This window comes from Parafrankia sp. FMc2, from assembly GCF_041008525.1.
Taxonomy (GTDB): Bacteria; Actinomycetota; Actinomycetes; order Frankiales; family Frankiaceae; genus Parafrankia.
Map to the genome: position 1 here is coordinate 1 of NZ_JBFLUG010000046.1, position 57393 is coordinate 57393.

Genomic DNA, 57393 nt, shown 5'->3' on the forward strand with positions numbered 1-57393 from the left:
CAGCGCTGCTTCCCGCCCTCCCCGGCGCCTCCCGGGTCAGACTGCGCTCAGCTCCCACCAGACTGCTGCGACAGCCCGGCGAGGAGGTCTCGCACCTCCTTCGATTCCCAGCGCCTCACGGCGCACCTGCGCCTCACGGCGCACGCATGATCTCCGCCATGCTTTCGCCTCGATGCTCTTCGCTGAGGGTGTGCCGGCCGGACGGTCATGGAGCTGCTCGGGCACTCCACGATCCAGCTCACCATGAACACCTACACGCACGTGATGCCGGAGACCCAGCGCGACGCGGTCAGCCGCCTCGACCGGATCTTCAGCAACGATGCCGGCGAAGAGGATGAGGAGAACCTCGCTGGCTAACTCTGAAGCTGAGTGACTGACGGCGCCCCGGGACAGCTGCTTACCGCGCAGCGCCCGGGGCGTTGGCTACTTGCGACCCACCTAGGACATATCTACACATCCGTGAACACACGGTAACCACGAACGAGATCGAGGCCGGTCGAATCGCCAGATGAGTATCCGAGGTTGCACGGAAAGGCACAATATCCGCATGAAGCAGCCTCGACGCTCTAATGGTCAATGGCGGAAGCGCCACTTCTGGGAGACGACAGGCTTCTTGGTGGCCGTGCTGATTGTGGTTCTGGTCATCGGCCTATCATGATCAGAGTAGCCGCGAACCGCTGGGCATGTACCCGTACCTGAAACCGCAGCCGAGAACGGCATGTCCGCCCAGGGCTCTACGTCCAGACGAAAGCCACTTAGGTACAAAGTTGGGTACAGAACCCTTTTGGGAATAACTACCGAAAGCCAAAAGGCTTGGTAGATACGGGTGCGCCGCCAGGGACTTGAACCCCGAACCCGCGGATTAAGAGTCCGCTGCTCTGCCAATTGAGCTAGCGGCGCCTGCCCCCGCGTCTCCGCGGCGACGAGGACAACCATACCAGCTCCGCGAGGTACCTGACGCGGGGGGTGGCGGCCGGCTCCTGCCGATCATCCGGGACTGGAAGTCCCCGGCCGCCAGATGATCAGCAGGCATCGGTCGGGGGCGTTTACTCGGCCCCGGCCCCCCGGCCGCCGGCGGCGCGCTGCTACTCGCAGGCCACGCCGTCGTCGTCACTGTCGAGCTGGTACGGGTCGGAGCCCCGCACCTCGATCGGGCCCTGCACGTACTTGGGCCCGTTGCCGCTGCCGCCTTCGCAGTCATAGTCGGAGGCGTTCGGGTCCAGGCAGGCCCCCGAGTAGGAGGGGTGGCACGCCGAGGTGGCCGGCTGCTGCTGCGGCGGGGCGACAGGCGGCGGAGGAGGCGGCGGCGGGGCGGCTGCCCTGGTCACCGGTGCGGCGGGTGCCAACCCAGCGGGCTGCTGAGCAGCGGGGGGCGGCGCGGCCGGCGGCTGGGCGGCCTGCGGCTGGGCGGCCTGCGGCTGGGCGGCCGGCGGCTGGGCGCCTCGGGCGGGGGCTGGCGCCGGAGCACCAGGGCCTGCTGCTCCGGCCTGGGCCCCGGCCCGGGCTTCCGCACCGCCGCCTGATCCTGGCTTCCCGGCGATGCCGGTTCCTGCCCGCGCCGCAGGTCCCGCCGATGGGGCGAACGGTGGCGAGGGTGCGGGTGACGATGACGCCGGCGGAGTGGCCGCGACGGGTGGTGTGGTCATGGCCGGCGAGGTGGCTGCGGCCGGAACGCGGGCGGGTGTGGTGGTGGGTAGCCCGGCTGCGGCGCCGGCGAGGCGGCTGGCGTCCTGCGCGCCGGTGGAGTCCTCGTTCTGGCAGGCAGCGATCAACAGCATGGCGAGGGTGGCGCTGGCGCCGAGGAGGCGACCACGGGCAGCGCCGCGGCCTGGCGCCGCCGGGCGGCGACGACGACGCGGGTTGCGGAGGCCGCCCGGTCTCGATGCGCAAGGCATTCCCTGGCGTGGCCCGGGTACTTCACCGTTCGACGTCGCTGCGGGTGCCGCGCCGATCGGCGGTTCCGGGCTGTACGCCGCCCGACTGGTTCTGGGCATGGCTGAATCGGTCACTTCTGTATCTCCCCCCGAACTTTCTGTGACCGGGTCAGCGTAGGTATCTCGTCCGGTTTCGGGTCGAAATGGTTTCCGCGTTGCCGGAACCGCGTCTCATTGCAGTGACCTGGATGGCTCACGATGGCCTTGGTAGCCCGCACGAGTCGGATACGTGCGCTTCCCCTGAGGGGAGGGCCCCGAGCGGCCCGACGGGTGGAGGCGGGCAGGCAGGCCGCGGAACGCGTCCGGACTCCGCGCACACTCGTCGTGTGTGCACGCCTGGCGGGCGGGCGGGGCCACTTCGGGTGGCGCGGTGGTCGGGGCCGCCTGGTTACGGCCCCGACCACCAGCCGGAACGTGCGCTCAGTCAGGGTGCCCGGCCGCGCCGGCGAGGACGACGCCCGCGCCGACCCCGCCTCGGTGAACGTGCGGTTTCGGTGCCTGGTGATGCGCTCCGCGGCGGGATGTCGGCGTTCGGCCAGGCGTTCGGCCAGGCATTCGGCCAGGCGCCCGGATCAGGCAGGGGGACAGCGGAACGTCAGCGGGAGCCCTGGGTGAGGGCGACGGAGTCGGGCACTCGGACGGCTTCGGGAACGGTGAGCGGGATGATGCCCTGGATCTGCCCGATCACGTAGTGGGCCGACATCATCGCGCCCTCCTGCCAGCCGGGCAGCGGGGAGCTCTGGTCGCCCAGCACGTAGAAGCGTCCGTCCCCCTCTGGTTGGAGAAGCTGCTTGTAGGCCGCCATGTGCACGGGATCCTTCGAGTCCCAGCCGGCCCAGCCGCCGAGTTGGTGGGGCACCTTCTGCCAGGCGATGGTGACACCCTTCGCGGTGGGAACGACGCTCTCGTCAGCGAACGTCGGGTGCAGGTCCGCCGCACCGGCGCGCGCCTGCGCCAGGCGCTCCGACGGTGAGAGGTCGCCGAACTTCTCGGCCACGTCGGTGAAGTTGTAGGCACCGGTGACGGTTCCCGTCGCCGAGAAGTAGTCGTTGCTGGGATACCAGATCTGGGTGATCGGGTGGTTGGTCCAGCTGATCCCGCCGTAGATCTGGTCGGTGTCGTTCTCCCAGAAGCGTTCCTCGGCCTGCCAGCCGACCTTGCAGGTGTTCGCGAAGTCGACGGCGTTGATCGCGTCGCGGAACTCGGTGGAGAAGTTCGTCGGCAGTCGCCGCAGTACCGGCAGCGGGATGCTGCTGACGCAGTAGTCGGCGGTCAGCGTCCGTGATTCGCCGCCGCGCAGGTATTCGACGGCCACTCCCCCGTCGACCAGGCGGATCGCGGTGACCTCGGAGTTCAGCTCGACGATATCGCCGAACTTCTTGCTCAGTTCTCGTTCGAAGGCGGTCACGATGCGGTCCATCCCGCCGACCGGCTGGAACATCGTGGCCTGCCACAGATAGTCCACCGGCTGGTAGAAGCTGTGGCGCCAGAAGCCCGATTCCACCAGGTCCGGCAGCGGGATCGGAGGTGCAGAGCGGGGGAAGTCGTGCACGTCGGGATCCTCGATGTACCCGGAGCGGGTGGAGCCCTGGTAACTGTGGTCGTCCTCCAGGGAACCGAAGACCCGCAGCAGGTCCAGCAGCTCTCCGGTCGCGGTGTCCCGTTGCACGAGGGTTTCGGCGAGCAGGGCCGCGATGTGCCCGCGGGTGTCGTTGGCGACCTGCCGGTTCCGCCAGCGGACGACCCTGCCGTCGGCGAGGTGAATGACGTTCGCCGTGGTCTCCTTGATGTACGGCTCGAGGGCGACGCCGAGCGCCTGGCAGTAGTCGAGTACCCGGCGGTGGTGGTGCGGGATGCGGCCGGGGCCCAGGTTGAGGTAGAGCCCTTCGTCGAAGGAGCACTCGTGCGTGGTGACCGGCTCCCCGCTCGGCCCGAGCTCGCGGAGCCGATCACCGTTGCGGGCAGTGCGGTTACGGCCGCCGGCGCGGTCCGAGGCCTCCAGCACGATGCACCGGTAGCCCAGTGTGCTGAGTTCGTAGGCCGCGGTGAGCCCGGCGACCCCGGCGCCGAGGATGGCGACGGTGGCACCCGCGCGGGGCGCCGGGGGCTGCTCGAACGAGCCCGACCAGCCTGTCGCTTCTGGCCCACCCTGGCCGATCATCGCCCTTCGGAGTGCGTCGGCGGCGGTTCGCGCGGTCATGGGAGTCGTCCGCTGTTGGCGTCGTGCATGCTTGACCACCTTTTCTTCCGTGGCGTGCGGATGTCGGATGTCGGATGTCGGATGTCCGGACCTCGACGTCTCGGAGCTGAGGTCTGGTCCGGTCCGCGGTCGCGACTGGAAAGGCCCCGCCCCGGGCCGAGAGAGGTCCGGGACGGGGCTCAGGTGTTACGCGGGTGTCACCCGGTGAAGTTCAGGTCGATGACCTGGTAGAAGGCCTTGGAGGTGTCGGCGACTTCCCAGACTCCGAGCAGTACGTGGTATCCCTGCCGTCGCGGCAGCATGAGGGTGTGCCGAGTCGGATCCGCCGGTAGGAGGTCGTCGGCCGCCCAGTAGGGCTGCCCGCTGTTCTGGACCTGGTGGATGGGTTGCGACTCGAACTGGGCACGGCTGAGCGGGGCCTTCGGGTCCCAGCCGTCCCGGGTGATGAAGTAGTTCCAGCGCCGCGTCTTGTGCGGGGCATGGAAACCCCAGGTCACGGTGAGCTGCTGGCCGGACTGGACGGAGTGCTTCTGCCAGTCCGATCCCGGCCTGTCCAGTTCGGCGGCGTAGTCCTGGCCGGCACTGGCGATCTTCCCGTCGGCGGGCGGGGTGTCGTTGTAGACGTCGTCCGGCGCGTACGGGTCTTTCAGCCCGGACTCCGTCGCCGGGAAGAACTTCCCGGATTCGAGGCCGGCGGACTGCCATTCCTCGAGATAAATGCTCGCACGGGAGGCCGGGTCGGAAACGAGACCGTGGCGCGGCGCCACTCTACTCTGGGTCATAACGCAACGGTAGCGTCGCATCTCCTGGTTTGCATTACCAAAAAATGGGGGAGGCCCGCGATTTCGGCGATGATTCTTTGAATCTGGAGGGCCGTTTGCGAACTTTTTCGACGAAAGCCGTGGACCGGGACCGTCGCGGCCGGATCGGGTCGCCAAGCCGTACCGGATCGGGCTGTCGGCCAGGCGCGCGGGTTCAGGCAGGCCGGGTCCGCGTCATTCCGCGGCGCATCGGCGAGGATGGCCGGGTGCAGCGGCAGTCCGGTGCTGCCGCCCGCAGCGGTGGGGAGTCGCGCCGGCCTGGCCGTGCGGCGGGGCTGGTTCGGCTCCTCGGACGCCTGTTCAGGGCGGTCGGTACCGGTTTCGGAATGTTCCGCCGGCGGGTCCGCGGGTCCCTGCGCGGTGATCTGGCGTCCAGGCTCCGCGCGGCGGACCTGATCAACGGGGCGATGAATCTCGCCGCGCTCATCCTGATGATGTTCTTTCCGTTCGTGATCGCACTGGCAGCGGCGTCCCCGCTGCGCAGTGGCGACGCGGCGGACATCGTGATCAGGCGCATGGGGCTGAACCACGAGGCGGCGATGGCTGTCGAGCGGCTGTTCGCCCCGCGGGGCGGAACGATCGTCACCGGCTGGTCGGTGGTGGGCGTGCTCTGGCTGGTGCTGGGTGGGGTGAGCCTGGCCACGGCCGTCCAGGTGGTGTACACGCGTGTCTTCAGCCTGCCGGCACCCGGCCTGCGTGGCCTTCCCAGCCAGCTCGGCTGGCTGTGCGGGTTGATTGTCTTTCTGGCTGTTTCGACGGCGCTCGGCGCCGTCCTGACCGGCACCGTGGCCGGGCAGATCTGCTACGGCCTGGTCGCGACCGTGATGCTGGCGTTCTTCCTGTGGGCCGGGGTCCGGGTGCTCACCATGGGCCGGCTGGGCTGGCGGGACGCCTGGCCGACGGCCCTTGCCACGACGATCGGGCTGACCGGTCTCGGTGTCGTCAGCCGCTTCGCGTTCTCCGCGTCGATCGTCTCGAACGAGCGCACCTACGGCTCGATCGGCGTGGTGTTCACGATTCTGTCCTGGCTGATCGGTTTCGGCGTGGTCCTGATCGGCGGGGCGGTCGTCGGCGGCTGGTACACCGAGACCACAGGTGAGCGTCGCCACTAGCATCGGCGGGTGAGCCCTACCGCCGCGCGTGATCGTGCCGTCGACCGAGCCGGTCTGCTGGAGTTCGTCCGACCCCGCCATCACGGGATCCTCGTCACCACCCGGCGGGATGGCAGGCCGCAGGTCTCCCCGGTGGTGATGGGGGTCGACGCGGCCGGCGACATTGTGGTCTCGACGTACCCGGACCGGGCGAAGGCCCGCAATGCGCGCCGGGACGAACGGGCGTCCGTCTGTGTCCTCTCGGAGAGCTTCAACGGCGAGTGGGTGCAGGTCGACGGCACGATCACGGTCGTGGATCAGCCCGAGGCCGTCGAGGAGCTGGTCGAGTACTACCGCTGTATCAGCGGCGAGCACCCGGACTGGGACGAGTACCGCGAGGCGATGCGCCGGCAGGGCAAGGTGCTGCTGCGGCTACGGATCGACCGCTGGGGCCCGATCAGCCGCGGCGGCTTCCCGCCCCGCCTCCTCGACGGGACGTCCTGACCCGTCAACGGATGTCCCGACCTGTCAACGGGTGTCCGCTGACCGGCCGGTCAGTGCGATGCCGAGGATGCAGATGTCATCCTCGCGCTCGGCGGGGCCCGCGATCTCGGTCAGCAGGACGTCGCACAGTCCGTCGAGGGTGGAACGGGGTGAGCTGGGCGTTCTCTCCAGCTCCAGGGCACCGGCGAGTTCCGAGGTGAGTCCCTCCAGTGCGGGGGGCGCGACGGGTGCGGCGGCCAGCAGCGCGGAGAGGTCCAGGGCGCCCGCGCCCGACGCACCACTGCCGTCGCCGTCATTGCCGTCGCCGTGGCGGTGGCGGTGGCCGTCGCCGCGCGAGCCGTTCCCCTGGTGGCTCGGGCCGTGACCGTTCCCGTTCGGGCCGTTCCCGTCGCGGTGTGTCGCGGCGGCGTTGGCGTGGGCGGCGGTGCCAGGCAGCCGGGCTGCCGTACCGGCCGGGCGGGCGATGGTGGTGCCGGGCAGCCGCGCGGTGGTGCCGGGCAGCCGCGCGGCGCTGGCGGCGGCGAGCGCGGCGAGGCGGGCCGAGATGGAGACCCCGCGCTGCTCGACGAGGCCGTCCGTGTAGAGGAGCAGGCCCGGCCCGGTCAGGGTGAGGCTGCTCTGACCGTAGGGGTGGTCGGAGAGCACCCCGAGCATCGGGCCGTGGACGTCGGACAGGTATCGCGGGCCGCCGTCGCTGCCGGCGAGATGCAGGGGCGGCGGGTGGCCGGCGCAGGACCAGGTGAACCTGGCGGTCGCAGGATCGAGGTGAGCGATCACCGCGGTCGCCAGGATCTCGCTGCCGCTGCGTGCGAGGTTCGCGGAGAGCTGGGTGGTGATCGCCGCCGGGGAGAGCCCGTGCAGGGCGTAGGCCCGGGCCGAGTGGCTGAGTTCGGCCATCAGCGCGGTGGCGCGCAGGCCGTGGCCGCCGACGTCCCCGATGGCCAGGGCGAGGGTCCCGTCCGGCAGGACGGTGGCGTCGTACCAGTCGCCGCCGATGCCGACGTCCCGGCCGGCGGGCAGGTAGCGGGCGGCAAGCTGGACGCCGTCCACGCGCGGCAGCTGCGGCGGGAGGATCGCCCGCTGCAGGGTCTCGACCACGCACATCTGGCGCTCGTACCTGCGGGCCCGTTCGACGGCGTGCCCGTAGGCGGCCGCGATGGCGAGGAGGAACGAGCGGCAGGGCCCCTCGAACCTCCTGGGGTCGGGCCAGGAGAGCAGCAGTACGCCGAGGGTGCGGCCGTCCACGGTGATCGGCATGCTGGCCGTCGCGGAGATGCCGAGCGTCGCGAAGACCTCGGTGCGGTCCGGGTAGTCGCCGAGGTAGGTGTCCTTCGTGTCGTCGAAGCGGGCCCGGCCGGTCCGCATGACCTCGACGGCGGCGGCCGGGCCGAAGCCGTCGGGGCCGGCCCACAGCCGGTCGACGATGGGTGGGCGGGGCCAGGCGAGCACCCGGGTCCGCACGCCGGTGCGGTCGGGTGTGGGGATCTCGGTGCCGGCGTCGGCGTGGCCGACGTCCCGGTCGTCCTCGCACAGCACCATTCCGATGAAGGTGGCACCGAGGCCCGCGATGCTGCGGAACGCGACCTGGGCCACCTCCTCCACGGTGAGCGCCGTGCTCAGGCCCTCGGTGAAGTCGAGCAGTTCCAGTGACTGGGCGAGCCGTGACATCGACCCCTGCTCCTCACAGGCCGAGTCGCCCGCGGGTGGACCGCCGCCGGCGGGCGCCGACCCGTCGCCGGTCACCGACCCGTCACTGACCGCTCGCCGCACCGGTTCCCGGCAACCCGCCCGGCCGGGCACCGGCGTGCCCGCGGGCACCGGTGCCGGTGGTGTCAGCAGCGGTGCCTCCGGCGCGAGGATGCCGGCCCTCGCGGGCGGGCCGGCCGCCACCGCTTCCGGTGCCGGCGTCCTGCTGTGGTGGCCGCGGCCGCGGTGATGGCGGTGGCCGCCTCCCGGCTGTTCCATGTACTGGACCCTCTCCGTGCACCAGATCCCGCGGGCGGCCCGGCGCGGCGTGCGCGGGCACCCGCGGGATCTGGTGGGACACGCTGATCAGAACCTCCGCATGGACCGGGCGGTGACAGCCTGGCCACCCCCGGCACGCCCCGTGGCGCACCCCCGGCCGGGCTCTCCTACGGGGAACGAGCGGGCTGCCGGTGTGATGCCACGCACCACGAGAAACTCGTCACCGGGCGAGGTCGCCCCAGGCCCGACCGTGACACCGGCCGGGCATAGGTCGCCACCTCGTTGTCTGCACGAGAGCGGCCACAAACCGGCCTCAGACCGGCCTGACACCGGCCTCAGGCCGGTGTCAGGCCGGCGGCGCGGGCGGTCAGCTCCACCGAGTGGAGTCGCTGGCTGATCGTCGGGGCCTGGTGGGCAACGATCAGTTCGTCGGCGTCGGCGTGGGTCGCGAAGCGGTCGAGATAGTCCCGGACCGTGTCCGGAGTTCCGACCGCGCTGTAGCGCATCATGTGGGTGATCTGCTGCCCCTGCGGCGAGGCGAGGACCTCGTCGGCCTCGTCGTCGCTGAAGGTCCGGCCGCCGCCGAGGAGCCAGCCGACCCGCTGGCGCTGCGTGGTCCGCAGCTGGTCCTGCGCGTCGTCGTCCGTGTCGGCGGCGATGACGCTCACGCCAGCGATCACATACGGCTGGTCGAGCTGCTCCGAGGGCTGGAACAGCCGGCGGTAGAGAGCCACCGCGTCCTGCAGTGCGTTCGGCGCGAAATGGGAGGCGAAGCCGTAGGGCAGCCCGAGGTGCGCGGCGAGCCGGGCGCCGAACAGCGACGACCCGAGGATGTACAGCGGGACGTCCGTCCCCTTGCCGGGAGTGGCGTCGACGCCCGGGACGAGGGAGCGGCCGGTGAGGTAACCGCGCAGCTCCTGGACGTCCTGCGGGAACCGCTCGGCGGACCGGTCGTCACGCCGCAGGGCACGCATGGTCTGCCCGTCGCTGCCGGGCGCCCGTCCGAGGCCGAGGTCGATCCGCCCGGGGTGCAGGGTGGCCAGGGTCCCGAACTGCTCGGCGATGGTGAGCGGCGAGTGGTTCGGCAGCATGACGCCGCCGGCGCCGAGCCGGATGCTGCTCGTGCTGGCCGCCACGTGCGCGATGAGCACGCTCGTCGCCGACGACGCGATCCGCGGCATGTTGTGGTGCTCGGCGTACCAGATGCGCCGGTAGCCGAGCGCCTCCGCGCGGCGTGCCAGCTCGACGCTGCCCTCCAGGCTCTGCCGAGCCGTCTCCTGCGCCCCGATGACCGCCAGGTCGAGGATCGAAAGCGGAACGGTCACAGCGCACCCCTGATCAGTCCCGCGGCCCGGGCGTCGTCCAGCCACTGTGGGTACTCCTCCAGCAGCAGGTCGAAGAACTCCTCATCGCCGATCGCCTCGACGTCGTCCGGCTCGACGAAGTGCGCGTTGTCGACGGGCCTGCCGCGCAGGTCGTCAAGGCGGCGCAGGAAGTCGAACGGACCTTCGCCGACACCGAGGAACTTGTAGAAGATGTTCCGCTGTGACGCGATGACCAGCTCTTCCTTCGCCGCGGTCCGGCTGTCGGGCGCGCCGTCGGTGACGAACAGGACGTACACCGGAAGCCCGTCGGACGGGAAGTGCTCGCGGACGAGCCGCATCGCCGCGGCATAGTCAGTCCGGCCCATCCGGCGGCCGGCCCGCAGCCTGTCCACTCCCCCGGTGTAGTCGGCGATCCGCAGCTCACCCGCGTGGACGGCCCCGGTGTCGAAGATGAAGACGTCGATCGCGCCGTCATCGTCGAACTGCGTCGCCAGCGCGAGGGCCCGCTCGGCGAGCCGTTGGACGACCCCTTTCGTGTACAGCGCCCGCATCGATCCGCTGTGGTCCACGCACAGCGCGACCTTGGCCTGCTCGCTGTCCAGTGCCTGTTTCGCCAGCCGGGAACGTGCGTCCTTCACCAGGCTGAGCAGGCCCGGCGCACCGGCCTCGATCTTCGCCATCGATATCGGCATGCGCCCACGCTATCGGGCCTCGTCAGAACACCTTTTCAGGAATCCCCCGGCGTCCAGCCGAGCTGCGGAGCGACGGTTGTGGCGATGTCCTCCAGCAGCCGCAGGTTCTCCCGCAGCCCGAACGCCGGCGGGAGGAACGCGATCAGTTCGTCCGCGAGCGGAACGCTCGGGTCCGCCAGCAGCTGGTCGACGACCGCGGACGGGTCCCCGTGGTGGACGGGGCTCATGGTGAACCTGGCGGGCGGGACCGCGGCGGGCGCCAGCGCCCCGCGCGGGCGAAGGAGGCGGCGCCGGCGGAGGGGGCGGCGGTCGTCATGGGGTGCTCCTGTCGTTCCGCAGGGTGCGGTTCGTCCCGCGGTGCTCGTCGCTCTCCTGCGAGGGCTCCTCCCGAGGGGAGGGCACGGGGTTACCGGCGAGGGTGTGGTCGGCCCAGACGGCGTGCAGCTCCGCGTAGCGGCCGGGCTGCTGGACGAGCTCGCCGTGCCGGCCGTTCTGGACGAGCCGCCCGCCGTCGAAGACCAGGACGCGGTCGGCCCGCTCGGCGGTGACCATCCGGTGCGCGATCGAGACGGTCGTCCGGCCGACCGTGAGCGCGCCGAGCGCGTGCTGGACGCGGACGTCGGTGGCCGGGTCGACGCCGCTGGTCGCCTCGTCGAGGACGAGCAGGTCGGGGTCGACCAGCGCGGTGCGGGCGAGCGCGACGAGCTGACGCTCGCCGGCGGACAGCCGTGCGCCGCGCGTCCCTACGCGGGTCCGGAGGCCGTCGGGCAGGGTGTCGACCCAGCCGCGCAGGCCGAGCGAGTCGATGATCTGGTTCAGTGCCCCCGCGTCGCCGCGCACCCCGGCGAGAATGTTGTCGCTGATCGTCGCGTCGAACAGGAACGGGTCCTGCGGGACGATCGCGATCCGGCGCTGGAACGACAGGTCCGCCACCTCGCCGACCGGGACGCCGCCGAGCAGGACGCGGCCGTGCGGCGCGACGAGCTGCCGGGTGAGCAGGCGGGCGAAGGTGCTCTTGCCGGAGCCGGTCTCACCGACGACGGCGACGTGCTCCCCCGGCCTGATGCCGACGGTGAGGGCGTGCAGCACCGGCGGGCCGTCCCCGTAGGCGAAGGTGACGTCCTGCAGGTCCACGGCGATCGGGCCGGGCGGCAGCTCGCGGCTGCCCGGCCCGGCGACCACCCCGGACGGGGTGGCCAGCACCTCCGCCGCCCGCCGCCAGCCGGCGAGGGCGTTCTGCACCTCGCCGAGCATCTGGACGAGCTGTTGCAGCGGCCGGACGAAGAAGGTGACGAGCAGCAGCATCGCGACCAGCTCGCCGGCGGAGAGGTGCAGCGTCGGCTCCCACCGGTGCTGCCCCAGCGACCAGCGGACACCGGCGACGACGATGAAGGCGGTGATGAGTGAGATCGCCACCTCGCCGAGGGCGGTGTTGGTGTGCAGGGGCACCAGCGTGTGCCGCTGCGCCGCCGCGACGTCCTCCACCGCGGCGTCGAGGGCGTCCCGGCTGCGCTGCTCGGTGCCGGTGGAGCGGACGACGCTGATGCCGGCGACGGCTTCACCGACCGCCGACTGCATCGCCGACACCCGTTCCCGCACGGTGGTGAAGCGGCGGCGGACGACGGCCTGGATCCGGCGCATGACGACGAGGAGCACCACCGCCGCGGCCAGCACGGGCAGCGCCAGCTGCCACGAGTAGGTCCCGATGAGGACCGCGGCGATGACCATCTGCGCGCCGTTGACCAGCAGCAGAACGCCGCCGTTCTGGACGAAGGTCGTCACCGCGTCGAGGTCGCTGGTCAGCCGGCTGACCAGGTCGGCGCTGGGAACCCGGGCGAACCGCTCGTACCCGATCTCGTGGAGGCGGCCGATGCCGTCCGCCCGCAGCTGGGCCAGGGCTGTCTCGGTGCGCCGGAAGACGCGCCGGTTGAGCCACCAGGACGCCAGCGCCGCAAGCACCGTGGCCGCGGCGCCGACACCGACCGCGCGCAGGACGACCGCCGCGGTGCCCGGGTGCGGGTGAAGCAGGCCGTGGTCGAGGGCGTACTGGACGGTGAGTGGGGTGACGATGCGCCCCGCGCCGGCGATCAGCGCCAGCAGCAGGCTGATCACCAGGCCGCTGGTCAGGGCGGGCAGGGTGGAGCGCAGCAGCCGGAGCAGCTCGCGGGGCCGGGCCGGCCCGAGATCCGCCAGGCCGCCGCCCACACCAGCATCGCCGCCCCCACCAGCACTGGCTCCGCGGCCGCTGCCGGTGCCGGTGCTCCCGGCACCACTCATGACGACGCGGTCACGCATCGGCAGGTCCGGTGTCAGCGGCGGGCCCGAGGTCGGCGTAGGCGTGCAGGATGCGCCGGTAGTCGGGCTCGGCGGCGAGCAGTTCGGCGTGGGTGCCGGTGGCGGCGACCCGGCCGGCCCGCAGGAACACGACCCGGTCGGCGATCAGGACGGAGCTGGGGCGCCCGCCGACGATGAGCACCGTCACCCGCCCGCGCAGCCCCGCGAGTGCGCCGAGGACGTCGCGTTCGACCGCCGGGTCGAGGGCGGAGGTGGCGTCGTCGAGCAGCAGCGCCCGCGGTTCCCGCACCAGGGCGCGGGCCAGGGACAGCCGCTGGCGCTGACCGCCGGAGAGCCGGGCACCCCGCTCGCCGACACGGGTGTCGAGCCCGGCGGGCAGCCCGCGGACGACCTCGTCGGCCCCGGCCGCCGCGAGTGCCCGCCACAGCTCGGCATCGGTGTAGGGACGGTGCTCGCGGGGGTGCCCGGCGAGCTGGAGGTTCTCCCGGACGCTGCCGCTGAACAGCCACGGTGTCTGGGCGACGACGGCGAGGTGGGCGGCGAGCTGCCCGCGGGCGAGGCCGGCGGCGGGCACTCCCCCGATCTCGACGGCACCGGCGGACGGGTCGGTCTGCCGGCCGAGCAGATCGACGAGGGTGCTCTTGCCCGAGCCGGTCGCGCCGACCAGCGCGACGATCTCCCCGGCCTGGATCTCCAGGTCGACGTCGGCCAGCAGCCGTGCCGCGCCGACGTCCAGCCCGGCCCCGCGCGCCCGCAGCGCGAGCCCGCCCCCCGCCGGCCCCGCCGGCCCGGTCGGCCCGGTCGGCCCGGTCGGCCCGGTCGGCCCGGTCGGCCCGGTCGGCCCGGTCGGCCCGGTCGGCGCGGGGGGCGCTGTCGGCAGGAGGAGGGTGCCGTAGGACGTGGTCTCGGCGGAGTCGAGGACGGCGCCGATCCGGGTCCGCCCGGCGGTCGAGATCGGCAGCATGCTGAGGAATCGGCTGAGGACATTGAGCGGGATGGAGATCGTGAGCAGCAGGTACACGACCTCCACCAGGACGCCGACGCTCAGGGCGCCGGACTCGAGCTGGCCCGCCCCGACAGCGAGGACGGTGAGCACCGCGGCGGTCGGCAGCAGTTCGATGATCGGATCGAACGCGGAGCTGATCACACCCATCGAGACGTTGTCGTCGCGCAGCCGCCGCGCGGCGGCTCCGACCCGTTCGCGCTCCCGGTCGGCGAGGCCGAGCGTGCGGACGACCTGGCTGCCCTCGATGCTTTCCAGCGCGAGCGCGCCGAACTGGCCGCGGCGGTCCTGCGCCGCGGCGGCGCGCGGGCCCAGCAGGCGCTGGTAGAGCAGGTTCAGCCCGAGGACGGCCGCGACCAGGGCGATGCCGACGAACCCGAGCACGGCCGCGTGCAGGAACATCTGGATGATCGCGATGACGAGCATGACGCCCATGCCGACCGCGAAGCAGAAGAAGATCATCGGGAGCCAGAGCGCGTCGACGTCGGCGACCGCGGTCGCCAGCAGCTGCCCGGGCGGGTGCCGCCGGTGCCACGCCAGTCCGAGGTCCAGGTAGCGGTGGACGACCGCCCGCCGGACGTCGGCCTGGGAGTCGTGCTGGACGACACCGGTCGCGATGCCCCGGCCGATGATCGTCATCCAGCGCACGGTGGAGACGCCGAGGATCGCCCCGGCCGCGATCCACCAGGCCGCGCGGCCGACGTGGTCACCGGCCAGCGCCGGAACGATCAGATGGTCGGTGGCCCATCCGATCGCGGCCGCGCCGAGGATCATCGTCGTCCCGTTGATGATGCCGGTGACGGTGGCGACCAGGGCCGGCACCGGGTGGGCGCGTGAGCCGTCCACCATGGTCCGCAGCCCCGGCCAGACCGTCGCCTCCCCCCGCCGGACGCGCGTGACGCCCGCCCGCCGGTCAGGCATCCACGGGCACGCCTGATCCGGCGGACAGCGCGGGAAGCCCCGCGGTTGCCGCGGTTGCCGCGGTTGCTGTGGTTGCCGCGCCGGGTGGTGCGGAGAGGGCGGCGCTGCGCTGACCGGGAATGGCCTCGATCAGCTCGCGGGTGTAGTCGCTGGCCGGCGCGCCGAACACCTCGGCGACGGAACCCGACTCGACGGCCCGGCCGCGGTTGAGCACGGTGACGGTGTGCGAGATCTGCGCGACGACCGACAGGTCGTGGGAGATGAACAGGTAGCTGAGGCCGAGCCGCTCCTGCAGGTCCCGGAGCAGGGCGAGGATCTGCTCCTGCACGGAGACGTCCAGCGCGGAGACGGGCTCGTCGAGGAGCACCAGCTCGGGCTCCAGCGCGAGTGCCCGGGCGATCGCGACCCGCTGGCGCTGCCCGCCGGACAGCTCCGCGGGCAGCCGGTCGAGGTAGGAGGCGGGCAGCGCCACCTGGTCGAGCAGGGCGACGGCGCGGGCGCGGCGGGTGCGCCGGTCACCGATCCCGAACGCCACCAACGGCTCGGTGATGCTGCGGCCGATCGTGAACCGCGGGTCGAGGGAGGCGAACGGGTTCTGGTGAACGAGCTGGATCTTGCGCCGCAGCGGGCGGGTCTCCCGCCAGCCCAGGTCCGTGATGTCGACGCCGTCGAGAAGCACCCGCCCGCTCGTCGCCTTCTCCAGCCCCAGCGCGAGGCGCAGGGACGTGGTCTTTCCGGAGCCCGACTCGCCGACGAGCGCGTGGGTGCGCCCGCGGGCGACCTCCAGCGAGACGTCGTCGACCGCGAGGAACGACCCGGCCTGCCGGCCGGGCAGCGGGTAGCGCTTGGTGATGTTCTCCAGGCGGATCACCGGGTCGGGGGTGCTGACCTGCTCGGCGGGCACGACGAACCGCGGAACGATCCGGCCGCCGTGGGCCAGCCCGGGCGCGGCCGCGATGAGGCGCCGGGTGTAGTCCTGCCCGGGGCTGACCAGGATGTGCCGCGGGTTTCCCTGCTCGACGATCTCGCCGTTCCGCAGGACGATCACCCGGTCACTGCGGTCGGCGGCGACGGCGAGGTCATGGGTGATGATCAACAATGAGATCCCGGTCTCCCGGACCAGGCCCTCCAGGTGGTCGAGGATGCGGCGCTGCACGGTGACGTCCAGCGCGCTGGTCGGCTCGTCGGCGATGATCAGCTGGGGTCGCCCGGCGAGGGCGATCGCGATGAGCACCCGCTGGCGCAGGCCGCCGGAGAGCTCGTGCGGGTACTGGCGGGCCCGCAGCTCGGGGTCGTCGATGCCCGCCTGGGCGAGGAACTCCAGCACCTCGGCACCGACCCTGTCGCCGGACACCCCGCGCAGCCGGATCCCCTCGGCGACCTGCGGCCCGATGCGGCGGGTCGGGTTGAGACCGACCATCGGGTCCTGCGGCACCAGGCTGATCACCCGGCCGCGCAGCCCGCGCAGGGTCCGCTCGCGCGCGCCGACCACCTCGACGGCACGGGCCCGGCCGGGATCGCCCGAGTCTCCCAGGTCGCTCAGGTCGCCCGGATGACCCGGATGACCCGGATGGACCGTCACGCTGCCGCCGGTGACCCTGGCGTTGTCGGGCAGCAGCCCGATGAGGGTGTTGGCGATCGTCGACTTGCCGGAGCCGGATTCGCCGACCAGGGCGACGGTCTCGCCGCGGGCGACCGACAGGCTGACGCCACGGACGGCGGGGACGGTACGCCGGCGCCGGACGTAGCCGACCTGCAGGTCCGTCACGGTCACCAGCGGGCCGGCGGCTGTGTCCGTCATCGCTCGCGCTCCTGAAGGGTCTTGGAGATGTGGTTGAGGCTCAGCACCGTCGCGGCGACGAAGAGCCCGGGCAGCAGCGAGACCCAGGGGGCGGTGACGAGGTAGTTGCGGCCGGCGGAGATGAGGGTGCCCCACTCCGCGGCCGGCGGCGCCGCGCCGAAGCCGAGGAAGCTCAGCGACGCGATGTAGATGATCGCGACACCGGTGTCGAGCACGGCGAGCACCGCGACCGGGCCCCAGGAGTTCGGCAGCACATGGGTCAGCAGGACGCGCAGCCACGAGGCGCCACCGGCGCGGGAGGCCTCCACGTACGGGAGGGTCCTGATCCGCAGCACCTCCGCTCGGGTGGTGCGCGCGAAGCCCGGCATGATGCCCACACCGACGGCGATCGCCACCGGCACCGTCCCGAAGCCGAGGGCCGTGACGATGGCCAGCGCCATCAGCAGCGTGGGAATGGCGAGCATGACGTCCACGGCCCGCATGAGCAGCGCGTCCACGATGCCGCCGCAGAACCCGGAGAGCACCCCGAGCGCGAGCCCGGTGAGGACGGCGATCGCCAGTGCGATCAGCGCTGCCTTGATCGTCAGCGCCGAGCCGTGGAGCATGCGCGTCCACAGGTCGCGACCGATCTCGTCGGTACCGAACAGATGGTCGAAGCTCGGGGAGGACAGCCGCTCGGCCGGTGCGGTGTCGAAGGGGCCGCGCGAGGTGAACAGGCCCGGAGCGAACGCGGTGACGGCGACGAACGCGAGGAACAGCACCGCGACGACGAAGCCGGGCTTGCTCCCGAGGGTGCGCAGCGAGGCGACGAGGCCGGCCCGCCGCCCGCCCGGCTCGGTGTCGTCGACCAGCTCCTCACCGGGAATCACAGCTGCCTCGGCGACGCCGGACGTCCCGGAGGCCCTGGTACCTCCAGCGGTTCCGGCGCCTGCGGTCGCGCCGCCGGGCTCCACCACCGGCGCGGCGGTCGACGGCCCGGCGGCCGCCGGCTGCAGGTTCTTCGACTGCAGGTTCTTCGACTGGAGGTTCTTCGGCTCGGTGCTCACCGAGAGGGCCATCAGGCGACCGCCTTCCGCTGACCGTGGACGATGCGTGGGTCGAGCAGCGGGTAGAGCAGGTCGACCACGAGATTGACGAAAACGAAGATCGCCGCGGCGAGCGTGACGATCGCCAGGACCACCGGCACGTCCTGGGCCAGTACGGCCTCCTGGGCGAGCTTGCCGATGCCGTTGCGGGAGAACACCGTCTCGGCGACGATCGCGCTGGTGACGGTCAGGCCGATGAGGACACCCAGGATCGTCACCGCCGGCAGGAGCGCGTTGCGGAAACCGTGGTGCCACTGCACGGCCGCGCGGGAGAGCCCCTTCGCCCGGGCCGTCGCCACATAGGGCTGGCCCAGCGTGTCGTCGAAGCTGCGCATCAGCACCTGCGCCAGCTGGGACGCCGCCAGGATCGCGATGGTGATCGCCGGCATCACCAGCGCCTTCCAGCCGTAGGTGCCGGTGGCCGGCAGCACGCCGAGGTTGAACGAGAGGAACTGGATCAGCAGCAGCCCGATGAAGAACTGCGGGAAGGAGGCCCCGAACGACGGCAGCCGGGTGAGGAACATCCGGGCCGGCCGCCACCGCACGTACGACGCCAGGTAGGCCAGCGCCGTGCCCCCCAGCAGCGCGAGGACGCCGGCGGTGACGGTCAGGGTGAGCGTGGGGCCCAGGCGCTCACCGAGCAGTGCGGTGACCGGCTTCTGCTTGGCGATCGACTCGCCGAGATCGCCGTGCAGGAAGCCCCACAGGTCCGAGAAGTACTGCTCCAGAACCGGGCGGTCGAGCCCGTGTCTGGCCTTCGCGGTGTGCAGTTCCGCGGGGGAGAGTTTGTCGGTCTCGATCCCCGCCGCTCCCAGTTGCAGCGCGACCGGGTCGCTCGGCAGCAGGTAGAGGACCGCGAAGGTCACGGTGTAGGCGGCCCAGAGCACTCCGAGTGCCTGTGCGAACCGACCGAGGATGTACCGCGTCATCGTGTTTCTCTTCTCTCCCCCGCGGCCCGGCTACTGCTTCCAGACGTCGTTGAGCTTCAGGAAGCTCTCGGACGTGAAGGCGAACCCGTGGACGCTCTTGCTGAGGCCGGCGAACTGCACCCGCTCGAACCACGGGAAGACGACGCCCTGCTCGATGAGCAGGCTCTGCAGCTCGGCGTAGGCCTCCTCGCGCTGTGCGTCGTCGGTGGTCTCACGCGCCTGGGCGAACAGCCCCTTGATCTCGGCGGTGGTCTCGGGTGCCGACGCGTTCGTCGCCAGCGCCTTGGAGTTGGCGTAGTCCGGGTCGAGCAGGAACTGCAGCGCCCCGGGGTCGGCGCGGGTGAAGTAGCTGGAGGTCAGGTCGTAGCTGCCGTTCCTGAGCACCGCCGGGAGCTCGGCCCCGGTGATGACCTCGAGCCGCAGCTCGATGCCGACCTGCTTGAACTGGTCCTGGATCAGCTCGGTGCCGAACACGGACTGCGCGGTGATGGGCAGTACGAGGGTGAGCTTCCTGCCGTCCTTGAAGCGGTAGCCGTCCTCGCCGAGCTTCCAGCCGGCGTCGTCGAGGAGCTTCGCCGCCCCCGGCGGGTCGTGGCGCAGCCTGTCGGACTGCGGGGCGAAGAACGGAGTCGTGGAGTCGAAGGCACCGGCGACGACCGGGTAGTCCGGACCGAAGATCGTCTTGGCGAAGGTCGGCAGGTCGAAGGCCTTGTAGAGGGCCCTGCGGACGTTGACGTCCGCCAGCGGCCGGCCGGCCGTCGTGTTCGGGTAGAAGGCGGCGGACACACCGGGCAGCGGCCGGGACTCGAGGACGCCGTCGGACCTCGTGATCAGCTCACGATCCTCGACGGTGAACGGGTTGCGCGGCCAGGCGATGTCGATCGCCCCGCTGACCAGGTTGCCGGTGCGGACACTGTCCTCGGCGACGTAGCTGAACTCGACCGTGTCGAGGTGAGCCTCACCGGTGTTCTCCGACAGCGCGGAGCCCCAGGCGTAGCCCGGGCGCTTCTGGAGCGTGGTCAGCTCGTTGGGCTTGTAGCTCTCCAGGGTGAACGGCCCGGAGCCGAGGTACTGCCCGAGGCAGCGCTCCTTGCTGGTCTTCTGGTACGAGTCCGGCGAGATGATCGCCAGGTTGGTCGTCGAGCTGGCCTGCAGGAACGACGAGTTCGGCGCCGAGAAGACGACCTTGACCGTGCTCGGGTCGACGACCTCGGTGTGGTCGAGGCCGAGGATGTAGCTGGCCCCGTACGCGGAGCCGCCGGTCTCCTTCACGACGGCCTGGGCGCCGTCGAAGTTCGCCTTCACCGCGGCGGCGTCCAGCGGGGTGCCGTCGCTGAACGTGACACCGTCCCGCAGGTGGAAGGTGTACTCCCTGCCGTCGGGGCTGATCTCCCACCTCTCGGCGAGCCAGGGCTTGATCTCCCCGGTCTCCGGGTCCTGGTCGGTCAGCGAGTCGGCCACGTTGCGGATCACCGTGCGGTGCTCGATCCAGTAGGTCTGGAACGGGTCGACGCAGGTGAACGACGGATTGTCCGACCAGAAGGCGATCTTGAGGGTTCCGCCGGCGACCGGCTCCCCTCCTGCGGCGGCCGTGCCGCCCTCCCCGTCGGAGGAGCCGCACGCAGTCAGGCCCAGCGCTGCCGTAACGGCCAGGGCTGTCGCGGCAATGCCGCGCCGGGACACGCGTCTCGTCATCGAATCCGTTCTTTCTTGTGCTCGCGTGTGGAAAGGACGCCAGTGCCTGGACGGCTACTGGCCGAGCAGCCGGCGGCCAGCCGCCAGCAGGGCGACGTCCTCCTGCGGCGGGTGGACCCGCACGCACAGGACGTCACGGAGGAGACGCTCGAAGGGCAGGTGCCGGGTCAGGCCCGGGTTGCCCAGCGCGGCCACGGCGGTGTTGACCGCCGCGATCACCGAACGCGCGATCTGGACCTTCAGCAGCGACAGCTGCGGAAGGTGGGTGGTGTCGCCGGCCTCGATCCGCAGCAGCGCGCCGAACAGGAGCGTCTCGGCCTGTGCGATCTGCGCGTCGATCTCGCCGGCGACGGTCTGGATCCGCTCGGTCGTCGCGATCGGGCGTCCCAGCGCGGTGGGAACCCGGTCGAGGGCGTACCGCACGAACGCGCTGCGGGCGGCCCGGGCGACCCCGATATAGAGCGCCGGGTGACCGAAGCTGCCGGCCGAGGCAGCCGCCGCCGGGTCCCGGTACACGCCGTCCGGCCCGCGCGGGATCTCGACGAACGTGTCGGCCGGCAGCTCGACGTCGGTGTACTCGACGTCGTGGGTGTTGGACGCCCGCAGGCCCAGGTGGTCCCAGGTGTCGATCCAGGTGATGCCGGGCAGGTCACCCGGGACGATCAGGTGCCCGACCCGGGGCCGCTCCGGGTCGCCGTCCGGCTCGTCGGCGACCGCCCAGACCAGGTGGAAGGCCAGCGCGGTACCGCCGGTGGCGTATGCCTTGCGGCCGTTGAGCACCCAGCCGTCCGCGGTGCGCTTCGCCGTGGTCTTCGGCAGGCCGCCGCGGGCGGGTGCGCCCAGCTCCGGCTCGGCTCGGATGGCGTTCGCCAGCGCCGGTCCGTCGAGCCCCCGGCTCAGGTACTCGGCGTAGTACGCCTCCGGCCAGAAGGCGGCGGCGGCCTGACCCAGGTGGGTCATCAGGTTGTTGGCCGCGAGCAGCCCGACCGAGGCATCGCCCTCGCCGAGCGCCATCAGAATGCGTGCGGTGTCGACCTGCCCGAGGCCTGGCCCGCCGTAGCGGGGGGCAACGGTCGCGGTCAGCAGCCCGGCGCGGTGCGCGGCCTCCAGCCCGCGGACCGGGATGGCACCGGTGCGGTCGTAGTCGGGTGCCACCGCGGCGATCTCCGCCGTCACGGCGGCCAGTGCCTCCGGCGACAGGTCGGGTACCGGCAGCATGGGAAACGTCGCGCGAGGCGCGTTCGACTCGGGAACGTCGGTGTCGTGCCCGCCCGGGGCCTTCTCCCCCACGACGGTGGTCATCGGGCGCCCGCCAGCCCGACCAGGTCGAACCCGGGCGAGAGCGCACCGGGATACTCGTCCTGCAGGGTTCCCCGCTGCCCGGTGGCCGCGCGGTGCGCGAGTTCCTGGCGGACCAGCGGCAGGATGTAGCGGCCGTAGTCGATGGCGTCGGAGAGGGTGTCGTAACCCCGGATCGACACCAGGCTGGCGCCCTGGTCGACATAGTCGAGGATCGCCGCGGCCACCGTCTCCGGGCTGCCGACCAGCGCGGTCGACGCGCCCGCGCCGCCCGTCGCGGCGGCGGTGCGGGTCCACAGCGCGCGGTCGTACACCTCCGAGCGGGCGGCGAAGTCCAGAGCCCGCTGCGAGCCGACGTTCTGTGGGGTGGCCCCCAGGTACCTCTTGTGGAACGCGCCGGCCTGGAAGGTCTTCTCGATCTTCGCCACGTACTCGTGGGCCTTCTCCCAGGCCAGCTTGTCGGTCTGCGCGATGATCGGCCGGAAGGTCACCCAGATGCGCGGCCGGTCGGCCCGCCCGGCAGCCGCGGCGATGCCGTTCACCCGGTCGATCTCCGAGCGCAGATCGGCGAGCGGCTCGCCCCAGAAGCTGAAGATGTCCGCTTTGGCCCCACCGACCTGGAACGCCGGCTCCGACTGGCCGCCGATCGACACGGGAATCGTCTGCCCGTAGGGGGCGAAGCCGGGCCCGAAGTCGTCGAACGTGTAGAACTCACCGTCGTGGCTGAAGGCACTGGTCTCCGTCCAGGCCCGGCGCAGCAGGTCGATGTACTCCGAGGTGCGGTCGTAGCGGCGGTCCTTCGGCAGGTAGTCGCCCTGGCGCGCCTGCTCGGCGTCGCTGCCGCCGGAGATGATGTGCACGACCGCGCGGCCCTCGGTCAGCTGGTCGAGCGTCGCGAGCTGCTGGGCGGCCACCAGCGGGAACGCGGTGTTCGGCCGCAGCGCCACGATCGGCCGCAGCCGCTCGGTGAGCTGGCCGACCGCCGAGGCGACGACGAACGAGTCGGCGCTGCTCGAGCCGTAGGGCAGCAGGGTGTAGTCGTAGCCGGAGTCCTCCAGCCAGCGCACGTACCGGCGGAAGTACTGCACGTCGATACCGCGGCTGGGCACCGGGTTCAGCTCTGTGGACGGGTTGAGGTGCGACAGGCTGATGAACTCGACCTGCGGGGACGCGGTCGGGGGAATCACGGAGGAGCCGCTGGAAGTCACGGGGTAACCGCCCGGGGTCGAGGTGGAGCCGGTGGGGATCAGCGCGGAACCGTTCGGCGCGGGACCGTTCGGCGCCGAGGTGGGATCGTTCGGAGGCCGGGTGGGGTCGCTCATCACGCCACCGGCCCGGCGGCCGCCGCGACGGCCAGCTCGGGGGCCCGGTCGTAGCCGGCGTCCTCGCGGACGATCTCGCCGCGCCGGCCCGTCGTATCGCGGTGCGCGAGCTCCTGGCGGACCAGCGGGATGATGTGGCGGGTGTAGTCGAGCGCGTCGTTGAAGTTGTCGTAGCCGCGGATGGAGATCAGGTCCGCGCCGAGATCGACGTAGTCGAGGATGGCCGCCGCCACCGTCTCCGGCGTGCCGACCAGCGCCGTCGACGCGCCGGTGGCCCCCGTCGCGGCAGCCGGGGCCGTCCACAGGGCGCGGTCATGCAGCTCGCCGGCGGCGGCCGCCGCGAGCAGCCGCTGCGAACCGACGTTGGGCGGCGACGTGTTCAGGTCCCCCCGGAACGCGGCGGCCGCCGGCCTGTTGCTCTTCAGCACGCCGAGAATCCGCGCCGCCTTCTCCCAGGCCAGCTCCTCGGTCTCGGCGATGATCGGCCGGAACGTGACCCAGATCCGCGGGGTGTCGGTGCGGCCGGCGAGACGCGCCTGCTCGGCCACCGCGTCGATCTGCTGCTTCGTCTCCTTCAGCGGCTCGCCCCACAGGCCGAAGATGTCGCCCAGTGCGCCGCCGACCTGGTAGGCCTGCGCCGACGATCCACCGACCGACACCGGGATCGTCCCGTTCACCGGACGCACCACCGAGACGAAGTCCTCGAACGAGTAGTACGTGCCGGAGTGGTCGAACGGTGCCGTCGAGCTCCACACCCTGCGCAGGATCTCGATGTACTCGGCCTGCCGGGCGTAGCGCTCGTCCTTGCCCAGGCGGTCGCCCTCGCGGGCCTGCTCGTGATCGCTGCCGCCGGCGATGAAGTGCACGACGGCCCGGCCGCCGCTGAGCTGGTCGAGGGTCGCCAGCTGTTTGGCCGCCACCGTCGGGTACATGGTGTTCGGCCGCAGCGCGATGATCGGCCTGAGCCGCTCGGTGTACTGGCTGAGGGCCGCCGCGATCGTGAACGGGTCGTGCCCTGCCGAGAAGTACGGGACCAGCGTGTAGTCGAAGCCACCCTCGTCGAGCAGCCGGGCGTACCGCCTGAGGTACGCAGGGTCCAGCGCGGCCTGCCGCAGCTGGTTCAGCTCGTTGGACGGATTGACGTTGATGGCGCTGATGAACTCGACGGTCACGAGGTACCTCCGCGGGGCGGGACAGCTGTCCGCACCGAGACGAACGGCCGGGGCGAAACGGCCGGCAGACGAAGAGCCGGCCAGCTGGGCGGGCCCTGCCAGGTGGTCAGGTCAAGGTGGACCGGTCCGGACCGGTCCGGACCGGTCCGGTGGACCGGACATGCGAAACGGCCTCCGCCCCGCGCGGGACACCGGCCACGACGACGCGGAATCCGCGCCGGGGCAGACGTCCCCGCACGGCCAGGCCGCCGGGTCAGGAAACGGCCGGGTGGGAGGACTGATCGGAGGCGCGCGCAGGGGCCCCGCCCGTCCGGCGAGGAAGGCCCGGCGGGGCGGCTAGGTGGCTGATCGGAGTGATCGGCTGATCTGGGCGACCCCGGGCGACGACCCAGGCGGCTCGAACGGGTCGCGGGACACCGGGTACCGGACACCGCCGGAACTCACCAGCAGCGGCGCGGAGCGGGTGGCCGGAGCCGGTCGGCGGACAGATCGCTCAGCAGGGACGACAGCAGGCGGACGTGAGAAGCCCGAAATCGACGAAACGGCGTCGGGTCAGCACCCGCCCGGGGCCCGACAGGCTCACCGGACGACGGGCGCCGCCGCGTGCCCGACGCGGCCCGCGCGTTCCCCCCCTGGGCTCCCTGACATGTTCATCAGAATGGTGGGAAATACCGGCGCTGTCCAGGTCTGCCCCCCGATCAGACCGATAAGAAATCCTGATAGATCGCCGCTTACCCGCAGGCAGCACGCCCCGCAGCCGCCCTCCCCACCCACCGCGGCGCCGCACGATTCCCGCACTCGACAGCCACCCGCGGGTCATTTTGTCCGACTACGGACGAGTTCACACCCCCAAGCGATCGCATGTAGATGCACAACGCATCCACAGTTTCACCTGCAGTGCTCGACGGGTCGGCGGCGGTGACGCTATCGTTGCCGCCGCGGGAGGGGTCCCAGCGCGTCGAGCCGGTACGGCTCCACGCTCCGGTCGCGGAGGTCCCTCCTCATGTCGCCCTTCCGAGGCGCCGCCACCACACGTTCCCGCCGCCGTCGCATCGCGCCCTGTGTGGTGATCACCGCAGCGGCCGCTGCCGTCATCACGGGCTGCCTGCCGTCCACAGGCGGGGGGTCTGGGGGCTCGGGGGCTCCGCCGACCAGAACGGCGACGACCGCTCCCACAACCACACCGACCGGCGGCCCTGGTTCGCCGGGGACGCAGCCGCCCGCCCCCGGCCCCGGCCCCACACCGACGTCCGGTACGAGCAGTCCGGCCACCTCCCCGGCGGGCAACCCGGCGACCCGGCCGCCGGTGACACCGGGCGGCGGGCCGGGCACCACCCCCGCCGGCCCGCAGGCCACCGCGCCCGCCACACCGCCGTCCGCGACACTCGTACCCGTGGCTGCGGGCCGGATCCGGCCAGGGGTCGTCTACCGCGGCCCGGCGACGCACTACGGCGCCACCGGCGGCGGTAACTGCATGTTCGACCCGCTGAGCGACCCGGCCATGCCGGTCGTGGCGATGAACGAGACCGACTACGAGACCGCCCGCGCCTGTGGGGCGTACATCGAGGTCACCGGGCCCGGCGGCAGCACCGTCGTCCGGGTGACCGACCGGTGCCCCGAATGCCCGCCAGGGCACGTCGACCTGAGCGAGCCGGCGTTCGCCCGGATCGCCGGCGGCGTGCCGGGGCGGGTCGACGTCACCTGGCGGCTGGTCAGCCCGGCGAGCATCGGAGCCGTCCAGTACCGGGTGAAGGAGGGCTCGTCGGCGTACTGGCTCGCCCTGCAGGTCCGCCAGCACCGCAACCCGATCGCCTCACTGGAGGTCCAGGTCAACGGGGTGTGGAAGCCGCTGCAACGCGAGATGTGGAACTACTTCGTCGCACCCCAGGGGCTCGGGGCCGGGCCGTTCACCGTGCGGATCACCGACATCCACGGTGAGCGGCTCGTCCACACCGTCGCCCTGTCGCCGGGCGTGACGCAGCAGCTCACCGGTCAGTTCGCGCAGCGCTGACGGCGCGCCGCCCCCGGCTCGAAGCCGCCCAGGCGCCGCGCGGGCGGGCCGCCGGGTGAGGGCATCCGTCCTCACCCGGCGGCGGGGCCGCAGAGTGCTGCTGCATGCCGCACCGTGCCGCTACGACGCTGTCGCGAGTTCCTTGCCGGTCCCGAACTCGCGCAGTGTGCCGTCCCACTCGACCTCACCGTCGCGCACATGCACGGTGGTGTAGGCGGGGTTGTAGATGGCGGGATACGGCAGCCTGCTCTTCACCGTGAAGTCGATCGGCGGGGTCAGCCCACCGGTGTCCACCTCGCTCAGCTTCCGGATCCCCGCCAGGACCGACGCCCGGTCGACGGTCGGGATCGACGACGCCACCTGCGCGAAGATCTGGACACCGAGCCAGCTGTTCAGGCTGAGCTCGTCCACCTTTCCGTCGGGTTCGTAGGCAGCCATGTCCTCGTTGAACTGCTTGCCGAACGCGCTGGAGGTGTCCCACGCCGGCGGGAGGACCAGGCCGACCGTGAGCGGGCCCCCGGCCCCCATGCCTTCGAGCTGATCCTTCTCGAAACCGGAGCCGGCGAAGGCGACGGTGCCGTCATAGCCGGTCGCCCGCAGCGCCTTGACGGCCACACTGGTCTGGGCGGCGAAGGTCAGCCACACGACGGCGTCCGGCTTGTCGCGGGTCGCCTGCTGGGCCGGGGCGCTGAGATCCGCGGTGGACGGCGCGAGCTGGACGTTGTTGACGACCTCGATCCCGGCCTCGCGGAAGACGTCACCGACGGTCTTGCGGATCACGTCGGCGGTGGGGATGTCCAGGGTCACGAGGCCCACGCGCTTGGCGCCGCTGGCCACGACGTCCTGCGCCAGGCCGTGGAAGCCGACGACCACCGCACCGTTGACGTTGAAGGCGAGCGGGTTGGTGAGGTCGAAGCCGGACACCGGGTACTGCCCGATGATCGGCATCTGCGCGGCCTCGATCTGGCTCCGGCTGGCGTCGTGGTAGTTGTCCGACGCGCCGGCGATCGCGACGATCTCCCGGTCGGCGAGGATCTCGCGGAAGCAGTTCGCCGAGTCCGTGCCGTTCTGGTGGTTGTCGCAGAGCCTGAGGTCCAGCGGACGCCCGTCGATCCCCCCGTTGGCGTTGATGGCGCGGACGGCCGCCCGGGCCCCGGAGGCGTACTCGGGGTTGCTGCTCACCCCGCCGCTCAGCCCCCCGATCGCGGCGATCCTGATCGGGTTCCCGGTCAGGCCGCCGCTTAAGTCGGCGCTCTCGTCGTCGTCGCCACCACCGCACGCGGCGAGCACCGCGGTGAGCGACACCACCGTCGCCACCGCGGTCGCCAGTGGCCTGGCGATTCTCCCCAGCATTTCCAGCCCCCTCCTTGTGGACGAGTTACAACAGGACACGAACGTTGACAGGTAAAGTGCGCACGGAAATCACCGCCGGCAGCACCGCCGCCGCCCACGGAAACGTCCCGGCGGGAACGGTGCCGGCGAGAAGGGTGCCGGCGCCGGTCGTTCAGGAGAGATAGCGGGCGGCGAGACCGTCGAGATCGGTGAGCCAGCGGCTCGCGGTTCCTTCGTCGACGATTTCGCCGCGCCGCATGACATAGGCGCGGTCGGCCCGGCTCAGCACCGCCCGTGCGTTCTGTTCGATGACGAGCACCGCGACCCCGCGGTCGGCGGTCGCCCGCACCGTATCGAGTAGGCGCTCACGTACCAGCGGCGCCAGGCCGAGGGAGAGCTCGTCGATCAGCAGGAGGCGCGGGGCACGCGCGAGGGCCAGCGCGAGGGCGAGCATCTGCTGCTCGCCGCCGGAGAGCAGGGCGGCGCGGTGCCGCGAGCGCCGCGCGAGTGCCGGGAACAGCTCGATCGACTCCGGGCCGCCACGAACGAGGCGCAGTGACTGCCGGACCGTCAGCCCGGGAAAGATGTGCCGCTCCTCCCCCATGAAGGACACCCCCTGCCGGGCCCGCCGGTGGACGGGAACCCGGTTGCACGGCTCCCCGAAGAGGCGGACCTCACCGCTGGTGGGCCGGCGGTAACCGGCCAGGGTGCGCAGCAGCGTGGTCTTGCCCGCGCCGTTCGGACCGAGCAGCGCGACCACCTCGCCCGGGCGCACCGCGAGATTGATGTCGCGCAGCACCGGCACCCGCCCATAGCCGGCCGCCAACCCCCGCGCCTCGATCGCGGGGATGGATCCGGAGTGCACCGAATGCTCGGGGCGCCCGCCCGGAACCGTCGCCGTGCCATGTGGGCCTTCGTCACCCATACACGATCCTCCGCGCTCTGAGAGTAAACATCCGGGCAGGCATCCAAAGCCCGCGAAAAGCCGCCCTGGGGACCGGGGGCGGCCGCCGCCCGCGGCCCTCAGATGGGCATTGCGAGTGAGTGCTCACGAGCTTACGCTGCTGGTCGGGGGTCCGCAACGGCCTTCGCAGCGACAGTCGAGGCGAGCAAAAAGGGACTATTCGGTCACTTCTCGCCCCTATGCACTGGGGGTGTCATGGATCCGCGGACCATCCTGCAGTTCGCGCTTTTAGGTCTTGGTGTCGGCGGCGTGTACGCGGTTAGTGCCGTCGGGATCGTGGCAATACACCGAGGTTCCCGGACAATCAACTTCGCGCACGGCGGGATTGCCCTGTGGGGCGCGTTGGTGTACTACTGGTTACGCGACGATCATGGGATACCGGACATCCCCGCCGCATTGATCACCCTGCTCGGGGCGGCCCTGTTCGGCTGCCTCGTCTATCTGCTCGTCATCCGGTTCGTCAGGCACCGCACCCAGCTCTCGCGGATGGTCGCGACGCTCGGTCTGCTCGGCCTGCTGATCGGTCTGGCACACACCGCCTTCGGGAACGCGGCGCGGGTGCCCGACAGCTCCTTCCCGTCCGGCGGGGTGGACGTCTTCGACCAGACGATCCCCTCCGAGCGGATCATCATCTTCGCGATCGCGGTCGTGGTCGTCCTGGCACTGTCGTTCTGGTCGGCGACCGCCCGGCTGCCGCTGATGACGCGGGCGATGGCGGAGCACGAGTCCGCCGCCGCGGCGCTCGGCGCGTCACCACACCTGCTGGGTGCCTTCAACTGGGCGCTCGGCTCGGCGCTGGCAGCCGCCGGTGGCATCCTCGTCGCGCCGATCGTGGGGCAGTTCGACACCGCGATGCTCACCGTGATGGCCTTCGCCCTGGCGGCCGCCCTGCTCGGCCGGTTCGACAGCTACCTGTTGGCCCTGGCCGGCGGCATCGCCCTCGGCGTCGGCGAGAGCGTGGTCACCCATCTGGTCGCGGAACACGTCCCGGAGCGTTTCCAGATCGGCTGGCCGCAGACGGTGCCCTTCGTCGCCGTCATGGCGATCCTCGTGCTGCGCAGGGACGGTGCGAGCAACCGGCTGCCCGCCGTCCCCGCCGCGCCGGTCGCCGCGGGCCTGTTCCGCCCGCTTCCCGCGGCTGTCGCGCTCGCCGCCGCGGCCGCCGTGCTGCTCCTCGGTGACGCCCAGTGGCGGGACGCGGCGACGCTCTCGATCATCTTCGGCATCCTCGTGCTGTCCCTCGTCGTCCTGATCGGCTACGCCAACCAGATCAGCCTCGCGCAGATGACCGTGGCCGGCCTCGGCGCCTACGCGGCCGTCCGCCTCGACCTGGACATCCACCTGCCCTTCGTGCTCGCTCCGGTCGCCGGTGCCGTGGTCGGCGCGCTGGCCGGTCTGCTCGTCGGGCTGCCCGCGCTGCGGGTCCGCGGCATCAACCTCGCCATCCTCACGATGGGCATGGCCGTCGCGGTCTCCGGGGTGCTCTTCGACAGCACCCACTACACCGGGGGCATCACCGGTTCGCAGCCGCACCCGCCGACGGTCTTCGGCCTGGAGGTGGACGCGGCGCGCCATCCCGGCCGGTACGGTTTCGTCGCCCTGTTCTGGCTGGTCGTCGCGGCCTGCGCGGTGGCTGCCGTCCGGCGGTCCGCGCTCGGGCGGCGGCTGCTGGTCGTGCGGACGAACGAGCGGGCCGCGGCGTCCGTCGGTATCAGCGTCGCCCGCGCGAAGCTCTCCGCCTTCGTCATCTCCTCGGCGATGGCCGGTGCGGCGGGCGTGCTGCTGGGGTTCCGCAGCTCCTCGGTCACCTTCACCCAGTTCTCGTTCCTGGAATCGATCAATCTCGTCAGCCTGGCGGTGATCGCGGGGGTCACCTCGGTCACGGGGGGCCTGCTCGGCGGAGTGCTGGCCTTCGGCGGCCTGGTGTACCTGGTGATCGCCAACCTGCACATCGGCTTCGTCACGGAGAACTACGCGACCATCTTCGGCGCGGCGCTGGTCGTGACCGTTCTCGTGCACGAGAACGGGGTGGCCTGGCACCGGCGTTTCCAGCACGACCCCGCTCCGGTCCCCGACGGGGAACAGCCGGCCCGGGCCGGTGCGGAGCTGGCCACGGTGGGGGTGTCGGTGCGCTTCGGCGGGGTCGCCGCCGTCCAGGACGTCACCCTGCGGGCCCTGCCCGGTTCGGTGACCGGGCTCGTCGGCCCGAACGGCGCCGGCAAGACGACCCTGCTCGACGCGATCGGCGGCTTCGCCGCCGCCCAGGGCGGCCAGGTCCTCCTCGGCGACAGGTCACTGGGCGGCGAGGGCGCCGACACCCGTGCCCGGTCCGGGCTGGGTCGCGTCTTCCAGGCCGGTGAGCTGTTCGAGGATCTCACCGTCGCGCAGAACCTGCGCGTCGCCGCCGAGAACGCGGGTGGCACCGACGGCCGGCTCCCCGCACCGGCACGGGCCGCGCTGGAGCGGTTCGGGCTGGCCGATGACCTTCCCCGGCTCCCCACCGAGCTCCCGATGGCGAAGCGCCGGCTCGTCGGCATCGTCCGCGCCCTGGCCAGCAACCCCGCGGTGGTGCTGCTCGACGAGCCGGGCGCCGGACTGTCCATCACCGAGATCCGCGAGCTGGCCGCGAACCTGCGCGAGCTCGCCCACGGCTGCGGCCTCACCGTGCTGGTCGTCGACCACGACATGGCGCTGGTGATGTCGGCCTGCGACCGGATCGTCGTCCTGCACCAGGGGCAGGTCCTGGCGGCGGGCACACCCGAGGAGGTGCAGGCCGACGCGACGGTCCGGGAGGCCTACCTGGGCGAGGCCGTCGAACCGGTGGTCGCCGGCCGGCCGTCACCGCAGTGACGTGCCGCGGCCCCGGGACGGGCTGGCGGCCGTCCCGGGGCCGGTCGGGCTCAGGTGCGGAACGGCCCGGTCACCTCGAAGGTGATGCCGCCGGAGGACGAGCCGGTGGTGCCGCGCTGGGAGGAGAAGTAGAGGCGGGAGCCGTCCGGGGAGAAGGCCGGGCCGGTGATCTCCGATGATCCGTGTCCAGACAGACGCAGGACCGGCGCCACCACCGCGGTCGGCGTGATGATGCAGATCTCCAGGTTGCCGCCGTCCTCGGCCACGTAGAGGTCGCCGTAGCTGGAGCCGGTGATGTTGTCGACCCCGGTCAGCGGTGCCGTGCCACTGGTGACCAGGGAGTCGTCGTAGGCGAGCTCGAACGCGTTGGTGGCGCAGTTCAGCTTCCACACCCGGTTGTCGCCCTTGGTGGTCCACCAGACGGTGTTGTCGGCGTAGTGGACGCCCTCGCCGCCGTTGAAGCGCTTGGCGGCGGAGACCTGGCTACGGGTCGCGGTCGGCGAGCCGTCCGGATCCGGCACGGTCTGCCACGTCGCCGTGCCCGAGGTGGCGGACGCGGAGGCACACAGGACCTCCAGGGTGCCGCTGGACAGGTTTCCCCAGGTCGTGGGCCTGAAGCGGTAGAAGCAGCCGTTGGTCTGGTCCTCCGTCAGGTAGATCACCTGCCGGACCGGGTCGCAGGCCGCGGCCTCGTGGGCGAAGCGGCCCATCGCGGGACGGGCCACGGCGGCCGCACCGGTCGCCGGGTAGGTCTCCCACACCCGGCCGGTGGACGTCTCCTCGCAGGACAGCCAGCTGCCCCACGGCGTCGCCCCGCCGGCGCAGTTGCTGCTCGTGCCGGAGAGCAGCCGCTGGGCGGAGGTCACCGTCCCGGCCGAGTTGAAGCGCAGGACGGACGCACCGCCGGACCCACTGCCCACCTCGGAGTTCGACACGTACATCCACCCGGTGCCGTTCGGGTAGCAGGCGCCGCCGTCCGGCGCGCTGTGCCAGACGTAGCTCGTGCCGGAGACGGTCTGACCGGACCTGGCGACGATTCTGCTGGTAAATCCGGATGGCAGCCGAACACCGTTGGCATCGGCCGCGAGCAGTGCCCCGTAGGGGCTCGTTCCCGGCTGCGCAGGAGCCGCCATGGCCACCTCCAGCGCGGTTGCCGAGAAAGCCATCACACCCGCTCCGACGAACGCGGAACGTAGGAATGACCGCCGGTCCACCATCGATCCTCCAGAAACTCGGGAGCTTTGTCGGCAAAAGCGCCGAACGCCGCGGGGAACGATAGTGATCCCGACCGCCAGGACACCACCCACGAATCGATGAACGTTGGGTCCGGCCGGCTACGATCACCGAAACATTGCGCTAATACGGCGCGCGGATGGCATTCAGCCGCTCCTGGAGCGGGCCGGGCGGGCAGGACCCTCCCCGTGGTGGCGACTCCACGCCCGGGTAGGCGCGGCACGCACCCCGAACCCTCCGAGGTGCCATCGGCCGGCGCCCCGACCGTGACCGTGGCCATCACCGTGACCTGGACCGAACCCCGGCCGTACGGCCGGTCGGCCCCGCGGCCGGGGCTGTGGTGGCCCGGCGACCGGGGATGATTGTCCGGAGAAGACGGCACGGCGCCGAGAAGCCGCCGGGGATGTGTCGCCATCACGACACGGCGGCACAAAGAACCATCCCGGAGAGACGTGTGTTCTTCGGTCCCGGTGGCGCCCGGGGGCGCACCCGGCGACCACACATGGCCTCTACCTGCGCAGGATGCGGGCGGGCAGGTGCGAATACGCCTGCGCTCGGCGGCCGGCCCACCACCGGAACCATATTTCCGGCCGCCCCTCGGACAACATCGGTGCGGAAAGTCACGCGACCTCGGTGCGCGCCCTGGATAAAATGCCTGCATGACTACCGCGAATCATCCTGGGCCTCAGGATATGATTTCTCGTCCACATGACTCACACAGGTCGGGCGGGGCGGCAGTAAAGACGCCGGAACTCGTCATCCTGCTCAGTCCGTCCGGCGACGTCGTGGGCACCACCCCGAAGGCCACGGTGCACGGCCCGCAGACTCCCCTGCACCTGGCCTTCTCGTCCTACGTTTTCGACAACCTCGATCGCCTCCTCGTCACGCGGCGGGCCCTGGAGAAGCGGACGTGGCCGGGGGTTCTGACCAACACCTGCTGCGGCCACCCGGCCCCTGGTGAGGATTTCCGGGAGGCCATCACCCGGCGCCTGCAGGAAGAACTCGGGCTGCAGGCCGGTCCCATCGAGCTGGCTCTTCCAACGTTCCGCTACCGGTGCGTCATGGACGACGGAACGGTCGAGAACGAGATCTGCCCGGTCTTCTTCACCCGCACCTCCGGCCCTTTCCAGATCAATCCGGAAGAAGTGGCCGAGGCATTCTGGCTGCCGTGGTCGACGTTCGTCGACGACGTGATGAGCGGTGCGCTCACCATCTCGCCGTGGGCCCGGCTCCAGGTGGAGCAGCTCCGGACCCTCGGGCCGTCGCCGCGGAACTGGCCGAGTGCGTCAGACGACCAGCTTCCGGCCGCGGCCCGGCAGATCCGGACCATCACCGCGGAGTGACCGGCCACCGGCGCCCCGCCCGCTCGACCGGGCGCGTCTTCGCGCGCCCGGTCGAGGGCCGGGTCGAGGGCCGGGTCGAGGGCCGGGTCGAGGGCCGGGTCGAGGGCCGGGTCGAGGGCCGGGTCGACCCTGACGGGTCCTGCCCGGCCGCGGTCGCGACGTTCACCACCTGACCGGCCGCGACGTCCGCCGCGGTCCTCACACAGGTCGCGGTGCGGGTCGTGGACACACCAGGCGCCCGTGTCGTCACCGGGCGCACCACCCGCCGGCGCACCCGCCAGCTCATCGCGCACGGCAATGTCCGATCGAGGACTTCTCGCACCTCCGCCACAGGTGACCAGGTTCCCGAACGGCGCGTCGTGGATCTCGCCGCCGTTCGCACCGGCGGCACGGCCCTCCTGCAGGGTCCGCACGACGACGTTGCCCTCGATGGTGGCCGCGCCCAGGTCGACCAGGGTGACGTTCGGTGCGTGGATCGTGCCCCACACCGTCGCACTTCCCCCGGGCAGCGTGATGACCCCGCTGGTGGTGACGTTCCCCAGCGCGCACCGGGACGGCTCGTCGCCCTGCCAGGCAGTCCGGTAACCAGGACACCTCGTCAGAACACGGTCCGGAAGCGACCGATTGCCGCTCCTGGGAGGACGGGCTAGGTTCCGGGCTGGCGACATCCGCGCCGACAGGAACGTGCCGCGGCGGGACGCCCTCCACCGGGGCCGACCGCCCGCCGACTCTGTGCGACCGATCCGGCCGGCCAGGCCAACCAAACAAACGAGCAACGCGTCTAATCCCCACAACAGCACGAAGCCAACGCACCACGACACACCGACTCGTCCACTGGACCGACCGACCACCCGGGGGGACCTCTTGAGCCTCGTGTTCTCCGACGAGCAGGAAGAACTGCGCCGTTCCGTCCGGTCCTTCCTCGAGCACACCTCGCCGGAGACGGAGGTGCGCCGGCTGATGGAGACGACCGAGGGCTACGACCCGGCGGTCTGGCGCCAGATGGCGGAACAGCTGGGCCTGCAGGGGCTGCACGTCCCCGAGGAGTACGGCGGCGCCGGCTTCGGCTACGTCGAGCTGGGGATCGTCCTGGAGGAGATGGGCGCGCGGCTGCTGTGCGCGCCGTTCCTCGCCTCGGCGGTGCTCGCCACCGGCGCCCTGCTGGCGGCGGACGACCCGACCGCCCGCGCGGAGCTGCTGCCCGGCCTCGTCGGCGGCACGACCATCGGCACGCTGGCGTTCGCCGGCCCCTCCGGCCGCGCTGACACCGGTGCGCCCGCCGGGCTCGCCCCAGCTTCGGTGACGGCTCCGGCTCCGGCCTCCGCTCCCACGGACCGCCTGATCACCGCCACCCCGTCCGGCCCGGCGGGTGCCTACCGGCTGCGCGGCACCCGGCACTTCGTGCTGGACGGTGCCGTCGCCGGTCTGATCCTGGTGACGGCGTGGGCCGACGGTGGCCTCTCCCTGTTCGCTGTCAGCGGCGACGCGCCGGGCCTCACCCGCTCCCCGCTGCCGGTGATGGACCTGACCCGCAAACAGGCGGACCTGACCTTCACCGACACCCCCGCCCGCCTGATCGGCGCCGAGGGCGCGGCGGGCCCGGTGCTCGCCCAGGTGGTCCTGCTCGCCTGCGTCGCGCTGGCGAACGAGGGCGCCGGCGGGGCACGCGCCGTCCTCGAGCAGGCGGTCCACCACACCCGCGAGCGTCTCCAGTTCGGCCGGCCGATCGGGTCGTTCCAGGCCGTCAGGCACCAGTGCGCCGACATGCTGGTCGCGGTCGAGGGGTCGAAGTCCGCCGCCTACCACGCGGCCCGCGTCGCCGACTCGGGGAAGGCCGAGCGACTGGCCCAGGCCGCGTCCCTGGCCAAGGCGTACGTCGGCGAGGCCTACTTCTCGGCCGCGGCGGAGAACATCCAGATCCACGGCGGTATCGGCTTCACCTGGGAGCATTCCGCCCACCTGTACTTCAGGCGGGCGAAGACATCCGAGCTGATGTTCGGCGACCCGGCCCACCACCGGGGCCTGCTGGCCGGCCAGCTCGCGATCTAGTCCCGGTCGCGGGCACCAGCGCACCCAGCGACACCGGCGACGGTACCGGCGGCGCCGTGGTACGACGGCGCGGCCCCGGGCTCAGGGCCCGGGCCGCCTACCAGGCGGGGAAGTCGCGTTTGCGGATCAGGCAGTGCACACCCTTGACGTCGTCGACCACCTGGCTGACCACGAAGTCAGCGGCGGCGGACAGGTAACTGTAGGCGACCATCAGCGGGACGTCCCGTACCTGGCCCAGCACCCGCAGCGCCTCGCGGACGGCGAGGCGCATCGCCTCGTCGAGGTCGTTGTGCAGGCCGACGGCGATCCAGTGCTCCGGCGTCTCGCCGAACGGGCCGCCGGTGCCGGCACCGAGAGGCGCCGCCACGTCCGCGCTGAGAACGGTCAGCCGCACCGTCGTCCGCAGCGACGCCTCCAGCGCGGTCAGCGACACTTCCCCGTGTCCCTGGGCGAAGTGCGGGTCGCCCGTGTAGAAGCCGGCACCGGGGATCTGCACCGGCAGGTAGAGAGCGGTCCCGGCCACCAGGTCGCGGACGTCGAGGTTCCCGCCGAACGCCCCGGGCGGGACGGTGTTGAGTGCCTTGTCCCCCACCGGGGTGATCCCGGTGAGGCCCATGAACGGCGCGATCGGGAAGGTGATCTCCCGTCCAGCGCCGTACCGCATCACGGCGCGGCCCGCCGCCACGTCGACCGCGCAGAACTGGCTGTAGCGGTCGGTGAGCGACCCGTCCTGGTCGACCGGCAGCTCGCCGGGCAGCGCGCCCCGGCCGTGCCGGCTGGAGACGAGGCCGTAGGGCACCCGCGGGCGCAGCTCCAGGTACTCGACCCTGAGGATGTCGCCGGGCCGGGCCCCGTCGACCTGGATGGGGCCGGTGACGACGTGCGGGCCGTCCAGGCCCCGGTAGTGCTGCGCCTCCCGGGCGATGTCGATCGCGTCGAGGAGCACCGCGTCGGGGCCGACGTCGAGGCCGGCCCAGAAGGCGGCCGGGTCACGCCCCTGGTCCTCCATCAGCCCCTCGTGCGAGACCGTGTCGATGGTGACCGTCGCCCCGGACGCCACCTCGAGCACCGGCTCGGTCGCCGCGGTCGGCAGGCGGCCCCACGTGACAGTCTTCGGCGACGACGGCAGGTAGTGCTCACCCGGTACTTCCCCGTACCCACACTGCAGGACGGACATGACGCGCTCCCTCGTTACTCGTCCGCGCCCCGCCCCGGCCCCGGACCCGGCCCCGGACCCGAACCACCGGTGCCTCCAGCGGTCGATTCACGGCCATCCCACCAGGAAACCGCACGTCACGTCCCCTTCGAGCGCGCGGTCTCACACCTTGGGGGCGGGGCCGCCGGCGTCTGGACCGCCAGATCGGGCCGCCGGCCCGGTCGCCGGACCTGTCGCCGGACCGGCGGGGTCATGGCCGGCGAGGGCACGGGCGGCGTGGCCCGCGAGCACGGTGAGTGCGCCGATCTGCCCGGCGAACGCCCGGCGCTGCCCCGCGCTCACCAACGTGATCACGTCGCCGGCCGCGGCCAGCGCGACGAGGCGGGCGAGGTCCGGATCGGCGTCCCCGGGTGCGACCTCACCGCGCAGGACCGGGCCCGCGGCCCGGTTCACCGCCCGCACCTCGGCCCGCGGCAGCAGGACCACGGCGGACGTCGGGAACACCCCGAGCGCCCGGCCCCGGGCAACCCGGATCCAGCCGGCGGCCTCCAGATCGTCCCGGGTCTCGGCGACCGCCGCCCGGTGCTCGTGCCCGATCCAGTCGGCCCAGCTCCGCGCGACCGGCGCGTCCTTGACCTGGCGGTACACCGCCGCGACCAGCGGATCAGCCCGGCCGCTGCCGCCGCGGGGGGTCGGCCCGGAGCCGGCCACCCGGCCACCCGGCGGCGCGGCGGCCACCCGGGCCCGGCCCTCGTCGTCGACCAGCCAGCCGTCCGTCTCCAGCTCGACGAGAGCGGCGGCACGCAGTGCCCGACCGAGGCACCGGTTCGGATACAGCTGGTCCTTCTCCAGGTTGTAGGCAAGCAGGTAGAGCCGGGCGGGCAGCGACGTCAGCGGATCAGGTGTCACCCCACCTGCCTACCGGACCCGGCCCGAAACGCCTGTCCGACGCCCGACGACCGACGCCTGATGTCCGACGTCCGACGCCCGACGCCCGACGCCCGACGCCGATCGTCGTTTCGGCAGATGGTGCCACCGCGCGTGCTCTACCCGCGAGCGCTGGAACCGCTCGGGCCGAAGCGTTCGGTGCGGATGCGCTCGGGATCGTGGCCGATCTCCACCAGCGCGTCCGCGACCTCCTCGACGAACCCGGTGGGCCCGCACACGTAGCAGGTCGGCTGGAAGTCGGGCGGCCAGCCGGCGGCGGCGAGATCCGCGGCGCGCAGCCGGCGCGGCGGCGACATCCAGTGGTCGGGCACGGCCCGGGTGTAGAAGCGGGTGACGTCCAGCCCCGGATCGCGGCCGGCGGCGTCCCGCAGCTCGGCGGCGTAGTACAGGTCCTCCGGGGTGCGCACGGAGCAGATCAGGCGGAACGGCACCCGGCTCCCGGCGGCGCGCCGCGCGCGGACCATCGCCATCAGCGGCACCAGGCCGGACCCGCCGGCGACCAGGAGCACCGGCGCGGTGTCGGCCGGGCGCCAGACGAACCAGCCGCCGACGGGGCCGCGCAGCTCCAGGGGGTCGCCGACCGAGAAGACCTCGGTCAGATACGGGGAGACCTCCCCGCCGGGCACCTTCTGGATGGTGAGCTCCACCCGCTCGCCGTCGGCCGGTGCGGCCAGCGAGTAACTGCGGCGGGTGCTGTAGCCGTCGGCGGCGGTGAGGCGCAGATCGACCCGCTGACCGGCGAGGTGCCCGGGCCAGCCGGGGACCGCCAGCACCAGCGTGCGGGCCGTGGGCGTCTCGTCGCGCACCGCCACCAGCCGGGCGACGCGCCACGCGAGCCGCTCCTTCAGTCGCCCTGGTAGCGCTGTTCCAGCCACGGATCACCCCGGTCGTGGTAGCCCGCGAGTTCCCAGAATCCCCGCTCGTCGCGTTCGAGGAGCCGGATGCCCCGCACCCACTTGGCCGACTTCCAGAAGTACAGGTGCGGGACGAGGAGCCGCGCCGGGCCGCCGTGCTCGGGGGCCAGCGGCGCGCCGTCGTAGCGGTGCACCACCCAGGCCTGGCCGTCCAGCAGGTCGGTGAGCGGCAGATTGGTGGTGTACCCGCCGTAGGAGTGCACCAGGGCGAACTCGGCGGACGTCTCCACCTCGCCGAGCAGCGTGTCCAGGCTGACGCCCTCCCAGGACGTCCCCAGTTTGGACCACTGCGTCACGCAGTGGATGTCGACCGTGGGCGACTCACTGGGCAGCGCGAGGAAGGCGGACCAGTCCCAGCGGTGCTCGGCGCCGGTCTCGGTCGTGATCGTGAACTCCCAGCCGGCCTGCGGCACCCGCGGGGTGGGCCCGGCCGACAGCACGGGGAAGTCGTCGGTGGCGTACTGACCCGGCGGAACGGACTCCCCGGCGGAACGGGGCCGGCCCTGGAACCCCGGCGAGACAATGCCCACGTACGACACCTATCACGGATCCGGCTGCCCGCGCGGCACAGACGGCCATCCGCGGCCCTCCGGCGGCAGACGATCATCCGCCACGGGTGCGGCACCGGTCCGGCCGCGGTCGGTGGTGGGTGGGGCGTCGCCCGGGGTCGGGGGGTCCCCGGGCGACAGTCGGATCTTTCCATCACCCACGGCGCATCGGCAATGACGGACAGCTGTGGTCTCACCACCTCAGGACGTAGGTCCCGGGGCGAAGGTCCTTTCTCCATCATCCATAGACCTGCCGAAGGACACCCCTTGGTCCTGGACGTCGGGGCCTTCCCGCGTCCGGCTCGCATCCGGCTCGCATCCGGCCCGCGTTCGGCCCGCGTTCGGCCCGCGTCGAGCCATGTGGATCACGGGGCCCGCGGAGGCTCAGGTCCCCAGGGTCCCACAGCGGGGCGCCGGTCGAAGCACCTCGAAGCGCTGCCCGTCCGGCGCCACCCGCAGGAAGGTGTAGCACCGTCCCAGCTGGCCGAAGGACGTCGTGAAGTCGATGGGCGCGGGCAGCAGGCCGCCCGCGGAGTAGTCGCGCACGGTACGCAGGCCGTCGAGGAAGCGCTGGCGGGTCGGGCAGGGCCCGGCCTCGGCGAGGCCGCGCACGAACATGTCGGCCGCGATCCAGCCGGACAGGGATGCCTGGCGGTTCGGCGGCTGCATCTGCGGCGCGTAGCGGCCCATCGCCGCGAGGAAGGCGCGGTGGCCGGGCAGGTCCAGCTCGAACGGCTGGTAGTCGACGAAGAGGTTGACGTTGAGGTCTCCCAGGAGCGAGCCGAACGCCTTCAGCAGGCTCTGGTCGTAGCCCGACGGCGACAGGACGACCCGCAGCTCCGCCCCGGCCGCCTTCGCGCCCAGCACGACCTGGCCGAAGGCCCCGCCGGTGACGGTTCCGACGAGGGTGTCCGCCCCGCTGTCGCGCACCTGGTTCCCGACCGCACGCAGGTCGATGGGGCCGGTCGCCTCCACGGTGCCGACGACCCGCACGCCGGCGCCCTCCAGGCTGGCCTTCAGCTCCTCGGCGAGCTCACCGGACGCGGCCGAGAGACTCGAGACGGCGATCACCGCGGAGGTCCCGCCCTGGTCGGCCACGAACTCCCCCCAGGTCGAGACCGAAACCCCGTCCGCGATCATGTTCGAGTAGCTGAACATGTTGTCGAACCTGGTCCAGGCGGCGTCGAGCGAGGTTCCCGTGACGGGGACCCCGAGGCCGTGCAGGTACTCCGCCGAGCCGTCCGACGCCGCGGTCGACTCCATGATCCCGAAGACGTTCTGCTCCTCGACGAGGCGCTGGGCCGCCGTCCGGTTCACGCCGGCCTGCGAGCCGTCGTCCTGCCAACGGTAGGTGAGGCTGCGTCCGTGCACGCCACCGTCAGCGTTCGCGACACCCAGCCGAGCGTCCACCCCGGCGCGGAACGGGCCGAACAGCGAGGCGGCGTTGCCGGAGTCCGGGTACAGCAGGCCGAGCCGGACCTCGTCGCCGGCGATCCCCGGTGACGGCGGGCAGGACGGATCCGAGCGACTCGGCGTTGGCGGCAGCGCGCCATCACGGGACACGCATGAGACACATGCCAACCCGACGAGCAGTGCGGCCACTCCGGCCCGCGCCGCCCGCCAGCTCCCCACCAGCCAGGACGCGCGCGGGCCTCGGCACTCCGGCCGGGCGGCTACGGGATCCCCGGCACCACCACGGCCCGTCCCAGGTCTGATACGCACAGCACCAGAGTGACCCACGAAAGTCACCATCAACGTCTAACCGTTGATTCTGTGAACTTCCACCATCAGGCCAATTCCCGCGCAACCCTTCGGCCGGACGCTCGACGGCGTTCCTGTCTCGACGGCCGCACCCACGCTGACCTGGTACAGGCCCGCACGTCTCCGGATGCCTGGCCCGGCTGACCTGCCTGGGCGGTTGCGCTCACCAGAGCAGATGGAGCTGGCGCCCGCCGGCATCCGCATCCGCATCCGCGGGCAGGTCGGTGTCGACAGCCACGCTGGCATCCCCGGCACTGGCGATGGCGTCCCCGGCACCGGTGCTCCCGGCACCGGCGGCCTCGGCCTTGGCGGTGTCCGGCGGCGCATCACCGCCGTGGGGCCTTTCCGGCCCGGTGGCGGGCGGGGGCACGTCACCCTCCTGTTCCAGGCCGTGCAGCACCGCGGGGAGATCACCGGCGTACACGACCGTGAGCAGGCGGGTGGCCCGGGTCAGTGCCACGTACAGGTCCGCCAGGCCCCGGGTCGGCCCGGCCAGGATCTCGGCCGGCTCGACGATGATGACGGCGTCGAACTCGAGGCCTTTCGAGTCGGCGACGGTGAGGACCGCGACGGGAGCGTCCAGCAGCCGGTCGGCCGCCGACCGTCCCCGGTCGGCGCGGGCGGCGGCGCCGGGGGTCTCGAGCTCCCGCGGTGCCAGCAGCGCCGGGTCCGCCGCCTGCAGCGCCCCGCGCACCGCCGCGACCCGCCCGGGCGGGGTGATCACCGCGGTCCTCCCGCCCCTGACCTCGTCGGCCGCGGCCCTGGTCTCGGCGACCACGCCACGCACCAGCGCGGCCTCGTGGCCGGCGCGGGTCGCGGGAGCCGCGCCGGAGACGGTCCGGACAGCACGGGGGCGCCGGCCGACGGAACGCACCGAGAGCGGCGCGGCGGCGGTGGGGTCGGCAGCGGCCAGCACACCCGCGGCGACGTCCATGATCTCGCTGGGGGTCCGGTAGTTCACGGTGAGGCGCTCGACGGCGTAGTGGGTGACGTCCCGGCCGAGCAGCTCGCCCCAGTTGCGCGGTGCCTGCGGGCGGGCGGCCTGCGCCAGGTCGCCGACGAGGGTCGCCGTACGCCCCGGACAGCGCCGCCACAGCAGCCGCCACAGCATCGCCGAGACCTCCTGGGCCTCGTCCACGATCAGGTGCCCGTACGTCCAGCTCCGGTCGGTGCTGGCGTACTCGGCGGCACTGCGGCGCTGGCGGGGGGCCGTCCAGCGCTCGGCGACGGCGTCGGCGTCCAGCCGGTCGTCCAGGCCGAGCATCTCCAGCACCCCGCGGGCGTACTCGCGTTCCGCCGCCCGCTCGGCGTTCGCGCGGCGGGCCTCGTCGCGACGGGCCTTCTCGTCCGGGTCGCCGAGCAGTTCGGCCGCCTCGTCGAGCAACGGGACGTCCGCCGGGGTCCACGCCGGAGCGGGCGAGGCAGCGGGGCTGGCGGGGGCGCCCGGCGCGGTGGGCCCGGCGGCGGAACGGGCCTGGGGGGCAGCGCTCGCGCCGCGGCGCAGCAGGCCGCGCTCCTGCCCGGTGAGCCGGGTACCGGCGGCCCGGGCAAGCCGGTCGGGCGAGGCGTAGAGGTCGGCGAGCAGCCGGGCGGGCGTGAGCACGGGCCACAGGTCGTTGAGGGCACGGCGGATGCCCTGGTCCGCCCAGAGGTCCGCTCGGATCTCCGTACGCTCGTCCGGATCAAGCAGCCCGTTGGGCAGCTGCGCGACCACCTGGCTGGTCAGGGTGCTCAGCAGTTCCCGCAGGAAGATCTGGCGGGCCGCGTTGTGCGGGCGGCGGCTGCGCCGCGCCCGGGTGCGGGCCCGGACGACCGTGTCCCGGTCCAGGTGAAGATCGTGCTCGTCATGCCGGAGACGCAGCACACGGGAGGGGACCCGCTGACGGTCCCGGACGGCGCCGGCGATCACGTCGGCCATCCGCGCGTCGCCCTTGAGCACGGCGGTGGCGACGGGCTCGTCGCCGGTCGCGTCCACACCGGGGAACAGCCGTCCCGGCGTCGCGAAGACGACGCCGGTCTCGCCGAGGGAGGGCAGCACCTGCTCGATGTAGCGCAGGAAGACCGGGCTGGGCCCGACCACCAGCACGCCGGAGCGCAGCAGCCGGTCGCGGTGGGTGTAGAGCAGGTAGGCGGCGCGGTGCAGTGCGACCGCCGTCTTTCCCGTTCCCGGGCCACCGTCGACGACCAGGACGGCGTTCGCCGCGGCCCGGATGATCCGGTCCTGCTCGGCCTGCAGGGTCGAGACGATGTCGTGCATCCGCCCGGTGCGCGGGGCCGACAGCGCCTCCAGCAGCATCGTGTCGCCCGAGGCGGGCGCCTGGGCACCGGCGGACCCGGAATCGCCCTCGGCCGCGGCCCCGGAGGCGGCCTCGGCCGCGGCGACGGTGGCCGCACGCGGATCCAGCGGGTCGTCGGCGATGCCGGTGACCCGGCGGCCGCGGGTGCGCAGGTGGCGCCGGCGCACCAGTCCGCGCGGGTCGGCGAGGGTGGCCTGGTAGAACGCGGTGGCGACCGGCGCGCGCCAGTCCACCAGGATGGGCTCCTGCTCCCGGTCGGTCAGCCCGATCCGCCCGATGTAGGTGCGGCGTCCCTCCGTGTGGTCCATCGCGCCGAAGCACAGCCGGCCCTCGGCTGCGTCCAGGCGGGCCAGGCGGTCGGCGTGGGTCGCGGCGAAGACGTCCCGTTCCACGATCGACTGCGGCGTCCCCGTCCCGGCCTCCATCAGGACCTGCCTGAGCTGGTCGCGGGTGGTCTCGCGGATCTCGTCGAGGCGCGTGTAGAGGGTGTCGACGTAAGCCTGCTCGTACGCAAGCTCGGAGTCACGAGTCGTCGGCACCGGATGTCCTTTCCACTCGGCGGTGGGATACGTGTCAGGGGGCGGCTGCGAGCGACCAGCGCTGCCCGCTGACAGCCCACCACACCGCTGACAGCCCACCACACCAGGATCATCCCGCCTGCCAACGCCCCGGCCACGACGTGTCCCGTTCGCCGCCCCGGCGCCCGGGGCGGACCCGGCGCCCACCCCGGCCTGCGGTCACCCTCCGCGTGCCGCCGCCTGCCGCACGTCGTCGGCGTCGTGCTCCAGCCGGGTGCGCACGAGCGCCGCGACGAGCCGCGGGACATCCTCGCGCTCGACGAGTTCGGCCAGGTCCCGCGGGTCGGTCGGCAGGCCCAGGTCGCCGGCGGCAGCCCGCGCCCGCTCGTCGACGTAGGGCACCAGCTCGTCCCAGGCCGCCTGCGCCTCGCGGAGGAAGATGTCCGCGCCGACCGGGCCGATGCCCTTGATCTGCTGGAGCAGCTCCCGTTCGCGGTCCGGCGTGTGGTCCGCCGCGTCCCGCAGCCGGCGGATGTCGCCGTCGTAGGTGTCGAGCAGGTAGCCGCAGGCATCCGCCAGTGTCCGCGACGTGCTCTCGTCGTAGCGGGCGTAGCCGGACCGGTTGAGCACCCGGACCCGCTCGGCCCAGCTCGCCTCGCCGAGGGCCGCCGCCGACGTCCAGCCCTGCCTGCGCAGGGCCCGGAACGCCTCGACCGCCATCGACGTGCGGATCGGCGCACTCGCCAGCAGCGCGAAGAGCAGGAGACCGAACATGCCCTCGGCCGTGTCGGCGGGGACGTCCACGTCGATGTCCTCGGCGTAGGTGCGGCCGTGCCGGGCGAGCAGCTCGCGCAGGATCGCCTCGCTGTCAGTTCCAGCCATGACCCTGGGCTACCCGCGGCCGGGGGGCCCGACTCCCTGCTGTCAACCCCGCGCCCGACCCCGCGCCGGCCATACCAGCCCACAGTGGGCAGCGGACGGGTCCCGGTGGACACCCGGGAGACACCCGGGAGCCTCCGCTCAGTCGGCGAGGAACTCCTCGATCAGTCGGACGAGTTCCAGCGGCCGGTCACTCTGCACCGAGTGGCCCGCCCCGTCGACCACGGCGGTGCGCAGCGCCGGCAGCCGGCGGCGGAACTGCTCGACGTCGTCGTCGTGGACGAACGGTGACGCGCCGCCCCGCACGAGCAGCAGCGGCACGCTGATCGCAGCCACCTCGTCCCACAGCCGGGTCATGGCGGTCATCTGGTCGGCGCCGCCGGGGCTGGCCAGGTCGTACCGCCACGCCCAGCGGCCGTCGGGCAGCCGGTAAGCGTTGTGGCGAACCCCGCGGCGCACCCCCGAGGCCGGGCGGCGCGGGCTCAGCGCGATAGCGGCCTGCGCCATCTGCTCGAACGAGTCGTACGTCGGCGGCCCGCCGACCAGCGCCACCGCCCCTCGCTGCGCCGTGTCCATCGCGCGGACCCGGTCCGCGGACTGTGGCGTGACGTCGACGAGGATCGCGCTGCGGCACAGGTCCGGCCGGGTCGCGGCGAGGTGGATGGTGGTGGCGCCGCCGAGCGACATGCCGACGACGACCCGCGCCGCGGGCGCCGCCACCCGCAGCGCCTCGGCAACCGCATCCGCGTTCGCCCACGGACCGTAGTCATGATCGTCACGCCGGTAGGAATGGCCGTGCCCGGGCAGGTCGAAGGCGATCGCGGGACGCCCCACCGCGAGCACCACCGAATCCCAGGTGTGCGCGTTCTGGCCGCCGCCGTGCAGGAACACGAGTTCGGGCTCGGCCGTGCCCCAGCGGAGGTGGCTCAGCCACCGGCCGGGCTCGACCTCGACCTGGCCGCGGGCCACCTCGGGGCGCCCCGTGTAGGGAATCCCCAGCTCCTCGGCGTTCTCGTGCAACAGCCCGAACTCGTCGTAGTCGTCGGTCTCGGGGTTGCTGTCGATGTCCGGCTGATCGGCCATGATCGGCGCCTCGCTCTCGTCCGCATCTGTTCGGCCGCCAGGTCCGATCCGGCCCGGCGGCCGACGGGCCGCGCAGGGAGAATGTAGGACCGATCGGGCGCGACACGCGCCGATCCGGCCGGTCGGACGCAGTTCCGGTTCTTCCGCCACGCGGGACGGGGCCGAAACAGGCCGGCACAGGCCGACGGAAGGAACCCCTCATGAGCTTCAGCCTCGACCTCACAGACGACCAGACCGAGCTGCGAACGTGGGTGCACGGCTTCGCCGAGGACGTCGTACGCCCCGCCGCCGCGGAGTGGGACGAACGGGAGGAGACCCCCTGGTCGATCATCCAGGAGGCGGCGAAGATCGGGCTGTACACCTTCGACACCCTCTCCACCCTGTGGTTCGAGCCGACCGGGCTGTCGCTCCCGATCCTGTCGGAGGAGCTGTTCTGGGGCGACGCCGGCATCGGCATGTCGATCATGGGGACGTCGCTGGCGATCGCCGGCCTGGCCTCGTCGGGCACGATGGAGCAGATCGGCGAGTGGGTGCCCGCCTGCTTCGGGGACGCCGCCGACCCGAAGGTCGCCGCCTACTGCGTCTCCGAACCCGAGGCCGGCTCGGACGTCTCCTCGATGCGGGTCCGGGCCCGCTACGACGAGGCGCGGGACGAGTGGGTCCTCAACGGCCAGAAGGCGTGGATCACCAACGGCGGCATCGCGAACGTGCACATCGTCGTCGCGTCGGTGGACCCCGAGCTGCGGGCGCGCGGCCAGGCCTCGTTCGTCATCCCGCCCGGCACGCCCGGGCTCGCCGCGACCCGCAAGATCAGGAAGCTGGGCCTGCGCGCGTCGCACACCGCCGACGTGTTCCTCGACGACGTCCGGATCCCGGGCCGGTGCCTGCTCGGCGGCAAGGACAAGCTGGACGAGCGACTGGCGCGGGCCCGCGAGGGCACCCGCTCCGCCGAGCAGACCGCCCTGCGCACCTTCGAGATGAGCCGCCCGACCGTCGGCGCCCAGGCGGTGGGCATCGCCCGGGCCGCCTACGAGTACGCGCTCGACTACGCGCGTACCCGCGAGCAGTTCGGACGTCCCATCATCACCAACCAGGCGATCGCGTTCGCTCTCGCCGACATGCGCATGGAGATCGACGCGGCCCGGCTGCTGATCTGGCGGGCGGCGTGGATGGGCCGCAACGAGCGCCGCTTCGAGGCCGGCGAGGGCTCGATGTCGAAGCTCAAGGCAGGTGAGGTCGCGGTGTGGGCGACGGAGAAGGCGGTGCAGATCCTCGGCGGCGCCGGCTACAGCCGGGAGCACCCTGTCGAGCGGATGTACCGCGACGCGAAGATCTACACGATCTTCGAGGGCACGTCGGAGATCCAGCGGCTCGTGGTCGCCCGGGCGATCTCCGGGATGCGCCTGGCCTGAGCGGCTCCGACGCCTGCCGGCAAAGGCGAACGGGGACAGTTTCTCGCACCAGTTGCACAGAAACCAGCAAGCTACGGGGTTCGCGGGCCGCCGGCCGGCTTGGATCAGGCAGAGGCCGGATCGCCGACGTGGCATCGGGGGCGATGTTCGGGGGCATCAGCCACGTCTGGCGATCCGGTCCAGCCGATCCGGTCCAGCCGGTCGGCGCCCGCGAACCCGGGCCGCTGCCCCCTCATCCACGCAGGCCCGCCGGCAACGCGGACACGTAGGCCACGCTGGCGTGGCTGTCCACCGGGCGGCCAGCCGCGTCCACGCAGCGGATGGTCGCGGTCAGATCGGCGGGCTCCGCTCCGGTCTCGTCGGGCCCTCGCGCCCAGTCGTCGGCCGAGCACCGTGAGGTCGCGTCGCCGTACGCCGTCACTCCCAGGAAGTCCGGGCCACGCCCCACCCCGGGGAGGACCACCTCGTAGACACCGACCTCGACCCGCCGGACGGTGTTGACCGCCCCGGTGCTGTTGGCCGAGTAGCGGCCCCACGCCTCGACCGGATCACTGAGCGGCGCCGGTTCCACCGGCCCGTCACCAGTCGTCACGCCCGTGAAGACATGGGCGAATCCGCCCGCCCCGGCCGGCATCAGCGCGTCCCGGTCGGTGTAGAGCAGCGCGAACGGGGTGTCAGCCCAGGTCGCGCCGTCGGTGCAGCCGACCAGCACGGTCTGCCGGTCACCGAGCACCTCCCGATCGAGGGGGTTGCACCCGGCTGCGCCGCCGCCGATCGCGTTCAGCTGGAGGTTGTTGCCGGGGCGCACGAACTGGGCGCCGACGAGGTCGACGGCATAGCGGCCGGTGGCCACCCGGCGGACGTCGATCCGACCCGGACCGGCGACGCTGTACCGGCCGGGATCCAGCGGGCCGGCCGCGGCGGTGCCGTCGTGGTGCAGATAGGCGTACGGCCCGCCGTCGCCCGTCCCCGCGCGGCCGGCCGGCGCGTGGGTGAACAGGACCGCGAACCGCGAGTCCGCGTACGCACCGGACGGGTCGCGGCAGACCAGCGCGACCCGTTCGTCGAGCCGCTCACCGGCCCGCACGGGCACCACCTGCCCGCTGCCCGCCGCGGTGGCCGCCACGGCCTCGTCGGCCTCGTCGGCCTCGTCGGCGGACTGTCGCACCGCCTGCCAGTCGGTGACGTGGCAGTACGCCCCGCCGTCGGGTGGCGCGCCGATCGACGTGGCCAGGGCCACCCCCCGCCCGCCCACGACCCCGATACCGGGGAAGGTGACCTGGTAGCGGCCGACCTCCGACCGGGAGATCACCGGCCTCGCCGCGGCCAGCGCGTCGACGACCTGCCAGCTCCCCGCCGCGGCGCTGTCGGGCGCCTCCAGCGGCGCGGCCGGCGCGGTGACCTCCGAGCGCAGGAAGCCCCAGACCGGCCCGCGGGGATCGGCCGGGCCGAGAGTGCCCTGGATGACCGGTGTGTCCCGGGCGGCCGCGGTGACGATCAGCGTGATGCCGCCGGCGAACGCGAGGACCGCGAGAACCGCGCTGGCCACCGTCGCCCGATTCCAGTGCGGCACGCATCCAGCCCTTCGTTTCCCGGGCGCGCGGGGGAGAACGGCACCCACCCCGCTCCGGAGGCGAGGTATGTCGGAAAAGAGTCCCACATCGGGTCCCTATCCGGACACCGGTGCGTACCCGGCCCGCATTACAGTGTTGCGTTGCCTGCTCCGGAGGTTTCTTTCTGATTCCGCCGGAACGGTGCCGGGATCCGCTCCCGCGGAACTGGTCAGGTGCCGCCAGGGCACCGGCGACACAACGATGATCTTTTTGATGCGCGGCAGAGGTGCTCCCGGGTGAGGCATCTGGCCCGCTACAGCATGTGAGGGTGGGCTCGATGTCATCGGAGGCCGGGATTCCGGCGCGGACCGTTCCGCTCGGTGCGGACGATCCCCGCGAGCTGGGTTCCTACCAGCTGCTCGGCAAGCTCGGCCAGGGCGGTATGGGCACCGTCTACCTGGGCCGATCGCAGCAGGGCCGGCTGGTCGCCATCAAGGTGATCCGTGCCGACGTGGCGGACAATCCTGAGTTCCGGGCCCGTTTCTGGTCGGAGGCGGAGACCGCGCGCCGGGTCGCCCGGGTCTGCACCGCCGAGGTGCTCGAGGCCGCCCCGCACGCCCCCCAGCCCTACCTGGTGACCGAGTTCATCGAGGGCGAGACGCTGGCGCGGTTCGTGGCCCGCAACGGCCCGCTCGCGGACGCGAACCTGGAGCAGCTCGCGGTCGGTGTCGCGGCGGCGCTGACCGCGATCCACCGCGCCGGCATCGTCCACCGGGACCTCAAGCCGGCGAACGTGGTGCTCTCCCCGTTCGGCCCCCGGGTCATCGACTTCGGCATCGCCCGGGCGCTGGACTCTGCCTCCGGGCTGACCGGCGACCTGCAGCAGCTCGGCACTCCCGCCTTCATGTCGCCGGAGCAGATCGAGGGCGGGGCGGTGACCCCGGCGGTCGACATCTGGGCCTGGGGCGGCCTGGTCACCTACGCGGCCACCGGTCACTACCCGTTCGGCGAGGGCAACGCGCAGGTGCTGCTGTACCGGGCGCTGAACGAGGAGCCGCGCCTCGACGGCGTCGACCCCGCGCTGCGCCCCATCGTCTGGCACGCCATGCGCAAGAACCCGACGGGCCGACCCACCGCGCAGCAGCTCATGCTGCGCCTGCTGGGCGACCCCACGGACGACGTCGACGCGACGATCGACCCGAGCGAGGTCACCAACGTCCTCCAGGGCTGGAACCTGCCGATCTCCCCCGCCGTCGGGGCGGGGCCCGCCGCAGCGGGCACAGGCGGCGGGTGGCAGGGCGGCGACGACCGGACGGTGGCCACCATGGCCGCGACCCGCGGCCCCGGCGCCACGGCCCATGGCCCCGGCTACGGCGCCGCGACGGGCGGGGGCACCGGCAGGCCGGGTGAGGCCGCGGCGCCGGGGCCTCGGGTCGGCGAGGGCACCGGCCGGAACCGCCGGACCCCGGCCATCGTCGGTGCGACCGCCGCGGTCGCCGCCGTGGTGATCGCGGCGACGCTGATCGCGCTGAGCGGAGGCGGTGACGGGGACGACACGGACAGCGCCGGCGCGGCAGCGTCGACAACCGCGCCGGGTGAGCTGCCGCTGTCCGCGGTTCCCCTCGACGACACCACGATGGTCTTCGCCAGCGACCAGAGCGGGAACTACGACCTGTACACCGGCCGGCTGCCCGACCAGGGCAAGCTGACCGACATCCGCCCGATCACCACCACCGCCGAAGATGATCTCCTGCCCTCGGTCAGCAGGGACCGCAGGACGGTTGTCTTCACCCGTCGGGAGGGCGCCGAGAACGCCCTGTACGCGGTGGCGGCGGACGGCTCGGGTGCCCCGGTCAGGCTCTTCACCACCGGACCGGCCTCGAAGCTGACCGTCGCCGACGACGCGCGGCCGTCGCTCTCGCCGGACGGCAAGTTCCTGGTCATCCGGTCGACCACCGGCCAGGACGGCCTGCCGAACCCGGGGCTTTACATCGCGTCGCTCGATGGCGAGACCGTCTCCCGGCTCAACGCGGCGCCCCAGGCCACCGACCCCGCCTGGTCGCCCAGCGGCGAGCTCATCGCCTACTGGTCGTCGGAGACGGAGAGTGACCGAGGCTTCATCGTCACCATCCCCACCCAGCCGAACTCGCAGCCCACCCCCATCACCAAGGGCGACGGCAATCGGGACGCCGACCCGACCTTCTCCCCCGACGGCCAGCGCATCGCCTTCAGCCGGGAGATCGGCGGCGACCTGGAGATCTACCAGATGAACACGGACGGCACGGACAGGGTCCGGGTCACCGCCGAGCCGGGGCGGGACCAGGACCCGGCCTACTCGCCGGACGGCAGCCGCCTGGTGTTCACCGGTGAGCGGGGCACGCCGGTCCGCCGGCTCTATCTCACCGACCCGGCGAACACGACCGATGCCGACATCCTTCTCACGGACATCCCGAGCTTTCACGTCCGCTGGGCGAACGGCTGACGGCCGCCGAGGGGGCGACCCGCCCTCCCGGCCCTGCCCGCCGTCATCGCGCCCACGGGTGCGATGACGACGGGCATCGTCGTAGCTGGGCCTGGGCCGGCGGGAGCTCTGTCGTCACGGGCCACGTCGTCCGACGCCGTGACGGCGTCCAGCAGCCGCCAGTAGTCCGGGCCGCCGCCGGGCCCCGCGCCCTCGTCGTTGCGCCGCAGGACAGCGTCCTTGAAGGCCAGGAAGGCGGGCGAGGAGCGGGCCGGACCCTCGCGGGCGCCGGACGGCGGCGATGACGGGCCGCCCAGCCAGCCGAGGCGCAGCACGGCCCGCAGCATCGGCACCGACAGGCACTGGTCCAGCCACAGGACGATGTCCTGCAGGGTGCGGTGCGCCGCCGTGGCGGCAATGCCGCCCAGGTCGGTGAGATCTCGCGGCTCGACCGCCATCGCGTGGCGCCGGCAGCCGGCCCGGCGCCTGCCGGCCGCCACCGGATCGGCGAACGCGACGTCCACCGGCTCCTGCGGCGCCCACCGGGGCAGGCCGGGGATGCCGTGTAGGCGTGCCGCGGTCAGCAGGCAGACCACGCCACCGGCGACCGCCAGCGCGGCGCGGGCGTAGGCGCGCACCCGGTCGCGCACCGGGGGCACGACGAGCGCTCCGCGGATCGGTGCCCGCCAGCCGCCGGAGCGCCGGCGCACCGTGATCGCCGCGTCGGACATGCCGAGCCGACGCGCCTCACACCGGGTAATCATGTCGTCCTGGCCTCGGGCCAGGGCGACGACTCGTTGATAGCTCTCGGGCATGTGCCGAGTCTGCGGTCCGCGCCGGCTGCCGGCAGAGGCGCGGTGCCTCCTGTGGACAACGCGATCCGGATCGGACCCCTGTCCACCGGGTCGGGTCCGCACGCGAAAGGGGGGCGGCGCCCACCCGGGTCCGGGTTGAGCGCCGCCCCCCTTGTGCGGGAGACCGCGTGATGTCAGCGAGCGGTGGGAGCCGTCGGGCGGCGCTTCGAGGTCTTCGGGTCCATCCGGCGCACCAGCAGGGAGACCGCGATGACGCACACGACCCCGACGACGAAGGCTCCGCCGATGTCGATCAGGAACTGCGTCGACGTGAACTGGTAGAGCGGGTCGGCGGGGAAGTCCGGGTTGATCTCCGTCCCGAAGCCGGAGATCGTGTTCAGGTCGATCACCGAGGCGAGCGCGGCGAAGCCCCAGCGGGCGGGCGCGATCCAGCTCACCTGCTCGAGGCCGGGCGTACCGTCCGCCGCGACCAGACCACCGGAGAACACGAGCTGGGCCATCGTGATGAGCACCAGCAGCGGCATCGTCTTGTCCGCGTTGTCGACCAGCGAGGAGATGACCAGGCCGAGCATCGCCGACGCGAGTGACAGCGCGATCACGGCGATCGCGGCTTCCAGGAAGGGGAACCCGAACAGGCCGTCGCCCATCGGTCGACCGGCGATGCCGATGGTGGTGAACACCAGCGCCTGCAGCGTCGTGATGAGCGTGAGCACCACGATCTTCGAACCGATGTAGGCCGTTCGGGACAGACCGATCGCCCGTTCTCGGCGATAGATCGGTCTCTCCTTCACGATTTCTCGCACCGAGTTCGACATGCCCATGAAGCAGGCACACAGTGTCATCACCAGCAGTACTGTCGGCGCGTCTCTGTTCGGTCCTTCAGTCGCCGCTATCAGATCTCCCGGAATTGCCCGTGGAATTGCCCCGAGCAGGAACGGGAAGGCGATGATCAGCCGTAGGTAGGACTTGTCCGACGCCACCACGGCCATCATGCGTCGGCTCAGTGTGATGAGCTGGGAGACGACGGACTGCTGCCGGATGGACGGCAGGTCCTCCGGCGCGGGCCGGGCCGACGGAGCGGTGATCGAAGCGGGTACGTACCAGCGGGAGTTCCGGAACCGGGCCGCCGACTCGGCGCCCGGAGTCGCCTCCAGCGTCAGGAACACGTCGGGGTAGTCCCGGGCGCCGAAGAACGACAGCGCGTCGCCGGGCGGCCCGAAGTAGGCCACGTAACCGCCGGGCGCGAGGACGAGGACATAGTCACACAGGTCGAGCTGGGCGACGCTGTGCGTGACCACGACGACCGTCCGGCCGTCGTCCGCCAGCTTGCGCAGCGACTCCATGACGTTCTTGTCCATGCCCGGGTCGAGGCCGGAGGTCGGCTCGTCCAGGTACAGCAGGGTGGGCTTGGTGAGCAGCTCCAGGGCGACCGAGGTCCGCTTGCGCTGGCCACCGGAGAGCCGGGAGACCTGCGTGTTCGCGTGCTGGGTCAGGCCGAGCTCGGCGAGCACCTCGTCGACCCGCTGGCGGCGCTCCGCCTTCGTGGTGTCGGGCGGGAACCGCAGCTCGGCGCCGAACTCGAGCGCCCGGCGCACGGTCAGCGAGGTGTGCAGGAGGTCCTCCTGCGGCACGTAGCCGATCCGGCGGCGCAGTTCGTCGTACTCGGAGTACATGTCCCGCCCGGCGTAGCGGACGTTGCCCTTGTCCGCCGGGCGGAAGCCGGTCAGCGCGTTGAGCAGCGTCGACTTGCCGGCACCGGAGGGCCCGACCACACCGAGCAGGGCCCGCCCGGGAAGCTTGAAGGTCATGTCGTGCATGAGCTGCTTCTCGCCGGCCCACACGTTCAGGGCGTCGGCCTCGAAGCTGACGTCGCCGGAGTCGAGGTACTCGACGAGCAGCTCGCCCTCGAGCTGGAACACGTGGTGACCGATGGCGATCACGTCGCCCTGGTTCACGTTGGTCCGGCTGATGCGGCGGCCGTTGACGAACACGCCGTTCGCCGACTCGAGGTCGGCGATCTGCAGCCCGGAGCGGCCGATGTAGAGCTCGGCGTGCCGACGGGAGGCCAGCAGGTCGGTGATGACGATGTCGTTGTCGCGGGCGCGGCCCAGCGTCATCGTCCCCGGCCGCAGCCGGTAGGTGGTCCGCCGCTCGTGCTCCTGGTCGAGGCTGGTCGAGCCGGAGGGCGTCTGCGCCGGGTCGTAGGCGGGACCGCCACCGCGCCCACCGGGTGCGGCCTGCCCTCCGGGCGCCCGGCCGCCGGCCTGGCCCCGGGTCGGCGCGGTCGGCTTCGGCGGCTGGTAGCCGCTGGAGCCCGGCAGCATGGTCTGCATGTCGTAGGAGCCCGGGTCGTAGTCGGACTCGTCGTATCCGCCGCGATCGGCCGGGAACTCGGGCATGACCACGACCTCGGGGCCGCTCGGCGTGCCGAGGCGGAACCGGACCTCGCCGTGGACGGGCAGCGCCTCCGGCATCCGCTGGCCGTCGACCCACGTCCCGTTCGAGCTGATGTCGCGAACGGACCAGCCCCCACCGGTCTGCTCGACGAGGAGGTGCCGCCGGGAGACACGGCTGTCGGCGATGACGTAGTCCGCGGTCCGGGCGCGGCCGATGATGAACTGCTCACCTGCCGGCACGGTGGCGGCACCGGCCTCGGTGACGACTCTCAGATACGTCGTCTGCACGTCTCTCCCCCTTCGCGACGGGACGCAGGCCGGGATGCCCCGCCGAAACCCTCATCAGCACGCCGTCCGGATCGGTCTCCGAACAGGACGGGCAACGGTGCCACCACCGATGGATCCTCACTACCTTGACCGATCTTGCGGGATGTCGCAGATCGTAGCGTCGTATGCCGACCTTGATCCAGCCCGGGTGACGCGAGCGCCGTCGAACGGACCGCTTCAGCCGATTCCGGAGCCGACACCTCTAACCTTCCTCACGTCGTTCGTTCACGTCCCGACGCCTTTCATATCGCGTCGGCAGCAGGTTCGTGACCGAGTGTGGTAAGTCCGGCACGGGGACCGGCGACGTGAGCGGGTCGGTGCACCACCGACAATGCCCGCCGGGAACACCTGGCACCTGCTTCTGTCGCCGATCCGACCCGCTACCGTACGCGCCCCCACGAGGGCCCCGGCGGCCGGCCGCGGGACCCACCCGCGGGCCCGTGGCGACCGCTGCAGGCATCGCCCCGACCGGCCGCACCACCCCGACACCCCGACCACGAATGGTGACTTGTCGGAAACGAAGTGTAGCAAGGTGGGCGATCCGTCCAGATTGCCCCGATCCGGCGACCCGATCCGAGACGTCACCTGTCGCCGGCCGGCTTGGGAGCGGCCGGCAGCACCACGTCCTTGGCTGTCGCGGTCAGCGACAGACCGGTCGCGTCCGTGGACGCCTGGACGATGTTCAGATCGAACGGGAGCCCGGCGATCGGAATGGGAATCGACGGAAGGCGCAAACCACCCGGAAGCGGGATGGTGGCGTTGATACCGCCGGCGAGCCCGATCTCCGACGGGACAAGGGTGAGCTCGTTGTTCTCGACCTCGAAGGTGGTCACGCCACTGATCTGCTGGCCGAGGAGAGAGCCCGCGATCTCGACCTTCTCGCCGCCCTCGACCGGCGTCACCCGAACTACGGGATCCACCGTCTCCAGGTAGGCGTTCAGGTCGTCATAGGTGATCCGCACCGTCGCCCGGACGTCGTCGACGGGCACCTCGCCGATGCTGTCGGAGAGCGCGTCACCCAGCGGCACGTGCACGCCTTTGAGATTCGCGTCGACCTCGGAGATCCGCGGCCCGGGTGTGGGAATTCCCTCGATGGTGACGCTGATGTCCTTGAACTTGCCGAACAGCACCTGGGTGAGAAACGGGAAACCGCCGATCGCGACGTTGCGCACCGTCGGCGGCGTGGCACCGGGTTCCAGGCTCTCCGCGACGCTGACCTCGACCTGCTTCTCCATCTGATCCCTGGCAATCGCGACCGCGACCCGGTCACCGACCACGAAGAGAACCAGCAGCAGCACGACGACGAACGCGAGGATCCGGCCTCGGCGACGCTTGCGTTTCGCGGGCGCCGGGCCACCCGGAGCCGGCCGGGAACCGCCCGGGCCGCCGGGCGGCTGCTGGGCACCGCCGGCGGGCAGCGGCCCGCTCTCCGCCCCGTACGGACCGGCCTCCCCGTACGGACCGGCCTCGCCGCCGTACGGGCCCGCCCCGCTGTTCCCGGCGAACACCGGGCGGACGTGGCCTCCGCTGTCGAGGTAGGTGCCGCCGGTGTGGGGAGCGCCCTCGCGGGGCCCGGACGCCGCGGGGTCGTAGCCGGGCTGACCGCCGGCCCCGGGGGCAGGCTGGGCGTACCCGGCAGGCGGCGCGTACCCGGTGCCGGCCCCGGCGGGCGGCCCGTAGGAGGCGGACGCATCGGGGGCACCTGCGGCACCGGGCTGGCCACCGACCGCCTTCGGAGCCCGGCCCCGGCGGACCACCTGGGTCGCCTCACCGAGCAGCTGGGTGGCGCCCTCGCCCTCCGCCTCGTCCTCCGGATCACCGTCGGCGGGGCGAACCCGGCGGCCAGGGCGGAACGCGTCCGCCGGCGGCGGTGGGCCGGCGGGCCGGAAGGCCTCCGGCGGGGGCGGTGGAGCATCCGGGGCACCGGGGCGCGCCCGGCGCTGCACGCTCTCGGTCGGCCGGGTACCGCGTTCGCCCGACTGCGCGGCGGATCCCCTGGGGGGCATCACATTGGTGGCGTCCGCGGGCTCCTGCCCGTCACCGCCGTGCCCGTGGTTCACCGGAACATCTCCCGCTCCGCGCCGCCGGGCGTCCGGCGTGGCGCCGCCTGTCACAGTCGGTCATCTCGAGTCCGACCTGCCGGCCGCCGTCCGAACCGCCGGCCCATCAGAGGATGGTCGCACGCGGAAGGGTCAGGCGACCGTGTCGGGTCCGATCACCTGTGTCTCGCACGTGTCGGATTTCCGACCCGGACGATTGTCGGTCACGCACCGTTCAGGAGCACCAGGAAGGCCGCTCCACCCCGATCACTGTCGGCAATCACGTCCTACGCTCCGCATACCCCCGCGAAACCGGCCCGCCTTCCCGCCCTGGCGGCTCTCGCCCCGAGCACCTCCGCTCGGATGTCACCCTCCGGAGGCGGTCTCTTATCTACATCTCCGAGCCCACGACACCAGAGAGAATCACGTATGCAGTCTCCTGCCTACAAA

General features: G+C 72.3%; 41 protein-coding genes, 1 tRNA gene and 1 pseudogene. 10 read left to right on the forward strand and 33 right to left on the reverse strand.

Annotated features, from left to right (window positions below):
• Nucleotides 1-207 precede the first annotated feature (207 nt).
• The gene (locus AB1460_RS17570; RefSeq protein ID WP_368962572.1) at nucleotides 208-357 is read left to right on the forward strand and encodes a hypothetical protein; all 150 of its coding nucleotides are present in this window, start codon (nucleotides 208-210) and stop codon (nucleotides 355-357) included.
• Nucleotides 358-827: 470 nt separating this feature from the next.
• Here the strand turns inward: AB1460_RS17570 and AB1460_RS17575 are convergent.
• From AB1460_RS17575 to AB1460_RS17590, 4 genes are all read right to left on the reverse strand, one after another.
• A tRNA-Lys gene (locus AB1460_RS17575) sits at nucleotides 828-900 on the reverse strand.
• Nucleotides 901-1085: 185 nt separating this feature from the next.
• The gene (locus tag AB1460_RS17580; protein WP_368962573.1) at nucleotides 1086-1778 is read right to left on the reverse strand and encodes a hypothetical protein; all 693 of its coding nucleotides are present in this window, start codon (nucleotides 1776-1778) and stop codon (nucleotides 1086-1088) included.
• A gap of 751 nt (nucleotides 1779-2529) precedes the next feature.
• Nucleotides 2530-4134 carry a flavin monoamine oxidase family protein gene (locus AB1460_RS17585; RefSeq protein WP_368962574.1) on the reverse strand — a complete coding sequence of 535 codons (1605 nt, stop codon included), beginning with the start codon at nucleotides 4132-4134 and terminating at the stop codon, nucleotides 2530-2532.
• Nucleotides 4135-4331: 197 nt separating this feature from the next.
• Nucleotides 4332-4916 carry a lytic polysaccharide monooxygenase auxiliary activity family 9 protein gene (locus AB1460_RS17590; protein ID WP_368962576.1) on the reverse strand — a complete coding sequence of 195 codons (585 nt, stop codon included), beginning with the start codon at nucleotides 4914-4916 and terminating at the stop codon, nucleotides 4332-4334.
• 245 nt (nucleotides 4917-5161) lie between these two features.
• On the opposite strand from AB1460_RS17590, the gene AB1460_RS17595 reads away from it, so the two are divergent.
• Both AB1460_RS17595 and AB1460_RS17600 read left to right on the forward strand, forming a co-directional pair.
• Nucleotides 5162-6067: a ribonuclease BN gene (locus AB1460_RS17595; RefSeq protein WP_368962577.1), complete on the forward strand. Its 906-nt coding sequence runs from the start codon at nucleotides 5162-5164 to the stop codon at nucleotides 6065-6067.
• Between the two features lie 9 nt (nucleotides 6068-6076).
• Nucleotides 6077-6550 (forward strand): PPOX class F420-dependent oxidoreductase, encoded by a 474-nt coding sequence (locus tag AB1460_RS17600; RefSeq protein ID WP_368962578.1) that lies wholly within the window; start codon nucleotides 6077-6079, stop codon nucleotides 6548-6550.
• A gap of 24 nt (nucleotides 6551-6574) precedes the next feature.
• Here AB1460_RS17600 and AB1460_RS17605 read toward each other — a convergent pair whose 3' ends face one another.
• The 13 genes from AB1460_RS17605 to AB1460_RS17665 form a co-directional block, all read right to left on the reverse strand.
• The gene (locus tag AB1460_RS17605; protein WP_368962579.1) at nucleotides 6575-8515 is read right to left on the reverse strand and encodes a PP2C family protein-serine/threonine phosphatase; all 1941 of its coding nucleotides are present in this window, start codon (nucleotides 8513-8515) and stop codon (nucleotides 6575-6577) included.
• Between the two features lie 335 nt (nucleotides 8516-8850).
• The gene (locus AB1460_RS17610; protein WP_368962580.1) at nucleotides 8851-9840 is read right to left on the reverse strand and encodes an LLM class flavin-dependent oxidoreductase; all 990 of its coding nucleotides are present in this window, start codon (nucleotides 9838-9840) and stop codon (nucleotides 8851-8853) included.
• Nucleotides 9837-10520 carry a VWA domain-containing protein gene (locus tag AB1460_RS17615; protein ID WP_368962581.1) on the reverse strand — a complete coding sequence of 228 codons (684 nt, stop codon included), beginning with the start codon at nucleotides 10518-10520 and terminating at the stop codon, nucleotides 9837-9839. The genes AB1460_RS17610 and AB1460_RS17615 overlap by 4 nt, the downstream gene beginning before the upstream one ends.
• A gap of 47 nt (nucleotides 10521-10567) precedes the next feature.
• Complete coding sequence (locus AB1460_RS17620) at nucleotides 10568-10759, reverse strand: hypothetical protein (protein WP_420497301.1); 192 nt, start codon at nucleotides 10757-10759, stop codon at nucleotides 10568-10570.
• 85 nt (nucleotides 10760-10844) lie between these two features.
• Entirely contained in the window at nucleotides 10845-12827 is a 1983-nt protein-coding gene (locus tag AB1460_RS17625) for an ABC transporter ATP-binding protein (RefSeq protein WP_368962583.1), read from the reverse strand.
• Nucleotides 12820-14751 carry an ABC transporter ATP-binding protein gene (locus AB1460_RS17630; RefSeq protein ID WP_368962584.1) on the reverse strand — a complete coding sequence of 644 codons (1932 nt, stop codon included), beginning with the start codon at nucleotides 14749-14751 and terminating at the stop codon, nucleotides 12820-12822. Before AB1460_RS17630 ends, AB1460_RS17625 begins: the two co-directional genes overlap by 8 nt.
• Entirely contained in the window at nucleotides 14744-16552 is a 1809-nt protein-coding gene (locus AB1460_RS17635) for a dipeptide ABC transporter ATP-binding protein (RefSeq protein ID WP_368962585.1), read from the reverse strand. Before AB1460_RS17635 ends, AB1460_RS17630 begins: the two co-directional genes overlap by 8 nt.
• Nucleotides 16549-17610, reverse strand: a complete 1062-nt coding sequence (locus tag AB1460_RS17640; RefSeq protein WP_368962587.1) for an ABC transporter permease — start codon at nucleotides 17608-17610, stop codon at nucleotides 16549-16551. The genes AB1460_RS17635 and AB1460_RS17640 overlap by 4 nt, the downstream gene beginning before the upstream one ends.
• Nucleotides 17610-18566, reverse strand: a complete 957-nt coding sequence (locus AB1460_RS17645) for an ABC transporter permease (RefSeq protein ID WP_368962588.1) — start codon at nucleotides 18564-18566, stop codon at nucleotides 17610-17612. Before AB1460_RS17645 ends, AB1460_RS17640 begins: the two co-directional genes overlap by 1 nt.
• A gap of 30 nt (nucleotides 18567-18596) precedes the next feature.
• Nucleotides 18597-20261, reverse strand: a complete 1665-nt coding sequence (locus AB1460_RS17650; RefSeq protein WP_368962590.1) for an ABC transporter substrate-binding protein — start codon at nucleotides 20259-20261, stop codon at nucleotides 18597-18599.
• 54 nt (nucleotides 20262-20315) lie between these two features.
• On the reverse strand, nucleotides 20316-21563 hold the full coding sequence (locus AB1460_RS17655) for an acyl-CoA dehydrogenase family protein (protein WP_420497302.1): 1248 nt from the start codon (nucleotides 21561-21563) through the stop codon (nucleotides 20316-20318).
• A complete protein-coding gene (locus AB1460_RS17660; protein ID WP_420497303.1) occupies nucleotides 21560-22882 on the reverse strand; it encodes an LLM class flavin-dependent oxidoreductase in 1323 nt (440 codons plus the stop codon). Before AB1460_RS17660 ends, AB1460_RS17655 begins: the two co-directional genes overlap by 4 nt.
• Nucleotides 22882-24054, reverse strand: coding sequence for an LLM class flavin-dependent oxidoreductase (locus tag AB1460_RS17665; RefSeq protein ID WP_368962591.1), 1173 nt, complete (start codon nucleotides 24052-24054; stop codon nucleotides 22882-22884). Before AB1460_RS17665 ends, AB1460_RS17660 begins: the two co-directional genes overlap by 1 nt.
• Nucleotides 24055-25057: 1003 nt before the next feature.
• Here AB1460_RS17665 and AB1460_RS17670 point away from each other — a divergent pair.
• Nucleotides 25058-26065 (forward strand): expansin EXLX1 family cellulose-binding protein, encoded by a 1008-nt coding sequence (locus tag AB1460_RS17670; protein WP_368962592.1) that lies wholly within the window; start codon nucleotides 25058-25060, stop codon nucleotides 26063-26065.
• Nucleotides 26066-26185: 120 nt separating this feature from the next.
• Here AB1460_RS17670 and AB1460_RS17675 read toward each other — a convergent pair whose 3' ends face one another.
• Together AB1460_RS17675 and AB1460_RS17680 are read right to left on the reverse strand one after the other, a co-directional pair.
• The gene (locus AB1460_RS17675) at nucleotides 26186-27418 is read right to left on the reverse strand and encodes an ABC transporter substrate-binding protein (protein WP_368962593.1); all 1233 of its coding nucleotides are present in this window, start codon (nucleotides 27416-27418) and stop codon (nucleotides 26186-26188) included.
• A gap of 151 nt (nucleotides 27419-27569) precedes the next feature.
• Complete coding sequence (locus AB1460_RS17680) at nucleotides 27570-28322, reverse strand: ABC transporter ATP-binding protein (protein WP_368962595.1); 753 nt, start codon at nucleotides 28320-28322, stop codon at nucleotides 27570-27572.
• Between the two features lie 234 nt (nucleotides 28323-28556).
• On the opposite strand from AB1460_RS17680, the gene AB1460_RS17685 reads away from it, so the two are divergent.
• Nucleotides 28557-31211: an ABC transporter permease subunit gene (locus AB1460_RS17685; RefSeq protein ID WP_368962597.1), complete on the forward strand. Its 2655-nt coding sequence runs from the start codon at nucleotides 28557-28559 to the stop codon at nucleotides 31209-31211.
• Nucleotides 31212-31261: 50 nt separating this feature from the next.
• On the opposite strand, the gene AB1460_RS17690 is transcribed toward AB1460_RS17685, so the two are convergent.
• A complete protein-coding gene (locus tag AB1460_RS17690; protein WP_368962598.1) occupies nucleotides 31262-32425 on the reverse strand; it encodes an alkaline phosphatase PhoX in 1164 nt (387 codons plus the stop codon).
• Nucleotides 32426-33136: 711 nt separating this feature from the next.
• Between AB1460_RS17690 and idi the strand changes: the two genes are divergently transcribed.
• Nucleotides 33137-33787: an isopentenyl-diphosphate Delta-isomerase gene (idi, locus tag AB1460_RS17695; protein ID WP_368962599.1), complete on the forward strand. Its 651-nt coding sequence runs from the start codon at nucleotides 33137-33139 to the stop codon at nucleotides 33785-33787.
• Nucleotides 33784-33960 (forward strand): hypothetical protein, encoded by a 177-nt coding sequence (locus AB1460_RS17700; RefSeq protein WP_368962600.1) that lies wholly within the window; start codon nucleotides 33784-33786, stop codon nucleotides 33958-33960. Before idi ends, AB1460_RS17700 begins: the two co-directional genes overlap by 4 nt.
• A 5-nt stretch (nucleotides 33961-33965) precedes the next feature.
• Here the strand turns inward: AB1460_RS17700 and AB1460_RS38365 are convergent.
• Nucleotides 33966-34073, reverse strand: a pseudogene (locus AB1460_RS38365) (hypothetical protein); the annotation flags it as partial.
• Nucleotides 34074-34651: 578 nt separating this feature from the next.
• Between AB1460_RS38365 and AB1460_RS17705 the strand changes: the two are divergent.
• Nucleotides 34652-35836, forward strand: a complete 1185-nt coding sequence (locus AB1460_RS17705) for an acyl-CoA dehydrogenase family protein (protein WP_368962602.1) — start codon at nucleotides 34652-34654, stop codon at nucleotides 35834-35836.
• 97 nt (nucleotides 35837-35933) lie between these two features.
• Here AB1460_RS17705 and AB1460_RS17710 read toward each other — a convergent pair whose 3' ends face one another.
• The 8 genes from AB1460_RS17710 to AB1460_RS17745 all read right to left on the reverse strand — a co-directional run bounded on the left by AB1460_RS17710 (nucleotide 35934) and on the right by AB1460_RS17745 (nucleotide 45940).
• A complete protein-coding gene (locus AB1460_RS17710) occupies nucleotides 35934-37013 on the reverse strand; it encodes an acetamidase/formamidase family protein (RefSeq protein ID WP_368962604.1) in 1080 nt (359 codons plus the stop codon).
• Between the two features lie 141 nt (nucleotides 37014-37154).
• Nucleotides 37155-37901, reverse strand: coding sequence for a GOLPH3/VPS74 family protein (locus AB1460_RS17715; RefSeq protein ID WP_368962605.1), 747 nt, complete (start codon nucleotides 37899-37901; stop codon nucleotides 37155-37157).
• Nucleotides 37902-38038: 137 nt separating this feature from the next.
• The gene (locus tag AB1460_RS17720) at nucleotides 38039-38815 is read right to left on the reverse strand and encodes a ferredoxin reductase (RefSeq protein WP_368962606.1); all 777 of its coding nucleotides are present in this window, start codon (nucleotides 38813-38815) and stop codon (nucleotides 38039-38041) included.
• Nucleotides 38785-39384 (reverse strand): sulfite oxidase-like oxidoreductase, encoded by a 600-nt coding sequence (locus tag AB1460_RS17725; RefSeq protein WP_368962607.1) that lies wholly within the window; start codon nucleotides 39382-39384, stop codon nucleotides 38785-38787. Before AB1460_RS17725 ends, AB1460_RS17720 begins: the two co-directional genes overlap by 31 nt.
• A 402-nt stretch (nucleotides 39385-39786) precedes the next feature.
• Nucleotides 39787-40965 carry an ABC transporter substrate-binding protein gene (locus tag AB1460_RS17730; RefSeq protein ID WP_368962609.1) on the reverse strand — a complete coding sequence of 393 codons (1179 nt, stop codon included), beginning with the start codon at nucleotides 40963-40965 and terminating at the stop codon, nucleotides 39787-39789.
• A gap of 361 nt (nucleotides 40966-41326) precedes the next feature.
• Nucleotides 41327-43999 carry a HelD family protein gene (locus AB1460_RS17735; protein ID WP_368962610.1) on the reverse strand — a complete coding sequence of 891 codons (2673 nt, stop codon included), beginning with the start codon at nucleotides 43997-43999 and terminating at the stop codon, nucleotides 41327-41329.
• Nucleotides 44000-44197: 198 nt separating this feature from the next.
• Complete coding sequence (locus AB1460_RS17740; RefSeq protein WP_368962611.1) at nucleotides 44198-44860, reverse strand: hypothetical protein; 663 nt, start codon at nucleotides 44858-44860, stop codon at nucleotides 44198-44200.
• A 138-nt stretch (nucleotides 44861-44998) separates the two neighbouring features.
• Nucleotides 44999-45940, reverse strand: a complete 942-nt coding sequence (locus AB1460_RS17745) for an alpha/beta fold hydrolase (protein ID WP_368962612.1) — start codon at nucleotides 45938-45940, stop codon at nucleotides 44999-45001.
• Between the two features lie 200 nt (nucleotides 45941-46140).
• Between AB1460_RS17745 and AB1460_RS17750 the strand changes: the two genes are divergently transcribed.
• On the forward strand, nucleotides 46141-47352 hold the full coding sequence (locus tag AB1460_RS17750; protein WP_368962613.1) for an acyl-CoA dehydrogenase family protein: 1212 nt from the start codon (nucleotides 46141-46143) through the stop codon (nucleotides 47350-47352).
• Nucleotides 47353-47584: 232 nt separating this feature from the next.
• Here the strand turns inward: AB1460_RS17750 and AB1460_RS17755 are convergent, their stop codons facing one another.
• A complete protein-coding gene (locus AB1460_RS17755; RefSeq protein ID WP_368962615.1) occupies nucleotides 47585-48925 on the reverse strand; it encodes a hypothetical protein in 1341 nt (446 codons plus the stop codon).
• 317 nt (nucleotides 48926-49242) lie between these two features.
• Here AB1460_RS17755 and AB1460_RS17760 point away from each other — a divergent pair, with 317 nt between their 5' ends.
• A complete protein-coding gene (locus AB1460_RS17760) occupies nucleotides 49243-51387 on the forward strand; it encodes a protein kinase domain-containing protein (RefSeq protein ID WP_368962616.1) in 2145 nt (714 codons plus the stop codon).
• Here the strand turns inward: AB1460_RS17760 and AB1460_RS17765 are convergent.
• From AB1460_RS17765 to AB1460_RS17775, 3 genes are all read right to left on the reverse strand, one after another.
• The gene (locus tag AB1460_RS17765) at nucleotides 51363-52181 is read right to left on the reverse strand and encodes a hypothetical protein (protein WP_368962618.1); all 819 of its coding nucleotides are present in this window, start codon (nucleotides 52179-52181) and stop codon (nucleotides 51363-51365) included. The two genes, AB1460_RS17760 and AB1460_RS17765, sit on opposite strands and share 25 nt — an antisense overlap.
• Before the next feature lie 173 nt (nucleotides 52182-52354).
• The gene (locus tag AB1460_RS17770; RefSeq protein ID WP_368962619.1) at nucleotides 52355-54865 is read right to left on the reverse strand and encodes an FHA domain-containing protein; all 2511 of its coding nucleotides are present in this window, start codon (nucleotides 54863-54865) and stop codon (nucleotides 52355-52357) included.
• 620 nt (nucleotides 54866-55485) lie between these two features.
• Nucleotides 55486-57018, reverse strand: a complete 1533-nt coding sequence (locus AB1460_RS17775; protein ID WP_368962620.1) for a DUF2993 domain-containing protein — start codon at nucleotides 57016-57018, stop codon at nucleotides 55486-55488.
• Nucleotides 57019-57393 lie beyond the last annotated feature (375 nt).

Bases quoted from the DNA above. Each gene is read 5' to 3' on its own strand.
- AB1460_RS17625 (WP_368962583.1), bottom strand. From the start codon at position 12,827: ATGCGTGACCGCGTCGTCATGAGTGGTGCCGGGAGCACCGGCACCGGC.
- idi (WP_368962599.1), top strand. From the start codon at position 33,137: ATGATTTCTCGTCCACATGACTCACACAGGTCGGGCGGGGCGGCAGTA.
- AB1460_RS17635 (WP_368962585.1), bottom strand. From the start codon at position 16,552: ATGACGGACACAGCCGCCGGCCCGCTGGTGACCGTGACGGACCTGCAG.
- AB1460_RS17620 (WP_420497301.1), bottom strand. From the start codon at position 10,759: ATGAGCCCCGTCCACCACGGGGACCCGTCCGCGGTCGTCGACCAGCTG.
- AB1460_RS17740 (WP_368962611.1), bottom strand. From the start codon at position 44,860: ATGGCTGGAACTGACAGCGAGGCGATCCTGCGCGAGCTGCTCGCCCGG.
- AB1460_RS17680 (WP_368962595.1), bottom strand. From the start codon at position 28,322: ATGGGTGACGAAGGCCCACATGGCACGGCGACGGTTCCGGGCGGGCGC.
- AB1460_RS17605 (WP_368962579.1), bottom strand. From the start codon at position 8,515: ATGGAACAGCCGGGAGGCGGCCACCGCCATCACCGCGGCCGCGGCCAC.
- AB1460_RS17630 (WP_368962584.1), bottom strand. From the start codon at position 14,751: ATGCCTGACCGGCGGGCGGGCGTCACGCGCGTCCGGCGGGGGGAGGCG.
- AB1460_RS17640 (WP_368962587.1), bottom strand. From the start codon at position 17,610: ATGGCCCTCTCGGTGAGCACCGAGCCGAAGAACCTCCAGTCGAAGAAC.
- AB1460_RS17590 (WP_368962576.1), bottom strand. From the start codon at position 4,916: ATGACCCAGAGTAGAGTGGCGCCGCGCCACGGTCTCGTTTCCGACCCG.
- AB1460_RS17670 (WP_368962592.1), top strand. From the start codon at position 25,058: ATGTCGCCCTTCCGAGGCGCCGCCACCACACGTTCCCGCCGCCGTCGC.
- AB1460_RS17750 (WP_368962613.1), top strand. From the start codon at position 46,141: ATGAGCTTCAGCCTCGACCTCACAGACGACCAGACCGAGCTGCGAACG.
- AB1460_RS17655 (WP_420497302.1), bottom strand. From the start codon at position 21,563: ATGACCACCGTCGTGGGGGAGAAGGCCCCGGGCGGGCACGACACCGAC.
- AB1460_RS17645 (WP_368962588.1), bottom strand. From the start codon at position 18,566: ATGACGCGGTACATCCTCGGTCGGTTCGCACAGGCACTCGGAGTGCTC.
- AB1460_RS17660 (WP_420497303.1), bottom strand. From the start codon at position 22,882: ATGAGCGACCCCACCCGGCCTCCGAACGATCCCACCTCGGCGCCGAAC.
- AB1460_RS17615 (WP_368962581.1), bottom strand. From the start codon at position 10,520: ATGGCGAAGATCGAGGCCGGTGCGCCGGGCCTGCTCAGCCTGGTGAAG.
- AB1460_RS17580 (WP_368962573.1), bottom strand. From the start codon at position 1,778: ATGCTGTTGATCGCTGCCTGCCAGAACGAGGACTCCACCGGCGCGCAG.
- AB1460_RS17745 (WP_368962612.1), bottom strand. From the start codon at position 45,940: ATGGCCGATCAGCCGGACATCGACAGCAACCCCGAGACCGACGACTAC.
- AB1460_RS17760 (WP_368962616.1), top strand. From the start codon at position 49,243: ATGTCATCGGAGGCCGGGATTCCGGCGCGGACCGTTCCGCTCGGTGCG.
- AB1460_RS17585 (WP_368962574.1), bottom strand. From the start codon at position 4,134: ATGACCGCGCGAACCGCCGCCGACGCACTCCGAAGGGCGATGATCGGC.
- AB1460_RS17650 (WP_368962590.1), bottom strand. From the start codon at position 20,261: ATGACGAGACGCGTGTCCCGGCGCGGCATTGCCGCGACAGCCCTGGCC.
- AB1460_RS17570 (WP_368962572.1), top strand. From the start codon at position 208: ATGGAGCTGCTCGGGCACTCCACGATCCAGCTCACCATGAACACCTAC.
- AB1460_RS17685 (WP_368962597.1), top strand. From the start codon at position 28,557: ATGGATCCGCGGACCATCCTGCAGTTCGCGCTTTTAGGTCTTGGTGTC.
- AB1460_RS17710 (WP_368962604.1), bottom strand. From the start codon at position 37,013: ATGTCCGTCCTGCAGTGTGGGTACGGGGAAGTACCGGGTGAGCACTAC.
- AB1460_RS17765 (WP_368962618.1), bottom strand. From the start codon at position 52,181: ATGCCCGAGAGCTATCAACGAGTCGTCGCCCTGGCCCGAGGCCAGGAC.
- AB1460_RS17675 (WP_368962593.1), bottom strand. From the start codon at position 27,418: ATGCTGGGGAGAATCGCCAGGCCACTGGCGACCGCGGTGGCGACGGTG.